Source organism: Zhongshania aquimaris, assembly GCF_019312595.1.
GTDB classification, from domain to species: domain Bacteria; phylum Pseudomonadota; class Gammaproteobacteria; order Pseudomonadales; family Spongiibacteraceae; genus Spongiibacter; species Spongiibacter aquimaris.
This window is the reverse complement of record NZ_JAHWDQ010000008.1, coordinates 1-57,671: the sequence shown is the minus strand read 5'-3', so window position 1 is coordinate 57,671 and position 57,671 is coordinate 1. Positions and strand designations below refer to the sequence as shown.

Sequence of the window (57,671 nt, the reverse complement as noted above, 5' to 3'; positions counted from 1 at the left end):
AGTTTGATAGGCGTTAAGGCCATCAACATATTAATTAGGAAAAAGGGGAATACCGGCACTAGACGAAGACTAAAAAGATAGAAACTACCGTCGCGGGCGACCCCGTCGTTAATAGCCTTTAGTCGACTGGAAAAGCGGCTTTGCACTGAATCTCGCAACACGTAGCGAGTCATAATAAAGGCGAGCGTAGCACCGATACTCGATGCGAACGATGCAATCAAAACGCCCCACGCTAGACCGAAGATGCCGCCCACCAGCAATGTCATCACAGCGGCCCCGGGGAGGGACAATGCGGTAATAACGATATAAGAGAAAAACAATATTACCGCCAAAATCACAGGCCGCTCGGTACGCCATGCCGCGAGGTCGATTTGTAGTTGTTTGACCCCGTCTAAGCTGAGGTAATGATCGAAACCGAAGCCAAAAAATGCGACTATAAGGAGTGCAATCAAGCTTAAAAACACGACTTTCTTTAGCATTACCACCTCTTAATAGGCCTACTTATTTGCAAGGATAAGACCTTAGACCTTTAGTCTTTGGACGCCATTTTAAGGCCATAACCTCTTTACTAGAGCGCATGTGTCTTTAAGCCTACTAGCCATAAAATCGATGCCCTCGCACTCCATTTGATACAGAGAGTGACGCCAAATGGATCACAATGACGAGTAAACAGATTTTACACAAGACCGCTGAAACATTGCGCCTCGCAGGTCCGTGGTCAACAAGCGAGCAGAAACAGGATGAGCGCGCCCATACAAACCAAAATGAGCATTGGTGACAGTGACGGTACGATATGGACTCAAGCATTTTTCTTCGCCAACTCTATACTGCCATTTAGAGAGTCATTTAAGCCGATCTTATTGAGAGTATAGCGAGAAACTGACAATGAAATGGTACCACTTACTTATGCCAGATTAATTTTTAAGCAGGCCCTACAAATATCCTGCTACCGCTTGCACTATTGCTGGTGAATCACCTTCTGAAACCCAAACCACTAATACAGTTCTTTGCTGCCCCTCGTCAGGGATGTCTGGAGCCGCCAGGTTTTTAGTTAAATGCTTGCCATGAGAAGCGACGCCAAAAGGATATTCAGCGTGGGAGAGCACAACAAAGTCATGCTTCAGCAGCCGGCCGCGGTTTTCACCCCGACGAACTTGAGTCTCTAAACCCATGCCGATAATAGCGACATGCAACTGGAAACTGGAAGCATCCTCTTTGATAGGCGCAAAGCTGAGCGAAAGAGGCTTGGTATACTCGGGCCAGCGCACCGCCAACACGCCCACCTCATTATTGGAGTTTGGTAATTGATCGGCGGTAACAAGGTGGCCTCGACTAAACCACGCCCGCCACTCTCGATTATTAACAACAAAGCCCGGTGTATACACCTGTGACACGATATTAGCGCGGCTTAAGGCCCGTTGACGGGAGGAAAATGCCGCCTCTGAAAAGCGATCTCGCCAGCCAAGCTCGTTCCAATAGTCGACATGAAATGCGAGAGGTATAACTCGGGAAAAAATAGCTGAATCCTTGCTAAGTGACGACAACCAAGCATCTGCACGTGGGCAGCTACTGCAACCTTCGGAGGTGTACAGCTCAATTGTCGTTACCGCTTCGCGCTGGCTTTGCAGTTCCAAGGCCTGCAGCGGGAAAGCGACAATCACCGCACTTAGCAACAGTCCAAACGCAGTAAAATTTAGCGCCTTGTTCATAATCTGATCCCGCGTGTTAATGTGCCGTTATCGAATATGTATAAGCCAATGTTAAAAATGGCTAAAAAGTAGACGCAAGGATTATCGCGATGTTACACGGGGCACTTTATCGATAGGAGGTTTGCTAAAAAGAAGAATGCGGCAGCTCAGCAGCAGCCGCATTCCAGAACAATCGTACGACTATTTGTTAATCGCGCGCAGCATCCAAGCTGTCTTCTCATGAATTCGCATACGGTCGGACACTAGCGAAGCGGTAGATTCGTCGTCAGCCTCTTGCGCCACCTTCAAAACGGTACGACAACTCTTCACTACTTGCTCATGACCTTTGGTGAGGATGTCCACCATCGCATCGGCATCTGGCACGCCGTCGAATTCCTCAATCGAACTGAGGCGAGCAAATTCTTTATAGGTTCCTGGCGCCGCGACATCTAGGGTACGGATACGCTCAGCAATATCATCTACCGCCAGTGCTAACTCGGTGTAATGCTCCTCGAACATCAGGTGAAGGTCGCGAAAACGCGGGCCGGTCACATTCCAATGGAAATTATGAGTTTGCAGATAGAGCGTATAGGAATCTGCAAGTAATACCTTTAACCCGCCGGCAATCTGTTCACGATTCGCTTCGTTAATACCAATATCGATAGCTTTCATACACATTCTCCCTTTGGTGGTTTGATAGCTTAATGTTTGTAACTAAACCTTGTTGACCAGCTTAACAAAGACACATCCATATCTAAAATATTGATTTAGAATGCCGTTGATAGCGTAAGGCTATGACAGTTATTCTACAGAGGAGTTCATTGAAGAGCTGCGTAGCAAAACATCGATCTTGAGCAAGCGCGCGCAGACCGTTAAGCTGAGGCTCCTATTACTCATGCAAAGCAATTAACTGGGGTGACAGATGGTTTTATTGAAGGGACGCAATAATCTAAACAAGCAATTGTCTCGTTTTAGCGTCTTCTTATTAGCTTTATTCGCGCTCAGCGCATGCACTAGCACGCCTAAAGAAGCCCCTACGTCCAGAATGCAAGGTGGTTTCACCCAATGTGAATCACCAAGGCCAGAAATGTGTACGCGGGAATACCGCCCAGTGTGTGGCCATGTGGATACCGGTATCCGCTGTGTAACAGCTCCGTGTCCGTCCGAAAGACATAATACTTACGGAAACGCCTGCAGCGCCTGTGCCGACGAAAAAGTCATTGGCTATGAGCTTGGTGACTGTGCGAGCTACGGTAAATAAGGACAAACTACAAAAGGAAAAAAAGGCCCTCAGCGCAAGCTGAGGGCCTTTTTAATCACACTTAGAAAATTAACGTTCAATAATGGCGGTAACGCCCTGCCCACCGGCGGCACAAATTGAAATCAAACCACGGCCACTGCCCTTTTCTTCCAGCATTTTGGCCAAGGTCGCCACAATACGGCCACCCGTGGCTGCAAAAGGGTGACCCGCTGCTAAGGAACTACCGTTAACATTTAACTTGCTACGATCAATACTGCCCAGCGCACGATCAAGGCCCAACTTATCTTTACAGAAAGCCTCATCCTCCCACGCCTTAAGGGTCGCTAACACCTGCGCGGCAAATGCCTCGTGAATCTCGTAGTAGTCAAAATCCTGCAAAGTTAGCCCCGCTTTCGCCAGCATACGCGGTACCGCATAAGCTGGAGCCAGTAATAATCCTTCTTTTTCTGTGGCACCGTCTTTCCCAAAGAAGTCCACCGCAGCTGTTTCAACAATAGTGAGGTAAGCTCGCACCTGTAAACCGCGCTCTTTTGCCCACTCTTCACTTGCCAGCAATACCACTGAAGCACCGTCGGTCAACGTTGATGAATTACCTGCCGTCAACGTGCCTTGGCCACTTTCCTTGTCAAAAGCGGGCTTTAACGAAGACAGTTTTTCAATAGTCGTGTCAGCACGCAAAATATTGTCTTTGTTCACGCCATTGAAGGGTGTAATCAGGTCATCGAAAAATCCACGCTCATACGCGGCGGCTAAATTTTTATGACTAGTACAGGCCAGCTCATCTTGCTGGTCACGGGGAATCTGCCAGGCTTTTGCGGTCACTTCTGTGTGCTCGCCCATAGACATACGCGTGCGCGGCTCAGCATTGGCAGGAATCAAGACACCGACATCTTTCGGACGCAACTGCAAAAAGGGCTTTACACGTTCGCTAAAACTACGAGCTTTATTCACTTGCAACAAAATCTTACGTAAGCCCTCACTTACACCAATAGGTGCATCAGAGGTGGTGTCTACGCCACCGGCAATACCCGCTTCAATTTGACCGAGCGCTATTTGGTTGGCAACGACATTGATCGCTTGCAAACCGGTACCGCAGGCTTGTTGAATATCGAAACAGGGCGTATCCGAGTTAAGAGAGGTACCTAATACGGACTCGCGGGTCAGGTTAAAATCGCGGCTATGCTTCATTACGGCACCGGCAACTACATCGCCGAGCAACACACCTTGCAAATTATAACGCTGCACCAAGCCCTCTATTGCTGCAGTTAGCATAGACTGGTTGCTCACGCCGAAATAGGCTGTGTTGGAGCGAGTAAACGGAATACGGTTACCGCCAATGATCGCTACGCGCTTAATTGCCTGTGACATAATCTGACCTCAAAAAATCATATAAGAGTAAAGTGGCCGCAGTTTAGCAAGCTTCTCTATAGCCACATTGGCTGAATTGACCGTTCTATAGGTCGGCACTGTCAATCATCTTATAGAGTAGTGCGGCTACAATGCAGCCATTAAAGAACTGTGCTCGGTATTTGACAGAGCCATGTTCGACAAAGCTGCTATGTAATGTAGACCGAATTACTGTATTTAACACCCCTGATGGAGATCTGAGTATGAGCGATAGAATCGAAAAGCTGATTAATTCTGCAGCAGGTAAAAAACTGCTTGGCGCCATGGGTGTAACCGTACCAACTGAGTTACTCCGCTATGACACCACACAGCACAGCTATTTCTCGGGTGCCGTTTTAGTCGGCGCAGGTGACAACGCACAGTTACTCAGCCGAGTGCAAAGCAATTTCGCTGAGAGTGATGCCCAGGTGTTTTACAGCCCAGAGGCCGCCACTCAACTGGGTGGTAATACAGATAGCAATACTGCAGAACGCTATCAGGCACTCGTATTTGATGGCAGCGGCTTGCTTGACGCTACCGAGCTAGTATCAGCCTACCGCTTTTTTAATGCCAACATTCGCAAACTTAAAAGTAGCGGTAGAATTGTGATTCTGGGACGCCCGCACTTGTTGTGCGCCACCCCCGAAGCCGCTGCAACCCAACGTTCACTTGAAGGTTTGAGCCGCTCTTTGGCCAAAGAAGTGGGCAGCAAAGGCGCGACAGCGCAATTAATTACCGTTGCCGACGGCGCCGACGCCAACCTGGATAGCAGCCTGCGTTTTATCTTGTCACCTAAGTCAGCGTATATCAGCGGCCAAGTAATAAAAGTGCGGGCGGCAAGCGCAAACACGATATCTGACTGGCATAAGCCATTGGCCGGCAAAATTGCCTTGGTGACTGGCGCCTCACGGGGTATTGGCGAAGCCATCGCTGACACTCTGGCCCGCGATGGCGCGACCGTTGTCGGTGTCGATGTTGCGCCTATGGAGACTGACTTGAACAAGGTCATGACGCGCCTAAACGGAAAAGCGGTTATTGCCGACATCACTAGTGCTGACGCTCCCGCCATTATCACTAAAGCACTTGGCGAACTCGGCGGCGTCGATATTATTGTTCACAACGCTGGCGTAACCCGCGATAAAACCATTGCGAATATGAGCGAACCACATTGGCAGATGACGCTAGATATCAACTTAGCAGCCGCTCAGCGCATCACGGCTGAGTTACTCAAAACCAACACCATCAACGACGGCGGCAGCATTATCGGGGTTTCATCTATGAACGGTATTGGTGGTCAACGAGGACAAACCAATTATGCCGCATCAAAAGCCGGTGTTATTGGTTATGTTGATTTCATGGCCCAGTCAAAAGAGCTAGCCGATAAAAATATCACCGTGAACGCAGTCGCGCCCGGCTTTATAGAAACTGCAATGACTGCAGCAATTCCATTGTTTACCCGCATGTTTGGCCGCCGCCTTAACTCACTATCGCAGGGTGGTTTGCCTGTTGATGTGGCCGAAACGATTTCATTCTTCGGCAATCCGGCGTCGCGCGGTGTGAGTGGTAATACCGTGAGAGTATGTGGCCAATCGTGGTTTGGCGCTTAACCCACGCTAACATTTTCTATGTAATATACCGCCCCGCCTATTTAGGCGGGGCCTTTGCAATAATAATACAGACCTAGATTTATCGATCGCGAATACCGGCGATCTTTTATGTTTTCTCCCAGCAACGGTATGATGGTCAGAGCAAAGTTTGAATCATGGAGGATTCACAATGACCCCTCGTCGCTTTTCATACAAGTATCGCAAACTAGTGTCATTACTAATCAACACACTGATTGTCACGCTAGTATTAATCCCACATACATTGCTTTATGCCGCCGAGGCCCTTTCCAAACCCGCGTTAATGCTCGCCAATGTCTATCGCAGTGACATTGACCTCGATAAATATTGGGTAAGTGAAAAGTACGACGGGGTGCGCGCATTTTGGAATGGGCACCAGCTCGTTTCAAGGCAGGGCAATATATATCAGGCTCCGAACTGGTTTATAGCAGACTTCCCCAGCGCTGCGATCGACGGCGAGCTGTGGATGGGACGAGGAAAGTTTGACGCCCTATCTGGCGCGGTACGCAAACAGAATCCCGTTGAATCTGAATGGAAGACGATTCGTTTCATGGCATTTGACCTTCCCAGGACAGAAGGTAGTTTTGATTATCGTTTGACGCTGCTGAAACAGATTATCAGCAATACTTCCTCGCCCTATCTACACTTAGTCATACAGCGAAAATTCAGCGATGAACTTACCTTGATGAACTACCTTGACGAGGTTATTGAAGCGGGTGGCGAAGGCCTGATGTTGCATTTAGCTAGCGCGCCATACCATTCCAATCGCAGTGATGACCTACTCAAACTAAAGCGCCACCAAGATGCCGAGGCAACTGTTGTAGAGCACCTCCTAGGCAAAGGGAAGTACAAAGGGATGCTAGGTGCCATTTTAGTGGAAACCAAGGAAGGGCTGAGATTCAAAATTGGCAGCGGATTTTCAGATGCCGAGCGCGAGACTCCACCGCCTATTGGCTCAGTGATTACTTACAAATACTACGGGGTTAGCAGCAATGGCACGCCGCGATTTGCGAGTTTTTTGCGTCTGAGAAACGAAATCTAAACCCGCTGAAGAGTAGACTCACTCACTTTCTAAAGCCTGCACCGCTTTTTTCTGCTGGCGATATTCAATGGGCGTCAACTCAGTCCAGCGTTTGAAGGCCCGATAGAACGTGCTGGGCTCCGAAAAACCGGTCAAATACACGACATCAGCAATACTCTCATCGGTGCGAGCCAATAAACGCTTAGCTAATACGCAGCGGTAATCCGCCAATACCTGATTAAAGCTCGTACCGGCCTCAGTGAGGCGGGCGCGCAAAACACGCTCATTCATATTTAAACGAGCGGCAATGTTTTCTAGGCTTGGCTGACCAAGCTCAAGCATTTCAGCAATTATTTGCCGCACGTCGCCAACCACATCCTGACGCGACAATCGCTCCAATTGCTTGCTAGCCAATTTCTCGTGCAATTTGAGTAAGTCGGGCTCGGCATGAGTAGAGGGTGTCGCCAAAATTGAAGTGGCGAACACCAAGGAGGATTCATTTTGTTCAAAATGCACGGGGCAACCAAATACCCTTTCGTATTCCGCCACATCGCCAACCGCAGCATGAGTTAAATTGACCGCATCAATCACGAACGCGCCGTCGGTCACCGCCTGAAAATAACGGATCAAAAAACGCGCAAAACATTCATTGCGGTGACGGAAACTAGGGTCATCATCTCCTGCAAACTCAAGCACCATTCGCGATTGCGGTTCGCCAATTTGCAGTTCAAACTGCATGGCATCGGTCACCAAGCGCTGATAGTTCTGCGAACGCTTTAAACCTTCGCCAAAATTTGGGCTGCTCAGAAACAAGTATTCCAATACTTGACCACGATATACTTGAACGGCATCGGCCAAGTGCAGACCAATATTTTGATCTCCGCTCACTTCTTCCAATACTCGCCAAAACTGTAATTGGGCTGTGTGTGGGAAGCGAGCACTACGATCTTGCAACAGGTTTGGCGAGATTCTGCACTCGCTGACGATACGCTCAACATCCAGCCCCATACTCTGCATAGCCGGATATACCAGCTGAATCAGGAAACTGGAGTCGCTGAGATCGGAAAAATTTTTAGCGTTTGATGCTGTCATTCAAGCGGGTATCTTTTGTACAAAATATCAACACTGGCGAGCATTGACCGAACTGCCGTAAACGACACTGAGGCTGGGCAAATTCTTGATGCCGCATTTTTCTTTATACTTTAGGGTATGTATGCAATTGTTACAAACCAGTGTGCCACGCTCAGTATGGAGATAGAGTCGAATGACCGCAAGCAATGAGTTCAGGCTCAAGTCACTACCCAGCACACCGCCAATGCTGCTAAAGGCGGCGATTACCCGAAAAAAGCCCAGTAGTACGCCGATCTTTCCTATGCAAATATTGGTAGTGGGCAATATCAAAAGCAATATTAAACAGCTGCGTCGCTACAACGAGGCCTGTGGCTTTAGTGAAAGTAGTCCCTTTCTGTCGCCCAGCTTTCTCCACGTGCAAGTCTTTCGTTTGCATATGAAATTGATGCTCAATAAAGACTTCCCAGTTTCACCTATGGGCTGCGTACATTTAAGTAATACTATTGTTCAACATCGACAGATCAGCAGCGAGGAAGAAGTCCTGCTCCGCTGCCAAGTAGCCGAACACAATGTCACTGACAAGGGTTATGAATTCACATTTCACTGTGACGCATTCTGCGGTGACGAACTGGTGTGGGAAGATACTAGCCGCTATTTATCCCGTGCCAGAACCAATATCGCCAGCGCTCCCAAGGCGGCTCGCGCCGAGCCACGCAATTACCTGAACTCCCGCACTATTGAGATCAAGCGCAGCGACGCCCGCCAATACGCCCGCGCCTCTGGCGACTTTAACCCCATTCATCTCCATGACCTCAGTGCCAAGGTACTGGGCTTTAAGCGCATGGTTATCCACGGCATGTGGAGCAAAGCCGCTTGCTTAGCGGCATTAAGTGATGACGTTAAGAGCAACGCGTTTCGCTGCCATGTCGATTTCAAAACGCCCATATTTTTGCCGGCTAGCGTGCGGCTAGATTACGAGCAAGGCGAGTCGAGTTTGGATTTTGAATTGCGGGATAAAACCGGTGTAAAACCGCATCTCATCGGCTTTATCCAGCCACTATAAGATAGCGGCCGGCTCACCCAGCACTTTATTTAAGTGCCTGTGGCGCTAGATTTTCAAGCATGGCGCGAATACCGTCGCGCCAATCTACTCGGGTTTCACCGATAAGTTCATGCATGAGAGTGGTATCTATAGACAGGCTACCGAATGCCGAGGCTTTCTCGTTAAACTTTGGTGCAAACCCAGTCAGCTCGGTTATATACCCGCACCACTCCTCAATACTTACCGCCTGAGAACCACCAAAGTTGGTCGTGGTGACATCAGCACTCGCGGCAGCCAATAAATACGGGATCTTTTCAATGTAGTCTTCGGCATGCAACAGATTGTAGGTATTTGGTCCTTCAGGATGAATATCAATAGGGATATTCTCCTTCATCATCAGCATGTGAAAATAGGGCCAGCCGCCATTATTACCGTAAGGCACACTGAGACGGGCAATCGTGGTGGGGATAGAAAATTGCTTCGCGGCGAAACGGCACACCGTTTCTGCCGCAATTTTAGCAATACTGTACGTGGGGAACATGGCGCGATGATTATCACCCAATGGATCTGATTCTTTGCGCGGAGAGTGGCCCGCGTATTCGTATACCGCAGTGGACGAGAAGTGCAAAAAGGCCTTAGCACTTTTGCAGCGAGCCATTAGATTCCCCACCCCTTCGCCATTTGCAGCCAGATCGTAGGCAAAGTTCCCCGATTTAACCACAGCCAAATTCAATACATAGTCAAACTCATCAGGACAGGCTTGTAAGCTGCTCTTATCAGCGAGATCGGCGCGAATAACCTTGATACCACGCGACTCTAGCGCCGCTTTATCACTATCTTTACTAAAACGCGCCAGCGCCGTGACATTGGCAATCTTACTAAGCGCATCGACGATCGGTGCGGCGACTTGCCCAGTTGGGCCAGTAATTAGGATATTGGTATTATTTAAATCAACGGGGCTTACCGGCATAGCTATTCACCTGCTGCATAGAATTATTATATGAGTGGATTCGGGAGCAGAAGTGTAACCAAGTGTAAAACAATTTTCGCCATCCAAACGGATGGCGAAACAGAGGGGCCAATTAGCGCTAAAATACTAAAGGAAGCGTTCTAAGTCCCGCAGCCAGTCCTGCAGTTTCTTCATGTTTTCCGGCCCGAGGCGCCACATCCATTTACTTAGCGGATCCGCATTCTCTAAAACTGGATCAACGTATTCATACAACACCTTGGGTTGCTTCAGGGCGGCATCCTCGGGAATGGGCTCAACCATCAGCAAATGTTCAATCATTGTGCGCAACTGATTATCGAACGACTGGGGGTTACCCAATTCATTGTAGCTGCCCTCTAAAAATGGCGACCATTTTTTATAGTAAATCGCCAAGCTTTTCGGCTCCACCGCCGTTACCGTATTGACTAGCCCGTCCCAACGCTTGTAGTTTCCTGGGTCGTTCTTGAAGCCTTTTTCTGTCTTAACTGCCAAGAAAGGCTCTTTGTTATACACCAGCGGTAGATGCTTGGTCGGGAATCGGTAAGTAGCGAGCTGATCGACCACAGAAACCCACTTCCGAACTTGCTCATCAGGCTGCATCCATTCAGCCAACGGTGCCGACAAAGTCGCTGCCGCAGAGCGCAGCTGCTCATCGCTGCCATCGATTGCAACAGGTGGCTCAGGCGCCGAAGCCGCCTTTTCGTTGTAATCAGACTCCGACTCTACCGCCAGTGTCTCTTTCACCTTCTTTTTGGCGGCTGCGTCATCGACCGTCTCAACTACCGGTTCGTTATACTCACTATTTGCCGAGCGATCTAAAACGTACCAAACAAACCCGGCGACGGCGACGATCACCACTACTGCAGATAAGGCTTTCCAATTCATTACTCATTCCTGTTTTATTTATCACGCAAGGGGATTTTTCTGCTGCCATCACTGGGGCCAGAAGACCAGTCTCAGCAATGGCTTAACCCTAACGCCGGTAGCTATTACATGCAAATTATCTCTGCATGTTATAACCGCGACTCAAAATCAGCAATACAGACTGTAATACCGAGTCGGTAACTCAAGAAATTAGTAAGGAAAACGCCACAGGACGTGGCGTACAAACGGAGATTTCACTATGTAGCAGTGAAATAAAGGCTTTAAAGGTCGAAATCGTCCAATAGATCCAACTCATCCATCAGGCGTTTGCGCTCTAAACGCTCTTCAATTTTGCGACGAATACTGCTATCGCCTCCACCCATAAGTCGGCGCTCCTCAAAATCAGGGGCTGAATCGTCTTCAAGGATATCGTCAATATCATCATCGGCTAGGTCATTTGCCATTACTTGCCCACTCCAGTACATCGTAGATACAGAATGAACCCCTCGGCTAACCGTGGTTGTTCAGGGCACTATTTATGACGAACTCGAATTTCTGTCAATAAAAATTTATACCTATAGTGTAAATATTTTCTTAACAGCGACCTTACCAAACCACTAGCAAAACACGTTACTGGCTCAAAGATGGCCGAAGGCTTAGCAAATCCAGCGCACTACAAGCGATTTAAACCATTCAGCGCCGCCGTTCGGTAGGCTTCAGCCATGGTCGGGTAATTAAACGTAGTGGTCACAAAATAGCGCAGGGTATTGCCGCCATTCTGCTGTTTCATTATGGCCTGACCGATATGGATAATTTCCGCCGCTTCGGCACCAAAGCAATGAATACCGAGAATTTCCAAGGTCTCGGGGTGAAAGAGCAGTTTAAGCATTCCAACCGTCTCACCACTTATCTGGCCGCGGGCGGTATCTTTAAAAAATGCGCGACCCACCTCGTAAGGAATTTTCGCTTCGGTCAGCTCGCGCTCAGTCTGCCCCACCGAGCTAATTTCAGGCAGTGTGTAAATGCCTGTTGGCACGTCATCCACAAAACGACACTGCTCTTTGCCGCGGGCTGATGCCGCCGCTGAACGCCCTTGGTCGTAAGCGGCACTCGCCAAGCTCGGCCAACCGATGACGTCTCCAGCAGCGAAAATGCCCGGCACAGTGGTTTGGTAATGCTCGTCCACAATTAACTGACCGCGATGATCTGTTTCCAGACCAATCTGATCCAAACCTAATTGATTGGTATTACCGCTTCGACCATTACACCAAAGGAGCGCATCGGCGTGGATACGCTTACCAGACTCCAGCAATACTTCGACGCCCTTGTCGCTAGCAACAACCGATTTATACACTTCACGGTGGCGGATCATCACTCCCATATTCCGAAGTTGATAACTCAAGGCATCGGAAATTTCGTCGTCTAAAAACTCCAGCAGACGATCCCGACCATTGATTAACTCGATTTTGATGCCAATACCGGAAAAAATTGACGCGTACTCGCAGCCGATAACACCCGCTCCATAAACAATGATTTTATTCGGGGTGTTGGTCATTTTCAGAATGGTATCGCTGTCATAGATCCGAGGGTGAGAAAAGTCGATATTTGCCGGGCGGTAGGGCCGCGAGCCAGTAGCTATTACCACACTACTCGCGGTAAAGGATTCCGCCTGCCCCTCATCCGTCACCACTTCAACAGTATTCTTATCAACAAAGTGGCCGCGACCAAAAATAAGACGAATCTGATTGCGGTAGTAGAAGCGACTGCGCATATCCACCTGCCGCGAAATGACTTCATTGGCATGACTAAGTAGACGGGGATAACTTAGTGTTCGCGCGTCACCAATATCGCGAAACGCTGGCGTGGTATTGTATCTAATAGCCTGTCTCACCATATGCCGTAAGGCCTTTGATGGAATAGTACCTTGATGGGTACATGCACCACCGACGGCGTCTTGCGCCTCCACCACCGCCACCCGATGCCCGTGCTTCATGGCATTCAGCGCAGCGCTTTCTCCGGCGGGGCCACTACCTAATACTAAAACGTCGTAATCAAATTTCGTCACAGAACCCGTCCGTTAAATCTGTAAACATAGCTACTCAGCATGAGTGAGCTAAGGAATATCTTGATGATGATCATGGTAATACATTCTTTTCACAATTAAGATCGCGGCTCTGTATATCGTCACCGACGCTATACAACATAAGCAAGCCAGACTTTAGTAGGACACGCCTATGCCCAATACGTCACCAATCCAGATTCGAGACTATTTTGGAGTGCGAACCCTACTCGCCTCACACCCCGATATGCGCCGCCTAAAGCGGGCCACGCACGCGACCCAGCTACACGGCAATAAACTGTGGGGCAGCGCCTATCTGCTTATCGACTATTTACAAAAAAACCCGCTACCGGCTGCAAGCAAAGTGCTCGACCTAGGCTGCGGATGGGGGCTAGCAAGCATATATTGCGCCAAGCATCTTCAAGCCACGGTAACTGCCGTCGATGCCGATCCCGCTGTCTTTCCCTACTTGTCGCTGCTAGCGCAGCACAATGCGGTAAACATAAACACTCAATGTGCCCGCTTCGAAGCCTTAGATGCAGACACTTTAGCTCAGTACGACGTTATCATTGCCAGCGACATTTGCTTTTGGGATGAGATGAGCGAAGAAGTCTTCGATTTAATTCACCGCGCCGTTGATGCCGGTGTTGAAAAAATCATTATTGCAGACCCTCACCGCCCACCTTTCTTAGCGGTAGCCGAAGCGTGCATCGACGACTTTTTTGCCGAATTAATACCCTCAGAAGTACTTACTAGCCGCCATCATCGGGGCAGCATTCTGCTGATTGAAAATGCCTAAGATACATCTACCTCACTAGTCAGTTCTGCATGTATTTAGGCCCTCCTCCATCACCTAACCTCATCCAACTCTGTCTTAAAATTGCAATACATTTGTCACAATATTGAAAACACATCAGCGTATGGTTTCAGATGTGAGGATAAAACTATGCGCTTAATACAGTCGATAAATCAGTTCGATGTGCGAATGTTTCTGGCCTGCGTGAATACCCGCCACCAGCAACAGTTGTCTCGTGTAGCCCGAAGTGTATCAAAAACCGGCGACGGCTATGCCCAGCTAGGCCTTCCCCTTTGCGTTTACATGATGGGGGCAAACCAAGGTCTAAGCTATTTTAGTGCGGTTATGATTAGTTTTGCCGCATGGCTGCCCATTTACTGGGTGCTAAAAAACACCTGCCGCAGAAAGCGACCGCCCGCCGCCATTCCCGCTTTTAGTGCCGCCATTATTGCCTCAGACGAATTCAGTTTCCCCTCAGGCCACACCGCGGCCGCCTTTTTACTAGCGACCATGACGGTGCTGTTTTTCGGGGCTATCGGTATTCCACTTTTCTTGTGGGCTGTTGCCGTGGGTGCCTCGCGGGTAATACTCGGCGTGCATTTCCCCACCGACACCCTAGCCGGCGCCAGCTTAGGTATTGGGATCGCGCATCTGGGACATTCGATTGTCGCAGCAGTCTAATACCATTTTTCTGATCATGCGCGCGGATATCATGCCGTCGCAAAACGTCACCTACCACTCCCAATCTTCACCTCCATCACGCAGTGAACACAGTGGTAGCAACCCAATCATGAGAGATCCATTATGAAACTCCTATACGGTGTGCAGGGAACCGGCAATGGCCATATTTCCCGCGCCCGCATGTTGGCCACGCACTTTTCCGAAAAAAATATAGACGTTCAATTTTTGTTCTCTGGTCGCGCCGCCGACCAGTATTTTGATATGGAGATTTTCGGCGACTACCAACTCAGAGATGGCCTCAGTTTCGCTACAAATAAAGGTAGCATTAGCGCAATACAAACCCTAGTCCAAACCAAACCGCTAACGTTTATTCGGGATGTTCGCAAACTCGATATCAGCTTTTACGATGCAATCATTACCGATTTTGAACCCGTCACCGCCTGGGCCGGCCGTCTAAAGAAAAAGCCTGTCATCGGAATTGGCCACCAGTACGCATTTGGCTACCCCGACGTACCTCAAAGCGGGGTTGACCTTCGCAACCGTCTTATTATGAAATTCTTTGCACCCACTCAATACCGCTTGGGATTACACTGGGATGCGTTTAACGCCAATATCGCGCCGCCGATAATCAACCCTGCCGAAATTCGCCAGCCTTGCGGCTCGCCGGCGCACATCGTCGTGTACCTGCCCTTTGAAGATCAGCAACTAGTCAGTGCGGCACTCGCGACATTTCCCAATCAAAAATTTATTCAATTCGCGCCTCAATTACCGCGTGAGGAGCGCGCAAATATAAGCCTTAGACCAACTAGCCTACACGACTTCAAACATAATCTATGTCGAGCCAAAGGCGTTATCTGCAATGCGGGGTTTGAATTAATTAGCGAATGCCTGCATATGGGAATTCCGGCCCTCGCAAAACCGGTAGCGGGGCAGTCAGAACAATTAGGTAACGCCGCCGCCCTGCAACAACTAGGCGCCGCAACTGTTATGTATGACTTCTCAGCACAGCATATTGAAAACTGGCTCGCTAATATCCCCGCGCAAACTGCCGCGTACTATCCCGATGTCGCCGCGGCAATTTGCGACTGGCTATTGAGCGGCGAGTGGCATGACAGCTCAAAACTGGTGTCAGAACTTTGGGAACAAACTGGTCGACCCGCCGACATGATTGCCGCGACAGGCTGATACCAACCATGGGATATAAAGAACAAGCCCGTATGGAGGACATAGCAAACCATACGGACACCGCCTCGTACGGGCCGGATTTCCCAGATTTCACCAGTGTGATGGACGACTGCCGTGGCCGTCTTCGCCACCGGCTTTCTGAGCTCCTTTCCACCGAACAACTTTGCCGGCAAGCTGGCGATTTAATTACCACCCGCACCGAAGCCCTCGTTGACGTCGATGAATTTACCTTACCCGTCGTATCGCTCACCATTGGCAACCCAGACATTGCAAAGCACTGCCTGCTACTCACCGCCGGCATCCACGGCGTAGAGCGCATAGGCACTCAAGTTCTGTTAGCGTGGCTAGAAACAGTAATAGAACGGTGCCGCTGGGATAGCAATTGGCGATCGCAATTTGAAAGCGAGATCGCCATAGTCGCAGTGCCACTAGTTAATCCCGGCGGCATGTTGCAAGACTCCCGCTGCAACCCAAACGGCATCGACTTAAATCGCCACGCTCCTATTGATGCAGAAGACAAGGTTCCGTTTTTAGTCGGCGGTCAGCGCATATCAAAAGCTATTCCCTGGTATAGAGGAAAACGCGGAGCTGATTTCGAAAGCGAATTTGTTGCCCTGCAAAATATTATTAAACGCTACTGCCAAGTAGACCGCCCCAGTATTGTCGTCGACTTTCATTCCGGATTTGGCTTTCAAGATCATCTGTGGATTCCCTATGCCTATCGCCGTCAACCCATCGACGACATCGGCAGCTATGTCGCGCTGAAATTACTGTGGGAGCGCAACTTCCCCCATCACAATTATGTGTTTGGCCCGCAAGCCATGCACTACCTGAGTCACGGTGATATTTGGGATTATTTTCATCGACAATGTCGCGCTGAAGGAATTACCTTACTGCCGCTCACCCTCGAAATGGGGTCATGGCTGTGGGTTAAAAAACATCCCCAACAACTTTTTAGTTTTGCCGGATTATTCAACCCCACCGTTCCTCACCGCCACGCTAGAGTTCTGCGCGGCCATCTGCTATTAATTGACTTTCTACTGGCTGCGGCAAGAAACATCGAGCACTGGCAACCCAAAGGCGAACAGGAGCGGGAGATGCAGCAAATGGCACAAAGTCTCTGGTATCGCCAACTATGAACGCCAACGCCGACATTAAGCACTGGCTATTTCTTCGCGGTCTGAGCCGGGAGCAAGCTCATTGGGGGGAATTTATAAAACGCTGTGAAAGCGAACTCGGATGGTATTGTCACGCTATTGATCTACCCGGATTCGGTAGCGAGCACCTGCGCAGGTCTCCCCTCACCATTTCGGAGATACGCCGCGACATTCAGCAGCGGCTTCCCGCAGAGCTAGCCAATAACAATTCAACATTCGGCATTGTTGCACTGTCATTAGGTGGCATGGTGGCACTAGATTGGTTGACAACGTCGCCGAATAATATTGCCAAGGTTATATTCATTAGCACCAGCAGCGCAGACTGTGGCTTCTTTAAACGCTTAAAACCCAGCGCGCTGCCTGCAACACTTTACGCGCTATTTGCTTTGTCACCGCGCAAGCAAGAGCGCGCAATACTCAATATGGTGAGCAATAATAAATCTAGCCATGCGGCACTGCTCGAACAGTGGTGTCAGATACGCGCCCGCCACCCAGCAAGTATACGCAATGTGATACGCCAGCTAATTGCGGCATCACGCTTTTACTCGCCCTCAAAAGAAGGCCTCGCAAATTCCCACGGTCATTTCATTAGCAGTCGCGCGGATAGAATGGTGTCGTATCAATGTAGTGAGTATCTGGCAGAGAAATATCACTGGCCGCTATGGCTACATAACACGGCTGGGCATGACTTACCGATTGATGACGCAGACTATTTGCTCGCCAGCTTCAAGCAGATCGCTAATTGAGCTGAACAAACCACAAGCAATATAGGGACTTTTAAAAGCTAGCTAAGGCAAAATCCTTAGCTAGCTTAGCACATGATGTTTCACGCCACTTTATTCGCGCGCGCCTCAGTAATGTCTTCGCCCAGATAGCGCTTGCGACGGGCTGATTTCATTCTTTGTAGGTCTACCAAAACCAGGCCGTCAATGCAGTCTGCGAAGTCTGGGTCAACATTAAACGCTGTAAAACTCACGCCACCTTCGTCACACAACTCTGTGTATTGCTTGTACAAGGTAGGTACAGCGCAGCCCATTGCCGCCAACTGATCTTTTAACTGTGCAAACTCGGTGCGGTAGTCGTCGCCGCTAAATACGGCTTCAGCTAATTCACTTTTATACGGGCTATTGGCATTCGCCCAAGGCTGAGTTGCGGGGAAGTGGCGCTGATAAAACTGAATCAATAAATCTTTGGCGCCGCGGGGTAAACTATCACTCAAGCTAACAGGGCCAAACAAATAGCGTACTTCAGGGTAGCGGCGAAGATAGGTTCCCAAACCCTGCCACAAGTAATCCAGACCGTTTCGCCCCCAGTAGCGCGGCTGAACAAAGCTGCGCCCTAACTCTGCTCCGCACTCGAAATACTCTTCAGCATAAGGTATCTGATATTCGAAAAGCGATTCGCTGTATAGGGTTTGGCCGTCAGCTAAATCCGTCACACGCTTTAGACGATAAGCGCCGACCAATTCAAGTTGATTCTCGTCCCAAAGCACAATGTGATCATAGTAGGCATCAAATGCATCTACGTCGCGACGGCGGCCGGTACCTTCACCCACCGCCCGAAAACTCACTTCGCGAAGACGACCAATTTCTCGCATCACCGTGCAGTCACCGCTGTACTGATAGCAATAAATTTCCATGCCGTCACGGGTGCTGCCTAAGTGATCACACTTGCGAATAGCGCGCCGCAACTCCTGACGGTCCTCTGGGTGAGCTACTGCCTGCGCAACAGGCATAAAACAGGGTTCACCACCGCGTTTTCTTCGACCGAGTTTATAAATATGCTTTTTAAATAAACGTACTTTAGCTGGTGCGGTCAACGGTAGCTTTTCGTATACATCCGCTTCTATCACAGGTCCAATAGTCACCCGTACGGTGCGATTATTCTGTTTGAACATCTCCCGAATAAGCCACAGAGTCGACAGCGGTTTCGCAAGCAATGACAGGGCATAGAAGAATACCGAATTTCGCGCATTGATATGCACAGGTAAAATAGGCGCCTTAGCTTTACTCGCAAATTTAATAAATCCATTGCGCCAACGACCATCGCGAATACCCGCCGGACTAAAACGAGAAACCTCGCCAGCGGGAAAAATAATTACCGCACCTTCACCGCTCAGATGACTGTGAATTGCCTGCAAATTTTCTTTGCGATTGCGCTTACCGCTCATATTGTCGACGGGAAGCAGCAATGACCGCAGCGGCTTGATGGCATATAGCAACTCGTTCGCAATGACTTTAACATCGCCGCGTACTTCCGACACCAACTTGAGCAAAGCGAGACCATCGAGACTGCCGATGGGATGGTTTGAAATGATGACGACTCTGCCACTAACGGGAATACGCTCTTTATCTAATGCGCTTACCGCGTAGCCAAAATCAAAATAATCCAGGCCTTTTTCAATAAAGTCCAAGCCCTGAACGTAGGGGAAATCTTTTTCAAACTGCTTAAATTCCGCCTCGTGAAAAAGATATTTTAGTAGGGCTGACAGCGTTCTCTTTATACGCGGATTGCCCTTGGAAATTTTAGGAAATTGCTCATCAATCACAGCATCGACAGAAATCATGACATTTACTCCTGATTATCACCCAGCACGCCGCAGCGGTAGAATTTCCGCTTTCACCGGGCCGCCATTGCCTGTCATGCTTTGCAATAAGGTTTGATGTTCAGTCCACTGCACCAATTCTAAATTTCCTTCATGGGTTTCACCCAATAAGGTACAGTTTTCAATCCAATCACCGTCGTTGCAGTACAACAGACCCTTTATTTTCTTCAAAGCGGGCTGGTGAATATGCCCGCATATAACACCATCGAGACCTCGTCTCGCGGCCTCTTTAACCGCCGCATCTTCAAACACGGTAATGACCTGCCGAGCGTTGGGGATACGCTGTTTTATATACGTAGCCAGCGACCAGTAATTGCGCCCAAAGCGGCGACGGAAAAAATTAGCCCAGCGATTTAAAAACAGCAGAAAATCATAGGCAGCGTCACCGATAAGATTCTCCCATTTGCTTAGCAAGATGTGCTCGTCTAGACAGTCGCCATGGAACATCAGCAAACGTTTACCGCTTACTGTGGTATGGATTGCCTCGCGCTTGATTTCAATAGGACCGAGGATGTGGCCGACGTAATCGCGCATCGGCTCGTCGTGGTTACCGGGAATATAGACAACCCGCGTGCCCTCACTGGCTTTGGCAAACAAAGCGCGAACCACATCGTAGTGGCTTGCCGGCCAGTGAAAGGTGCGTTTGAGCGCCCATAGATCTACAACATCACCAACAAGATAAAGCGTCTCGCATTCAACACTGTTGAGAAAATTGAGAAGGTAGTCAGCTCGACAATCTTTAAAGCCGAGATGAATGTCGGATAGCCAAATCGTTTTGTATCTATTCCCTGTTTCCACGCTCATGCATCCTCTTTATGCATTTGTGGCAAGATTAGGACTTAAAAGTGACAAACAGAGGGCTTTTTGAAGACAGATTTATGACAATTTTATCTGGGACCCTACCAAACCGTCGCCGTTCATCTATGATTCAGACAGCAAGTATAGAATCATCCATTGGCAGATATATGACGCCCATCAACAGATACAACACACAGCGAGAAGAAAATAATGACTACCGTTAAAGGATTAATACTCGTCATGGGCTTTGGCTTGAGCGTAACAATGACAAGTGCTGCCGTAGCAGCTGATACTTCCAGCACCGTAAGAGACGATGATCTCCAAAAGCAAATTATCCAGCTTCGCAAGGAACTCGATGCACTTAAAAGTATTATACAAAGGGAAGCCGATGGCACACTTCGGGTGGCTGCAGATATGCAGGTTGAACGCGGTGTTGCAAGCCCGAGCCTGCAAGACAATGGCAGTAGTTTAAGCATAAATTCTCGGCGTGATTTAACGATGACAACGGCTAAAAAGCTGGTCATAAACTCAGGCGATGAACTTACCCTGCAAAGTGGACAATCTTCGATCACCATGAAAAAGAATGGCAACATCATCATCTCAGGTACTGTATTAGACATACGGGGCTCTTCAGATATTATTGTTAAGAGCCCGACAAATGCCACGCTAAAGGGTAGCAAAATAAATCAAAACTAAACCGAATACTGGCTGGCGTAATGAGATTCTCAACATTCAAGTCTGACCCTTTATTTGCATAAGCGGAGAAATCACGCGGATTCAGGTTTACGCTTTGAATTAAATAAGGTGGCTATCGCGGCTGGATTAGACGGGAAAAATAAATGTAAATACGATGCCGTCAAACCACGGCTGCGGTAAATTTCTTCGCCCGGCGCTGGATGGCGCTGTCGGCGACCACAGCCAATCGGATCAGGCGTATTATCCGATGCGGAACGATGATGGGCGTGGGCGCGAATATCGCCCTCGGGCAACACGGCGGTTTGCATCCCCTGGCAACCACCGCGATCTCGCATCGCCGCTTGACCGCTCAACAGCCCGAGCATCTCAAAGCTATTTCCACTCAGATCACGCAGGCTTTCTAGGCAATACATAAAACCACCGCACTCCGCCAAAATGACCTTATCCGCCAAATAAAAATCGCGAATTTGCGATCGCATCACAGTGTTTTCAGCCAAGGCGCTGGCGTGTAATTCGGGGTATCCACCTGGCAACCACAACACATCTGCGTCTGGTAATTGCTGGTCCAGCAAAGGGGAAAAATACATCAACTCCGCGCCCATATCTTTCAGCATTTGGAGATTGGCGGCGTAAATAAAACTAAAGGCATCGTCACGCGCAATGGCAATGCGCTGCCCCAAAAGTAGCGGTGCAACAACTGGCAGTTCGCGAGAGCTGAACTCCACCGGCGCGGGCAATGTTGCAAGCGCGCCCTGAGCAATCATTGCTGCTGCTTTATTAAAACACCTCTCTAGTTCGTCGCGCACTTCACTTGCTTGCACCAAACCTAAATGGCGCTCCGGCAAACTAATTTCAGGGTCACGACTCATTGTGGCCAATAATGGTAAGTGTGCGGGCAAGGCATTTGCTATCAGTTGACGGTGCCGATCAGAAGCGCAGTTATTTGCGATCAAGCCAAGCACACGTACATCATCGCGATAATTCGCCAATCCTGTCGCAAGGGCGGCGGCGGTCTGCGCCATGCCCTTAACATCCATCAGCAATGCCACTGGAATATTAAACGTCGCGGCTAAATCTGCACTAGACGGCTCGCCGTCAAACATTCCCATAGCGCCTTCGACTAAAATTAAATCAGCAGTTTCAGCTGCCTGATAAAACTGGTGGCGACAGTAGTCCTCCCCTGCCATCCACAAGTCTAATTGCACGACGGGGTGGCCAGAGGCTTGCTCTAGAATTTGCGGGTCAAGATAATCCGGCCCCATTTTGAAAATGCGAACCTGGCGCCCCTGCAGACTATGATAACGAGCAATCGCCGCAGTGATAGTGGTTTTACCCTGTCCCGACGACGGTGCGGCAATAAACAGGGCCGGGCAAAAAATACTACTCATAGTGAATTATCGTTAATGCAGTTGAAGTGACGGCAAACTTTCTCATTAGTGAAAATTAATAAGGCAGTTAAGAGCGAACTAAATCGAAGAAGTTATCCACTAACAAATCGGGGTTTGCATCTGCAACCGGGGCGCCATGGTTATAGCCATAGCTAACACAGGCAACCGGCATGCCTGCCGCCCTTGCAGCCCTTACATCGTTGACTGAGTCACCCACCATTACCGTGTTCGCCACATCAACGCCAAGCTGTTCACACGCCAACAATAGAGGGGCAGGATCAGGCTTGCGCACCGCCAAGGTGTCACCACCAACCAGCACGGGCATAAATTGTTGCAGGCCGAAATGAACCAGAATAGGGTCGCTAAAACGAGCAGGCTTATTAGTCACACAGGCCATCCGTATACCCTGCTGATGCCAGTTTGATAAGGCGTCATACACACCATCATACAGCACCGTTTGCTCACAACTATGCTCACCGTAATGGTCAAAAAACACCGCGAGCAATTGATCAATTAAAGACGGGCTTACCGCATTTTCTGGAATTTCTAAGGCGTTGGCCAAAGCGCGCTGCACTAATTTGCGCGCACCATTGCCAACCCACGACCGCGTGCGCACAAGACCTGCGGGGGTGTAATAAAGCTGTTCTAAACTCGCATCTAATGCCGCTGCCAGATCCGGCACGCTATCAATTAGCGTGCCGTCCAAATCAAATAAAATTGCTTTTAATTCGCGACCGTCGAGCAGGCCCTGCAGTGTCTTCATACGCTAGCGAGTTCACTTCTCATTTTTTCAATGACGTCCGCATAAGCGCCACCATTAAAAATAGCAGAACCCGCTACAAAAGTGTCTGCCCCTGCCGCGGCAATTTCTGCGATATTTTTAGCTGAAATTCCGCCGTCGACCTCTAAGCGGATATCGCGACCCGAGGCATCGATAAGTGCCCGCACTTCCTTTATCTTATCTATCGTTGACGGGATAAAACTTTGCCCACCAAATCCCGGATTGACTGACATCAGCAAAATTATGTCGAGTTTATCCATGACATATTTCAAAACCTCAGGGCCGACCGCAGGATTTAAAACCAAACCGGCTTTGCAACCCGCATCGCGAATCATCTGCAGTGAACGGTCAACGTGGGTTGAAGCATCTGGGTGAAAGGTAATTATGCTAGCCCCTGCTTCGGCGAAATCAGTAATCATACGATCAACTGGCGACACCATTAAATGCACATCGATTTGTGCTTTTACACCGTGTTTACGCAGTGCTTTGCAGACCATTGGCCCAATCGTTAAATTGGGCACATAGTGATTATCCATCACGTCGAAATGGACGATGTCCGCACCCGCTTCCAGCACCGCGTCAACCTCCGCGCCCAGACACGCAAAGTTTGCCGACAATATAGAAGGTGCTATCCAATAATCTGTCATATTCATTTCCGCTTGTTTGACTATATAAATATTATCCGCGCCGTTAAGCACAAACACGTGAATTCAATGCCTAGCATTTTACGACCATTTGCCCACAGAATCAGCCACCACTCTAAGAGCTTAAAAACGCATCCAGCGCCGCTAGGCGATCAGGGGTACCAATATCCCACCAGTGGCCCTCATACAGTTGCCCACTCAGGGCCTGCCTTAATATCGCCGCCACCATCACGGGCTTTAATGCACGCCGGCCAAGACTAAACTCACTAAACACCGAAGGTCGCCACACACTGATGCCCGAAAAAGTGGTCGTATTATTGGCCGCCGCACTGTCCGGCTTTTCTGTAAGTAGCCCATTCGCACTGAGGACAAAGTCGCCCAGCGGATTATGTGATGGATTTTTTATCATCACCAAGTGTCCCGCTTCCGGCTTACAGCTCATTAATGTCGCGAAATCAAAATCCGTCCAAATATCGCCGTTCACTAGTAAAAAGGGGGCGTCATTATTCTCGCCGCTCAGCAGCGGCAGAGCTTGCACAATGCCACCGCCGGTTTCCAGAGGCTCTTCTTCGCGGGAGACAAAAATACGAACACCATAACGACTGCCATCACCCAAGTAGGTTTCCAGCTGGTCTGCCAGCCACGAGCAGTTGACGACTATATCAGTGATGCCCGCTGCGGCTAATTTCTCAATATGATAGTCAATTAAGGCTTTACCGCCAGCACGCAACAAGGGCTTTGGCGTATGGTCCGTCAACGGGCGCATCCGTGTACCCAAGCCTGCAGCGAGTATCATCGCTTTCACAACGCAAGCTCCTTAAACCAAGCTTGCTTGACGATAAGGGGGATTAACTTGTCTTCAAACCAGGCACAAAACGGCTCGAACTCAGGATATTGACTCGCCACGCTCAAGGTATAAGTGATAACCAGGGGCAAATCGTCCAGATACGCCGATTTACCATCGCGCAGATGCAAACGGGCAAAAATACCCAGCACCTTGATATGGCGCTGCAAGCCCATCCAGTCAACGTCCTGTAAAAAATCGGACTCGCTAATATTGCCCAGCAACCCTGATCGCATAGCCATTTGCCGATACACCGCTATCCAATCGTCGACTTGTTCCGGCGACCAGCTGATATAACAGTCCCGCACCAAAGACACTAAGTCGTAAGTGATTGGCCCTTGCACCGCATCCTGAAAATCGATCATGCCGAGGCTTTCATCCGGCAAAACCATGAGATTGCGACTATGAAAGTCGCGGTGCACCACCACCTGTGCCTGTTGTAGGGCACGCAGGCTCAATTTTTCAAACACATTATTCAATAGCGCCCGCTCATCGGCGCTTAAGCGGTATTGCAAAAGGCCCTCCACAAACCATTCTGGGAATAGACCCATTTCGGTATGTAGCCGCGCGCTGTCGTAAAGCGGCAATTTGTGAGCATTGCTAGGAATAGCCTGCATTGCCAACAACACGCGGAAGGCGCGACGATAATAATGATCCGCCGCCGCACTGTTCACTAGCAACGGGCACAGTAACTGATCACCAAAATCTTCCTGCAGCAAAAAGCCCCGTGCTTCGTCCCAAGCCAGTAGTTTAGGCACGCGCGCAGCATGGCGACTCAACAGCGCCTGCACTGTCGCGAAGGACAAATTGTCTTCTTTATCTGGCGGTGCATGAACAGCGATGACAGTGCCACCAGCCTTCAACGACATTCGATAATAGCGGCGAAAACTCGCGTCACCGGACACGACATCCAGCTCATTGGCCGCATCGCCGGCAGACAAGTCCAGCTGCTGAAGGCACCAAGCATGCAGCTCGCTTAAAATGTGATCCATATATTATTCCGTCAATGAGCCTGTTGAGCGATCTTTGAGAAGCGTTTTTTCGCCTTTTATGCACTCAGGCGGGCATCCTAGCAGAGAATGCTTTATTATCCACCTTCGCCAATCCGGGCTCCATCGCCAGAATAAAATCACTAACCGATGCCAGCGTTTCGTCTACTCCTAATCTCTCTTCTCACCACCCTATCAGGGGCGGCGATAGCACAGGTTAATACCAGCGCAGATTGTGGCAGTACTGACGCCTCAGCACTTAATACCGACACGTCTGAATTGCCACTTTATTACCAGCACTGGCACTGGGTACCTAACTCCCACCTTAGCGACGCCTCTAAATGTGGACTAAGCCCGGGCTGCCAAGGTAGATTCATAGAGCCATCACGAAATTGGCAGGGCTCAGACCAATCACCGCTAAAAGCGCCGCTAAACGTGTCTGCCGACACCATAGAGTCAGTCGGCACTAAAGCGACTATGACCGGCGACGTGCAATTGCGTAAAGGCGACCTAAGCCTGGATGCCGGTTACGCACAATATAATCGCAGTAATAATACGGTGCTGCTGCGTGACAATGTGGTATTGCGCCAACCCGGTATTATGTTGCGCGGTGAGTTCGCCCAAATTGACACAAATAAAGGCCTAGGCTCGCTGGAACAAGCAGAGATTCTAAGTTTTGACACCGGTGCCCGCGGCACAGCCGGCCGAATTGCGCGGCCAGATTACTCCCGCTTTGAACTAGAACAAGCAAGTTACACGCAGTGCACCCCTGACAATGAAACATGGTCTCTGCACGCCGACAGCATTGATTTAAATTACGACAGTGGTCGAGGAGTTGCCCGCGGCACCAGTATCCGAGTCTATGACATTCCCGTATTTTACAGTCCGTATCTGAACTTCCCCGTTGACGAGCGTCGCGCCACTGGCTTTTTATTCCCGTCAATTGGCTTTGCCGACAGCAGCCTAGACATCTCAACGCCGTACTATCTAAACCTTGCGCCTAACTACGACGCGATTATCACCCCTAGGTTTATTGAACAACGGGGTGAGGCACTTGAAACCGAATTGCGCTACTTAAATAAGTACAGCGAATGGGCTGTCAACACCAGCTACCTGCCCAATGACAAACGAGATGAGATCGACCGCTGGTTGCTGGGTATTAGTGAAAACGGCTATATGAATGAGCGCTGGGGCACCGAGATAGACTTCACCAAAGTCAGCGATGACGAGTATTTCCGCGACCTCGGACTGGCCAATTTAGCCGTAAAACGCAGCAGCCACCTCAATCAGCAAGCCGCAGTAAACTATAATTCAGACGACTGGAGCGGCCGTATAGAAGTTCAACGCTACCAGACGGTTGCGGCAGTGGAAGACCCCTATCAAAAATTGCCGCAGCTGCGTCTAAACTACCAATCACCAGCCAAAAACTTCCAACTAGAACCCAGCATGGAGTTTGAGTACACCCAGTTCGATCACCGCGACAAGCTTAGCGAAGGCGGCAACAAAATAACCGGACAGCGCCTGTTTGGCACTGCCGGTGCCAGCCTACCTATGCGCTGGCGCTGGGGCTTTGTAGAACCTGCCTTCAAAAGCCGCCATGTGGCCTATGAGCTCGAGGACGCCGACTTAGTTGGCATCGACAACCAGCTTAGCGCCAATAGCAGTCAATTTACCCTAGACAGCGGCTTGTACTTTGAACGAGATCTCAGCATCACCGATCAAGACTGGACTCAAACCCTTGAGCCACGACTGTTTTATCGCTATTCAGAGTACGTTGACCAAAGCGATCAGCCCGACTTCGACAGCTCAGCTCTGACTTTTACTTATCAGCAGCTATTTCGCGACACGCGTTTCACTGGTCACGACCGCTTAGATGATGCCAACCAGGTCGCCGTTGGGGTCAGTAGCCGTTTTATCAATAACGAAGCTGGCCGAGAGGTGCTTACCGCTAGCCTCGGCCAGCTGCACTATTTTGACGACGGGCGAGTGCAGCTACCCGGCGACGATGTGCGGAAAAGCAATAATTCAGATTTAGCCGGCCAAATTCGCATTCTGCCCGACGACTATCGCTGGCTGAGCGTCGATGTTTTATATGATGCTCGCCAAGGGGTGCTCAATCAGACCAATCTAAGCTACCATCAGCGCAGCGATAGCGGCGCCTTATTTAATGCCGGTTATACATTTCGCCGCGAGGGGAATACCCTTGGCGGTTTAGAGAATGATGTTAAGCAAGGCGATGTCTCAATAAGCTTGCCGCTAAACGACCAGTGGAAGCTGTACGCCAAAACCCAGTACGATTTTGAAGACAATCGACCCGTCGAGAATCTGATTGGTGCGGAATACCAAAATTGCTGTTGGCTGACCCGTATTGTTTATCAGCGGGCCTTGGAACCCGACAACGACATCGGGTCTAACCTTAGCAGCACAGGCAATACCGGGACTCAAAACAACTCGGCCGTGTTGATCGAATTTCAGTTAAAAGGACTCGGGGGCCTAGGCACCGCAGTCACCAGTGTTTTAAAGGACAGTATTTTTGGCTACTTATCTGATGAATAATATGCGCTTACTAAAAGCTTTCACCGCCGTGCTACTAATCGCACTTGCCCCACTCACCCAGGCCGAAACCAAATGGCTAGACAAGGTGGTGGCCATCGTCGATGACGACATCATTCTTGCCAGCGAACTCGATGAACGCCTAGATAGTATCAAGGCCAATATTGCGCGGACAGGCAAACAAGCACCGCCAGAAGAGGAGCTCCGCAAAGAAATTCTCGACTTACTGGTGCTCGAAAATATTCAGATGCAAATGGCAAACCGCTACGGCTTGCGCATTGAAGACGAAGAGCTTAACGCAGCGGTTGCACGTATAGCCGCTAACAACAATATGACCCTATCGCAATTCCAACAGGCGTTGACGTCGAGCGGTGCATCCTATCTCGCGGTTCGCGAACAAATTGGCCGTGAAATGATTCTCCAGCGCGTACAAATGGGCAATGTGAACCAACGCATTCAAGTGACGGAGCAGGAAATTCAAAACTACCTGCAATCCTCAGAAGGCAAAGAGGTCACGTCGCCAGAATTCCATTTTTCTCATATTCTTATTCCGGTTAGCTCAGAAGCTACCGACACCGAGCGCAAAGCGGCTGAAAACAGGGCTAAAGCCTTAAGCGCAAAACTGCGCTCCGGTAAAGATGTCGACAATGCGAACACCGATATCAGCATCAGCGATCTTGGCTGGCGCAAAGGCACCGAGCTTCCCGCCCTGTTTAAAGGTGTAGCGTCAAAAATGACCGATGGCGATGTATCAGAGCCACTGCAAAGCGCCAGCGGTTTCCATATCATCAAACTCTTGGAAAGCCGCGGCGTAAAACAACTGGTTAAACAGACTCGTGCCAGCCATATTCTGCTCAAACCCTCTGCGATTCGCGACGAAGCACAAACCATTGCACTGGCCAAGCAACTGCGTCAGCGCGCTTTAAATGGCGAAGACTTCCGCGAGTTAGCTAAAGAGTATTCCGAAGATATCGGCTCTGCCCAAGAAGGCGGCGACCTCGGCTGGACCACCCCCGGGCAGCTCGTCCCTGAGTTCCAAAAGGCAATGGACGAAACCAGCCCCGGCGAAATTCATGTGCCAGTCGCAAGCCAATTCGGCTGGCATGTTATCAAAGTGGTTGAGCGCCGCACCAAGGACGTGACCAATGATATGCGCAAGCAAATCGCTCGCAATGCATTGCACGAGCGCAAATACGCCGATGAGCTTGATATATGGCTTCGTAAAATCCGCAGCGAAGCCTTTGTCGACATCAAAATTTAATGCCATCACGTATTGCCATTACCCCCGGCGAACCTGCCGGGGTCGGACCTGAGCTTTTAGTTAAGCTCGCCCAACAAGATTTTGACGCCGAATTAATTGCCTTTGCCGACCCCGCTTTGTTAATTCAGCGTGCCGCTGATATCGGCCTGCCCTTACACATAAGCGAAGCCGACTTTAGCGCCGCGCCGATGGCACATCGCAGCGGTCATTTGCGGGTGGTGAGTATTCCCTGCCACAGCCCTGCTGAAGCCGGTATTCTCAATGTCGACAATGCTCATTACGTATTGGAAACGCTGCGCCGCGCAACCGACGCATGTAAGAACGGCGACTGCCAAGCGCTCGTCACTGGGCCTGTGCAAAAATCGATTATTAACGACGCCGGCATTCCCTTTAGCGGTCATACCGAATTTTTGGCTGAGCGCTGCCATGTCGATAAAGTTGTCATGATGCTCGCCACCGAGCAACTGCGGGTCGCGCTGGTCACCACGCATTTGCCGCTGAGCGCCGTTCCCGCCGCCGTCACCAGTGACAACCTGCAACGCGTCACCGAAATTTTACACGGTGCACTACTGCAGCAGTTTGGCTGCCAGCAGCCGCGCATTTTGGTGCTAGGACTAAACCCCCACGCCGGCGAAGGTGGCCATATGGGCAGAGAGGAAATCGATACGATTATTCCCTGTCTGGAGCAACTGCGAACACGCGGCTGGCACTTAAGTGGCCCCTTACCCGCAGACACCGCATTTACGCCACATCATCTTGAACACTGCGACGCGGTGCTGGCGATGTACCACGACCAGGGCCTGCCCGTACTTAAGTATCAGGGATTTGGCCGAGCCGTAAATATCACCCTTGGCCTGCCGATTGTTCGCACTTCAGTCGACCACGGCACCGCGCTGGATTTAGCCGGCAGCGGCCGCGCCGACAGCGGCAGTTTCTATGCCGCGCTCACCACCGCCATCTCAATGGCGGAGCACAGCAGCAGGAATAGTCTTTAATGCAATCACCTCCACAGCACCAAGCGCGCAAACGCTTTGGTCAGAATTTCCTCAATGATCAAGGTATTATTCGCCGCATAGTCCGCGCCGTTAGTCCGCTAGAAAATCAGCGAGTGCTGGAAATCGGTCCCGGCCAAGGCGCGATCACCGAGTCAATTCTTGCCTCTGGATGTCAACTCGACGTGATTGAGTTAGACCGCGACCTTATTCCGATTCTTGAGGGAAAATTCGGCGGCGAAACTAATTTCCGAATTCATCAGGGTGACGCGCTCAAATTCGACTTTACCGCCTTAGCTGCGGGCGACAAGCTACGCGTGGTCGGCAATCTGCCCTACAACATCTCTACGCCGCTCATTTTCCACCTGCTTACCGCCCATAACTGCATTGCTGACATGCATTTTATGCTGCAAAAAGAAGTGGTAGATCGGCTCGCCGCCCAGCCCGGCAGCAAGACCTACGGGCGGCTCGGCATCATGGCCCAATATTTTTGTGAAGTAGAATCGCTATTTGATGTGCCACCGGAAGCTTTTACCCCCCGTCCCAAGGTACAATCCGCCATCGTTAGACTAACGCCCTACGAAACACCACCGTGCCCAGCGAACAATGTCGAGACCCTGCAAACGGTCTTGCGCAGCGCTTTCAACCAGCGCCGAAAAACCTTGCGCAATACCTTAAAAGCGGTTATCGATAGCGAGGCGATAGAAAGCTTGGGTATCGACTCTGGCCTTCGTCCTGAACAACTGGGCTTAGCGGACTATGTTGCCATCGCCAATGCGGTGGACAGCAACAGCGAGTAATTTGCGGAGCACATCATGACCGAATCAGAACCAGTAGAAATCCAGGTAGAGAGTCAATTTCTACCCGACCAATCAGAGCCCGCACAGCAACGCTTTGCCTTTGCCTACACCATTACAATTCGCAATACCGGCGAAGAGGCTGTTCGCCTTTTAAACCGGCATTGGATTATTACTGACGGCGACAATCAGGTTCAGGAGGTACAAGGCGAAGGGGTTATTGGCAAACAACCCTTGATTGGCCCTGGCGAATCCTTTAGCTACACATCGGGAGCGGTCATCGACACCGCCGTTGGCACCATGGAAGGCAGCTACGAAATGATTAGTGCTTCTGGTCGTCCATTTATCGCGCCTATTGGCATTTTCTCTCTCGCACGCCCATCGGCATTGCATTAAGGCGCTCGCGTGGGCCGATACGCGGTAGGTGACTTGCAGGGCTGCCTAGCGCCCCTGCAATGCCTGTTAGATCAAGTTAGCTTTAATCCTCAGCGCGACCAGCTCTGGCTGGTTGGCGACCTCATTAATCGCGGCCCGGACTCCCTCGATACGCTGCGCTATCTTTATAGCATCAAAGAATCACTGCGCATTACCCTTGGCAATCACGACCTCCACTGCATTGCCTTAGCCCGCGGCACCACTGAGCGCGGACGCCACCCCACCCTCCAAGCGCTGCTAAACGCCCCAGACTGTGACGAGCTCATGCACTGGCTACTGCAGCAGGCCTTGGTGCGTAAATCAGACGATGGCCGCTACCTAATGAGCCACGCCGGCATTCCCAGCGCGTGGACTAGCGAACAAGCGCTCGCGCTTAGCCGCGAAGTCGAAACGGTATTACAAAGCCCCCATGTAGACGACTTCTTTCGCAATATGTACGGCGATGAGCCACTAACTTGGGACGACAACCTTACCGGCTACGATCGCCTGCGTGCCATCACCAATCATTTAACCCGCATGCGTATTTGCGATGTCACGGGCAAACTGGAACTGAGTTTCAAAGGGGGCGCCGCCGACATTCCAGCACCCTACCGGCCATGGTTTGAATGGCAAGCCGAAGGCAGCCGCAGCGAAACACTCATCTTCGGCCACTGGGCAGCACTGGAGTGCGAAACCAATCGCAGCGATATCATTGCGCTAGACAGCGGCTGCGTTTGGGGCCGCCACATGACGATGCTGAATATGGATAGCGGGGAGTTTCATCGGTGTTCTTGCTAATTGCTGGACGCTTGAGGAGAGACGGGAGATGCGTGCTTGAGTGTGTCGGACGTCGGGGGCCTGAAGTCGGACGCTAAGGGCATTCGCTTTGCTCATTCAAAAACCCGTTCGAACTCCTTTTGATTTTTCATCAGACTTCCGACATCTGACTCGGTTTTAGTCGGACGTCGGACGTCAGAAGCCTGAAGTCGGACGCCAGGGACATTCGCTTTGCTCACTCAAAAACTCGCTCGGACTGTTTTTGAATTTTCGTCAGACACCCGACACCCGACGTCCGACTCGCCCTTTTGCTATACTCCCTGCAAATACCCAACACCGAACTCTGCACCATGAAAACCTATCTCGTCGGCGGCGCCGTGCGCGACAAATTATTAGGCTACCCCTTTCACGAACGAGACTGGGTGGTGGTGGGTGCACGTCCAGAAGATTTGCTCGACCAAGGCTTTCAACAAGTTGGCAAAGACTTCCCGGTTTTTTTGCACCCTAAGTCTAAGGAAGAGTATGCCCTCGCTCGCACAGAGCGAAAATCCGGTGTTGGATATCACGGCTTCATCTGCGATTTCAGCCCTGACATCACTCTTGAAGAGGATCTCAGCCGCCGCGACCTAACCATCAATGCGATAGCTGAAGATGACAGCGGCGAGATCATTGATCCCTACGGCGGCCTGCAAGATCTAAATAATCGCCTGCTTCGTCATGTATCACCGGCTTTTAGTGAAGACCCGCTGCGTATTTTGCGGGTTGCGCGCTTCGCGGCGCGCTACGCTCACCTCGGTTTTACGGTCGCAGACGAAACCCAAGTCTTAATGCGAGAAATGAGCGACAACGGCGAGCTTGCGACCATCGCCGCCGAGCGTATTTGGGTGGAGTTATACAAGGCACTAAACGAGAAATCACCCGAGGTATTTTTTCAGGTTTTACTCAGGTGCCGCGCCTTACATGCGCTATTTCCGATGTGGCCTCCGGCGTTAAGCACGGCAACACTAAACAGCTTGGCAAAAGCCGCTGAAGCAGGGGCCGATGCGGATATTCGCTTCGCTATAAGCTGTAGCGACTTAGATGCAGAGCAATGTAGAACCCTATGTCGCGAATTGCGCGCCAGCAATAGCGCCGCATGGCTTGCCGAGCGCTGCGCCGCCAATATTCCCCTGCCAACACTGAATAGCGCTGTAGATTGGCTAGCATTGCTGGAAAGTTTTGATTACACGCGACGCCCGCAGCTATTAGGTTCATTTGTCGTCGTCGCAAGATTGCGCTTGCCCGACGAACAGCGCCTAGAACCAGTGCTAGACGCCGCTAGCGCATTGCGGGAAATTCGAGCTGCAGACTTAATCGCCAAGGGCTTTACAGGCCCCGCATTAGGAGAGGCGCTGCGAGCAGCACGCTTAAAGCGTCTGACAGAACTGAATGCCTAGCCCTCAGAAATATTGCTACCCTGCCACTGAAATGGCACTCGCCACAATTTTTGATCGGAGGAATAAGCAGCCCACAAATCACGGTAGCTGCGCCCATCAATAGGATGGCAATGATCTGGCGCTATCTCGGTGAGCGGCAATAGTACAAAGGCATTGTAGAGAACTTCATCGCGGGGCAGCTCGATGCCGCTGTGACAGCCAGTGAGCTCACCATAACTTAAAATATCAATATCTAAGGTGCGCGGACTAAACTTAGGCGCGTTCGGCAAGCGGCCATTGCTTAACTCAATGTCGCGCAGCTGCGCGGCCAAGTCAGCCAAGGGTATGTCAGTAGAAAACCCCACCGCCATATTTAAAAAAAGCGTGCCTTGAAAACCCACCGACTCGCTTTCATAAACACGGGACAACATCAATGGGCCGAAATGCTGACTGAGGGTATCGAGCGCAATGGTCATATGCCGGTAACGGCTGGTATTACTACCCAAGCTTAAAAAAACCTCGGACATAATTAGCGCTGACCACGCTCAATAATAATCCCAACATCCTGCGCTTGGCGCATTGCACCGGGCTTACTCAAGCTCAGGCGCAACCAGGGCACCTTGAATTCACTCATAATCATTTCTGCACAGCGCTGAGCCAAGGTCTCGACTAAGGCAAAATCGCTCTCTTTTACAAAACGCTCTACGGTTTCAGTAACGGCTTTATAATTTAAGGTGAGGCTAATATCGTCGCCCGCCGCTGCGGGACGAATGTCGGTGCCCAACTCAAGATCCAACACCAAGCTCTGGCGGTGGGCGCGCTCAAAATCGTAAATACCGATAACCGCATCGGCTTGCAAACCACGTATATACACAATATCCATAAACTGCCCTTTGCCCGACACGGAATAAATCAGACTGGAGTTAATTCGGTCATCGGCCAGCGGGGCCGTATTGAAACGCCTAAATCTTCGTGTTGGCCGGCCCGCAATCGACAATGCCCCGCATACGCGATCATCGCACCGTTATCGGTACAAAATTCTGGGCGTGGATAAAATACACTGCCACCTGATTTGGCCAATTTCTGCGCCAAGCGTTCACGCAGCACTTTATTAGCACTCACACCACCGGCCATCACTAAGGTGCTTAAATTCTCTTGAACCAGTGCTCGGGTGCATTTAATCACCAAGGTATCGACTACCGCCTCTTGAAACGCAACTGCGATGTCTGCCTGATCCTGCTCATTATACGTCCCCGCCTCTTTGCTGGCAGCGACGGTATTTAAGGTAAATGTTTTCAAACCGCTAAAACTAAAATCTAAGCCCGGACGATTTACCATTGGCCGTGGAAATGTGTAGCGGCCGACGATTCCTCGCTCTGCCGCCTTCGCTACCTGCGGCCCGCCGGGATACCCCAAGCCGAGCATTTTTGCAGCCTTGTCAAAAGCCTCGCCAGCGGCGTCATCGAGTGACTCACCCAGAATACGGTATCGACCTATGCCATCAACGCGCACCAGCTGGGTATGGCCACCGGAAACAAGTAATGCAATAAATGGAAAGCTCGGCGCATTTTCCTCAAGCATCGGGGCCAATAAATGCCCTTCCATATGATGTACTGCAACAGCGGGAATCCCCCAGCCGTATGCCATAGCGCGACCGGCACAAGCCCCCACCATTAACGCTCCCGCCAGCCCTGGGCCATTGGTAAATGCGACGCCATCTAAATCGCTGCCGCGCATACCGGCCTTTTCCAAGACTTCACGCACCAGCGGCAGCAGTTTGCGCACGTGATCGCGCGAAGCTAGTTCCGGCACCACACCGCCAAATTCAGCGTGCAGCGCTATCTGGCTATAAAGAGCCTCTGCAAGCAAACCCCGCTCAGAATCGTATATCGCCACACCTGTTTCATCACAGGAGGTTTCCAGTCCCAAAACACGCACTTTCAGACATCCCACACTAATTGAGGGCGCATGATACTGGCTCAGTTGGATTCGCACCAGTAATCGCCTTAATGGCTTTGCTTTTTGCCACAACAGAGTATAGAATTCAGCGCCCTTGGAGTGCCGCTTTCAATTTAGCGGTGCAAACAGCAAATTTTGCACATTGATTAGGACAGGTTTAACGAATGCCTTCAGTCAAACTCAAAGAAAACGAACCATTTGATATCGCCCTACGCCGTTTTAAGCGTTCTTGCGAGAAAGCAGGCGTATTAGCAGAAGTTCGTCGTCGTGAATTCTACGAGAAGCCAACTTCTGTTCGTAAGCGCCAAGCAGCAGCCGCTGTTAAGCGTCACGCTAAAAAAGTATCACGCGACAACAAAAAGCAACAACGCCTCTACTAAGACACTCCTTTCAAGAGTGCTTAGTAGCGCCTTTGCGCTTTAGCTACGCCCCTCCTTCTATAAAGGAAACTCTGCGAGCCCATGGCAGATCAAACGCTTAAACAAACACTCACAGACGCGATGAAAGCCGCGATGCGAGCCAAAGACAAAGCGACATTGAATGCCGTGCGACTCATACTCGCAGAAATAAAACGCATTGAAGTCGACGAGCGCATTGATATTGATGATGTGCGCGTTCTGGCTGTGCTCGACAAAATGTGTAAGCAACGCCGTGACTCGATCAGCCAGTATGAAAATGCTGGCCGTGAAGATCTGGCAGAGCAGGAGCGCTTTGAAATGGGCGTCATCCAATCTTATATGCCCACCCCCTTAAGCGACGAAGAGCTAGAAGGCCTCATTAAAGAAGCCATTATCAGCAGCGGCGCCGAAGCGGTTAAAGACATGGGCAAGGTTGTTGCTGTACTCAAGCCCCAGGTTCAGGGCCGCGCCGACATGGGTGCCGTTAGCCAGAAGATTAAAGCGCTACTGGCCTAAGCTCTAGGCAATTGCCAACACCAACACCGACTGATACGCTCACTCAACTTCTGCTCCGGAAACACTAACGTGGCCGCAAAAGGACGTATCCCCCAATATTTTATCGACGATCTACTCTCCCGAGTTGATATCGTTGACGTCATAAATCGCCGCGTATCGCTCAAAAAAACCGGCAAGAATTACAGTGCCCGCTGCCCTTTCCACGAAGAAAAAACGCCCTCCTTTAGCGTTAACCCAGACAAACAATTTTACTACTGCTTTGGCTGTGGCGCGGGCGGCAATGCTGTCGGCTTTATTATGGATTACGAGCGCCAGGATTTTCCCAGCGCCGTCGACAATCTCGCCCACATCGCCGGACTAGAGGTTCCCCGCGAGGAACTCAGTCCGCAGCAGCAGGTAAAACAAGAACGCCGCAAAACCATTTACGATCTGATGGAGCAGGTGTCGGCTTATTATCAAAAGCAGCTTCGCTCAGACCCGCAATCACAGCGCGCGATTGATTACCTAAAGCGTCGCGGCCTAAGCGGCCGCATCGCCCGCGACTTCAATATTGGCTTTGCCCCGCCAGGCTGGGACAATTTGCTAAAAACCTTTGGCGACACAGAGGAGCACAAACAGCAGCTGATTGATGCGGGCATGCTAATTGAAAAAGAAGACGGAAAACTCTATGACCGCTTCCGCGACCGCATCATGTTCCCCATCCGCGACAATCGCGGCCGGGTCATCGCCTTCGGCGGCCGGGTATTAGGTGACGACAAACCCAAGTACCTAAACTCACCGGAAACCGACATTTTCCATAAAGGCAAAGAACTTTACGGCCTGTATCAGGCGCGCCAAAATAATCGCCACCTCGAACAACTGCTGGTGGTAGAGGGTTATATGGATGTGGTCGCGCTTGCCCAGCACGGTATCATGACAGGCATCGCCACCCTTGGCACGGCTAGCAACACCGAGCACCTGCGCACAGCGTTCCGCTACGCGAGCGAACTCATTTTCTGTTTTGACGGTGACGCCGCTGGGCGCAAGGCCGCAGAGCGCGCACTTGAAAACGCACTTCCCGTCATGGAAGACGGCCGCCGAATTAGATTTTTATTTTTACCCGAGGGCGACGACCCCGACAGCGTCGTAAACCGAGATGGCGCCGCCGGATTTCAAAAACTGCTCGCCAATGCCGCGCCACTGGAACGCTATTTTTTTGAATCACTACATGAACAAACCGACCCAGATACACTGGAAGGCAAAGCGCGTCTAAGCAAATTAGCGCTACCGCGGCTGCAACTCCTACCAGACGGCGTATTCCGCCAGCTCATGCTTGATTCACTGGCAAATCGCACCGGTCTTAGCCGTCAGTCGATTGACCAACTGCTCGACGAAGTGCCGGCACCGACTCCGCCGGAAGTCACCGCACCCGCCGCACCCGAACAACGCCGCAGTACACAAAAGCTCACAGCCAAACTACCGGGCTCGCAACGCGACCCGTTACTGTTCGCACTAGCTATGCTGCTGTTCAACCCACGCGGCGCAGCAACGGGGCCAGCAAACATAAATAACAGTGAAGATTCCGCAGCGGCAACGCTACTCAATAACACCATTGCGCTGCTGCGCAAGCGGCCAGACTCCAGCACAGCAATGCTGCTAGGCCACTGGTATGGCCAGCCCGAATACGAGGTTATGACCGAGGCACTCAAAACAATTGAGCTACTCGGCACAGAATTAAACGACGAAAAAGCCGAAGCTGCATTTTTCGACACTTTGGCACACATCGAAACTCAAAAATCGACTCAAGTACTGCGCAACCACGTCGATAAATTACGTAGCGGTAATGAAGTCGACAAACCAGCTAGCGCGAACTACGCTGAACTTAGCGAGGCAGATAAACAGCAGTTGCTTGCGATTCAGCAGCTTTTAAAGCAAAAGCACCGCTTATAAAACAGCAGGCTGACACCGCATACACACTAGTGACTAATTTTTACAGCACCAAACAACAGCGATGAAACGCCATTTACCAGAACAAGTCCGGAATTTACTGGTCGTACCAAGGGTAAATAGAGTATAATTCGCGGCTATTTTTTAACCTGCACCTAACGAGTAATTTGAAAGAATGAGTGACTCAAAGCATCAATCGCGCCTCAAACAACTCATTGCCAAAGGCAAGGAGCAGGGTTATCTAACGTACTCTGAGGTTAACGACCACTTACCGGAAGACATCTCTGATCCGGATCAGGTCGAAGAAATCATCCAAATGATCAACGACATGGGTATTCAGGTGTTTGAACACGCGCCTGATGAGGACACCCTGATCATGGCTGGTAGTGACTCACCAGATGATATCGCCGCCGCAGAGGCCGCCGCAGCCCTGGCAGCCGTTGAGACCGAAACCGGCCGCACCACTGACCCAGTGCGTATGTATATGCGTGAAATGGGTACGGTTGAACTGCTAACCCGCGAAGGCGAGATCGTCATCGCAAAACGGATCGAAGAAGGCATCCGTGAAGTCATGGCCGCACTTGCATTCTACCCAGGCGTTGTCACAGGCGTATTGGGCGAATACAACAAGGTTGTTGCTGAAGAGCGCCGCCTAGGCGACATTATGAGCGGCTATTTAGACCCCGCAGACAATGTGCCCTCGCCACAGGCTCAAGCTGCTGCCGCGGCAGAAGCCAGCGATGATGACGAAGACGCCGTCTCTGGCCCGGATCCAGAAGAAGCTAAAATCCGCTTTGCCGCCCTGCAGAAACAATCCGACAAAGTCGAAAAATCGATTGCCGAGCACGGTCGTTACAGCAAGCAAACTGCCAAAGAATTAAACGCCCTGGGAGAGCTATTTAAGTTCTTCAAGCTCACACCTAGCATGTTCGATCCCTTGATTGAAGAAGTTCGCACCACATTGAGCTCTATTCGCTCAATGGAACGCGAGATCATGACCATTTGCGTGAAGAACGTCGGCATTGATCGCAAAGAGTTTATTCGCAGCTTCCAAGGCAATGAAGCCAATCTAAAGTGGGCTGACGAGCTTCTGAAGAAGCACGCTAAGCTCGCCGACTACAGCGACGTTATCCGCCGTATTCAAAACAAAATAGCCTACATTGAAGAGCGCCAAGACCTGACGATTTCTGATATTAAAGAAATCAACCGTCGCGTATCTATCGGTGAAGCGCGCGCCCGTCGCGCCAAGAAAGAAATGGTCGAGGCCAACCTGCGTTTGGTTATCTCAATAGCGAAAAAATACACCAACCGCGGCCTGCAATTCCTCGACTTAATTCAGGAAGGCAATATCGGCCTGATGAAAGCGGTAGATAAGTTTGAATACCGTCGCGGCTACAAATTCTCTACCTATGCAACGTGGTGGATACGTCAGGCCATTACTCGCTCTATTGCGGATCAGGCGCGCACTATTCGTATTCCAGTGCATATGATTGAAACGATCAACAAGCTGAATCGCATCTCGCGTCAAATGCTTCAGGAAATGGGTCGCGAACCCACACCAGAAGAACTTGGCGAGCGCATGGAAATGCCGGAAGACAAAGTACGTAAAGTACTTAAAATTGCCAAAGAACCTATCTCAATGGAAACCCCCATCGGTGACGATGAAGATTCACACTTGGGCGATTTCATTGAAGACAGCACCATCTCTTCACCCATTGATTCTGCCACTGGCGAAGGTTTGCGTGAAGCGACTAAAGATGTCTTATCGGGACTTACCGCCCGCGAAGCAAAAGTCTTGCGCATGCGTTTTGGTATCGATATGAACACCGACCACACCCTTGAAGAGGTGGGCAAGCAGTTCGACGTAACGCGCGAGCGTATTCGTCAGATCGAAGCGAAGGCCTTACGTAAATTGCGTCACCCAACTCGCTCAGATCACCTGCGCAGCTTCCTAGACGAATAAGTCCGGTGATAAGAGCCGAGCTTGCCAAGCGCCAAAGGCAAACTCGGCTCTCAACATTTACATGGAAACCCTACGATGCTAGCTAACGCCACTCGCCTGCTAAGCACCGCAAGCTTTTATCTTGTTTTTGTCGGCCTAATCACTGGCTGCCAAACCGCCCCGCCTCAGGATGACTCGTTTCAATTTACACCACCCGCATTAGACAGCAGTCGGCAAACCAGCAGCATTACACAAGCGCTGCAGCAACTTAATTTGCAGCAATTTGCGGCGGCGGAGGCTGATTTTCAAGCGCTGCTCAAAGAGAGCACTGACCAAAATACTATCCAAGAGTCACTCGCCGGCCTAACACTGGTTTATTTACACCCAAACAGCCCGATGTTTAATTTGGCCTTAGCGACCGCAACTATGGATCGCCTATACCAACAAATAATGCGCTGGCCACAAAACAAGCCGAGCTTAGATATGTTTCTTCTCAGCGCTAAGCTTTGTCTAGAACAGAGATTAGATTTAAATCGAGAAATAGCCCTGCGCGAACAGGCAGAGGCTAGGCAACAGCAGTTGCTGAACGAGACATTTAATCTGCAGCGCGCTATCGAAAAATTGCGCCAGCTTACCCTGCAATAAAGTCGAAGAGGTCTTTACTCGTCGCGATCCAAGTAGGCGCCTAATTGACCACGCAAACTAAGCATTTCCGCCTCGGTTTGTGCCATCAACATCGGCACAGTGCGCCAATGCTCAGTGCGCAGATGCGCGACCAATCGAGTGACTTGACCGCTATCGCTGTGCGGGCCCATCACAATCAACTGCCACGGCAACTCGGTTAGCAATTCAGCCACCCGCGTTAAATCACCGCTGTGATAAATTTTCCAATGCTCGGCCCCGGGAAGCTGCTCAATGACCTTAGCCAGCGTATCGCCCTCCTCTATAAGCAGCATATTGCCCACCGCCGTTGCCGGTAGCAGGTCGCGCACCACCGCCGCTAGCTCAGCACTTTCTACTGGTTTCACCAAATAACCACTGGCACCAAGCAGTAAACCGAGATCATGCTCATTCAACATCGACAACATTAATACCGGCACGCTGCCAAGCACCGCATCGCCACGTATGCTATGCAGCACTTGCCAGCCGTCCAAGCCCGGCATCATTACATCGAGCACCACCAAATCTGGCCGATGCTGCCTTGCCATTTCTAAACCCTCAGCACCAGACGAGGCTGTCCGCACCCGGTACCCCTCTCGGCTAAGCGCCCGGTGGCTTAAATCCAAAGCCGCAAGGTCGTCATCGATAACCAGAATATCGCCGCTGGCATTTTTCTCTAAAGCTACCTTAGCCCCATCGCCATCACCCACAGGTAGTTTTAGCTTGAAGGTAGAACCCTTCCCCAACTCACTGCTTGCCGTGATAGTGCCACCCAGCAGCTCAGCGAATTTGCGCGAAATTGTTAGACCTAAACCCGAGCCGCCATATTGTTTTGTGGTAGACAAATCGGCCTGCACAAACGCATCAAAAACTCGGCCCAACTGCTCTTCACTCATACCAATGCCGGTATCTCTAACCACTGCCATTAAATAATCTTGGCCATCTTCCCTCTGCTCAGCCACGCTAAGATACACATCGCCAGCGCGGGTAAACTTTGCCGCGTTACTCAGCAAATTCAACAGTATTTGTCGCAGGCGCGTCACGTCGGTGCGAATCCGTTCATCGTGCAAATCGAAATCACAATGTAGGGTATTGCCATTCTTCTCCATCAATGGCGCAACTGTGATTTCAACATCACGCAATACAGCATCTAAAGCGACATCTTCCCAGAAGACCGCCATCCGACCAGATTCAATTTTAGAAATATCTAACACATCATTAATCAGAGTCAGCAGGTGCTTGCCCGCTAATTGAATTTTCTCCAGATCAGGCTGTAAATCATTTACTGAAAGCTGCTCTTCTTCTGCAATTTCCTCTAAGAGCATTTCAGAATAGCCAATAATGGCATTCATCGGCGTACGCAGCTCATGGCTCATATTGGCCAGAAAGCCACTCTTTGCCTGGTTCGCCGCATCCGCTCGCCTGCTCGCCTCTCGGACTCGTCCCATCGCTTGCCGAAGACTCGAGGCCATATCATTAAAGGAATTTGCCAGCTGACCAAATTCGTCATGCCCCATATCAGCGATGCTGTAATCAAAATTACCCTGCCCCCACTCAGACGTGCCTTTTTGCAACTGCCGAATCGCGCGCCTGGTATACCGAGTCATGTAATAGCCGAGAACAAATGTGGTAATTAGCGCCAGTAAAAACACCGCCAAGGCCACTTTATTGGTCATACTAACGACTTCACGCAAGCCCGCATTGATTTCATCGGAACGTGTTAAGAGATACCATTCATTCGCGCTGATACGTGAACTTAGCGCCTCGTATTCTCGCTGCAAGTCTTCGCCATGCGGCCCAGCATTCGCCTGTAGAAACTCCCGCCAATGGTCAAGCAATTCAGCGGCCCCTAAAGGCTCGTAACGCCCCGCTTCCAAGTATTCTTGTAAATCCCTGTTTAACTCCTTTTCGAGGGCGGCCAGTACATCAATACCAGCAAGCAACTCGCCGCGCTCCACCTCAGTCACCGCATTTTGGGCGCCGGATTCAGCTAAGGCATCGACCACCAATATCTTGCGATGGGCGCTATACATTCGCTGACTAAAGTCGTTTAGCTCCGACTGGGTACGAATCACGTGTTGCAACAACCACACATTCCTGCGCCGCGTATCGTTACCCCATACTTGAATTAATACACTGCCAAGCGACAGCACCAAAATAGCGACAAAAGAAAATGTTAAACGGCGGGTAAAACTCATTCGGTAACACCGAGTAGATGTTCAATCTTGCCAAGCAATCGAGGCAGGTCAACCGGCTTGGTATCATAATCATCGCAGCCCGCCAACAAGGCGCGCTGACGATCATCGGCCATCGCATGTGCGGTTAGCGCAATGATAGGAATCGTTTGCAGCGACTCACTCGCCTTCATTTCTCGCGCGACTTGCCAGCCGTCTTTTACCGGTAAACTCATGTCTAAAAGCATTAAATCTGGTCTGACCGAAAGGCACATATCAATGCCTTGTTGACCATCAATCGCCAACAGCACCTCGTAGCCTTTGCGTTTTAAACGACGACTCAACATATCGCGGTTCATTTCATTATCTTCGACAAGTAATATCGTCGGCATTACAGCACCCATACCTTATTCATCAAATGCGCCTTTTAGCGCGCTTTGTAAATCTGAACTTGTCGACGTCAGTGTTAAAACATATTCAAATTCGGAGTCTGCACTCTGGGCCGTTACTTTTGCGTAACACGCAGCGTCAAAGTCGTCGATACTCACATCGACCAACATCGGTAAAGGCTCGGTACTGGTAACACGCAATCGGTCACCCGAGCGCGCATCAACATGAACTACATATTGCTTCGACGCAGTTTGTTTACCCGCCATCAAGGTGAGCTGCAGCTGAATTTGATCCTTTGATACCTGCCACTCATCCACTGGCTGCGGCAGTACTAAATCATAGGGCATTCCGACGCCCAAAATTTCGGTCAAGGCAACCGCGTCACCCATACCCTTGAGCGATACGGTCACCTTATCGCCGGACAATACCTGAGTCGAGGCGGCAGCTATCGTCGCCGGCGAGGCCAATATTTGCCCACCCACCGTGCATGATTCAATACGCCCAGTCAGATTAACGTTGTGGCCCACCACCCCGTACTTAGAGCGGATTTCAGAACCGACATTTCCCGCCACCACATCGCCGGTATTCAAACCAATACCCATGGCAATTTCAGGCAAATTGTCAGCGCGATTGCGCGCATTCACGTCTTTAATCGCAAGCTGCATCGCCACTGCACACGCTATCGCTCTATCACAATCATCCTTATCGCTGAGCGGGGCGCCAAAAATCACCAAGATGCCATCACCCACAAACTCGTCGACCGTACCTCTGAAGCGCTGAACCACTTCAGTCATCGCAGCAAAGTAGTTATTCAGCAATTTTACGCACTGCTCAGGCCCGAGCTGCTGGCTCAAAGCCGAGAAACCACGAATATCTGCCATGAGTATGGTTACTTGACGCAGCTCGCCACCCAGCTGCAGGCCATCGTTATCGTCCAACAGCCGTTGCACAATTTCATCGGACAGGTATCGGCCAAATATTTTGCGAATGAAGCGCTGACTTTTTTCAAGCTCAGCAAGGTATTCCCGCTCGCGATCCCGCCAGCCCTTCGCCTCTAGAGACGCTCGAATTCTCGCCTTTAATAAGGTCGCGTTCACCGGTTTGAGGAGATAATCGCTAGCACCCGCGTCAATACAGCGCACCGCCCCCTCTTCATCTTGCATGCCGCTTACCACAACGACCGGTATTCGACGCAGGGCCTCATCATTGCGAATGACCTGAAGCACCTCATAGCCGTTCATGTCCGGCATCACTAGGTCGAGCAACACCAAATCTGGTTGGGCGCTGCGCATAATCTCCAAGCAACGCTCACCGCTGGCGGCCTCTATCACCATGTAATTTTGACGCTGTAATTGGTGGGCAAGTAGATCGCGACTGCTGTCGTTGTCATCCACCACCAAGATACTAGCGGCCATATGCTCTTGATCATCGCGGATGATGCCGCGCTTAAAACTTTTAAAAATAGCCGCTATCGGGTCTGAAGCCGCCTTGTCGTCATCACCCAACTTAAACTGCTCTAAACGCCCCTGAAACAAGCGGGACTGGTGACGAATTTGGCGAATATACTCTGCAGCCTCGTCATCTTCACAATCTTCGAGCAACATATCGCCATAGCCATCTACAAGACCAATCGCATTACGTAAATCGTGCCGCAGACGGGAAAGCTCGGTTTGGGAATCCGCAGAAAACGCGGAAATCGACTCCAGCATTTTGATCATGGTCACCGCGGCCTTAGCAATCTTCTTCACATCGGCTTTCATCTCTGAAGAAGACGAAATAACGGGCAACTCCAGCAGTGACTCAGTGAATGCCTCTACAGACCCCAAGGGCGCTTGTAACGACTGGCGCTGGTCGTCCAAATAGGCTTTAAAAATACGATCGCGATTACTCAAGTATCGCCTCCCTAAAATCTGTACGAGATTATCGAATTTAATCCCCAAAAAACCATAAACCCTAGTCATTTCTATTCAGTGAATATCGTCAAACACTGGCCAACCTAGCCACCGCGCTCTATAATGCGCGCACGTTTTTTGACGACACTAGAAATTAGGGCCCATAGCTCAGTTGGTTAGAGCATCCGACTCATAATCGGCAGGTCCCAGGTTCAAGTCCTGGTGGGCCCACCATTTCTAGCTACAACTCTAGCTACAACGGACACTCGTCCTTATCTGCGCTTAGTCTAGCTGATTTAAACAAATTATAGTAAACGCGCTTCGCAGGCCTTGCCCTAGGCGACAACAAATAGACTCCCGAATAACCCATTTCAAATCCTTACGTCTGGCTAGCAACTATCCTCATTGACCACGCACTAGAGCCCTACCCCCTTAAATTACCTTCGCCGATTCCGCAAGAAATCACACTACAGCCGCATCTATTTATCTTTAACCCAATTTACCAGTACACAAGGAAAATTATGTCTTAAGCCAATATTCATTAAGAATTAACACGTTGACGGTAGCATCCCTTTTTTAAAGTGGTTTTAACTGTTGAGCTCGCAATCAAGAAGCCATTGATGACAAGAAGATCACACGCAACGATGACAGCAGCTAGATAAGCGCCCCACTCTATGGAGAGAGCGAAAGATAGAAATACTGATTAGGGAGAGTTAATCAATGCCTAATGAAAAGGACAACTGTGTCGGCAACTATAAACCGCCTATGTCACTGGTTGCGAAGAGTGACTGCGGCGACCCTGCAAGGTTTGGGTGTGTTAGTAGCGATTGCCCGGAACCGGCGCTAAGTGCTCAGGACTTTCTAAATCTGAGACACCAATCCGCTCTCGAATCGCCCCGCAAGCCCAGCATTGACGAAAAAATTGAATACCTGAAGAAAGAGTTAGACTTTCTGAGAAGAAGCTCGCGAAAAATATCGTAAACCGACGTTTAATAGCCGCTCACACCAAGATTTTGCTGGCTTTTACGTGGCTATTTCATAGATATCGCGGCTTTTCCAACTAGCTATGTATGACTAATCAGCGGCTTCCAAGTGCTTATTGATACGCAGAGCCAATAGCGTACAAAGAGCGCCGGATATCAAATATAGGCTTACCGCCATAAGACCGAAATGCACCGACAATCCAAGTGCAATTAATGGCGCAAAAGCGGCGCCAAACAACCATGCTAAATCTGAAGTTAATGCAGCACCTGCATAGCGAAAACGGCGTTCAAAATTCGCGGTTACCGTGCCAGACGCCTGCCCATAAGAAATACCCAGCAGTGCAAAGCCAATTAATATAAAGGCATCTTGCATGGCTGGTGTGCCGCCCATCAGCATCGGTGCAAACAGTGCAAAAATCCCAATCAAGACCGCCATCAAGGACACGGTTGTCCGTTTACCAATACGGTCAGCAATCACGCCAGAAAGAATAGTGGCGACAATACCAATGCAGGCGCCAAACACCTGAACAACAAGAACCTTGCCAATTAGCTGAGACTCACCGAGTAAAATCCACGATAAGGGGAATATGGTCACGATATGAAAAAGTGCATAACTTGCCAGCGCGGCAAAGGCGCCCAGAAAAATATTTGGCCCCTGCTTGTCTAGCATTTCACGGGTGCTAATTGGCTCTAGTTCGCTCTCCTCTAGTGCCTGCGTATACTCTTCGGTTAGTACTAAGCGCAAACGAGCAAACAGCGCGACGACATTTATTGCGAACGCCACAAAGAAAGGATAACGCCAAGCCCAGGCTTGAAAGTCTTCGCTGCTAACGCTGTTAATTAAGTATAAGAATAATAAATTAGCGATTAAAAAACCGATTGGCGCACCGAGCTGGCCAATCATGGCATACCAGCTGCGCTTAGCTTTTGGTGCGTTCAACACCAATAGCGACGGCAAGCCGTCCCACGAGCCACCTAAAGCAAAGCCCTGCAAGACACGAAACATTGCCAATAAAAATATCGACGCGCCACCCAAGGTATTGTAACCAGGCAAAAAGGCGATACCCGCAGTAGCCGTGCCTAATAGAAATAGTGATGTTGTGAGTTTTACACTGCGCCCCCAGCGACGCTGGATATTCATAAACAACGCGGTACCGAATGGCCTCGCCACAAAAGCCATCGAGAAAATCGCAAAGCCGTAGAGCATACCCTCTAAATTGCTAACAAAAGGGAAGAACACGCTGGGAAATACCAGCACGCAGGCGATACCGAACACAAAAAAGTCGAAGTGCTCTGATGCGCGACCTATGACCACACCGATGGCAATTTCACCAGGAGCAACGGAAGAATGCCTCTCGGGGTTTTGCATTTCGGCGGTGCTAGCGTTGTTATTCGTCATGGGTTTAGCTGTACTGGACATGGCGCAAATTTCATCCAAATTTAGTAATGGTGGAAAGCCTACTCTTATTGCGACGAGCCAGCCATAGGACAAATTGTCCAATTCTATCGCCCACGCAATTAGCTTAGAGTTCGCATCCTCACCTAATCTCTGGACTTGCGAGTGGCGATGTCGATTCACAGAACTCTGCGCAATATATTCTTCACGGCCATTATTGTGTTGCTATCAGGCTGCGATACGGTAGTGATGTCGCCCTCTGGCGATATCGCCGCTCAACAGGCAAACCTAATTGTATGGGCTACGATACTCATGCTAATTGTGGTCGTACCCGTTATCGCACTAACACTGTTATTCGCCTGGCGCTACCGTTCAAGTAATAAAGACGCCACCTACTCCCCAGACTGGGATCACTCCACCAGCCTGGAGTTAGTTATTTGGGCGGCACCGCTGGCTATCATTATCGCTTTGGGCGCACTCACATGGGTGAGCACTCACCAACTTGACCCCTATCGCCCATTGGATCGCATCAGCGAGGGTAAGCCCGTTCCTGAAGGTGTTGAACCCTTGATCGTCGAGGTGGTGGCCATGGACTGGAAATGGCTGTTCTTCTACCCAGAACAAGGTATCGCGGTGGTCAATCAGCTGGCGGCACCGGTTGACCGCCCGATCAAGTTTAAAATCACATCGACCACCATGATGAACTCGTTTTACATTCCCGCTCTGGCCGGACAAATCTATGCCATGGGTGGCATGGAAACCCAATTACACGCGGTAATCAATGAAGTCGGCAGTTACGACGGCTTTTCTGCCAATTACTCCGGCGAAGGCTTTAGCCATATGCGTTTTAAGTTTCTTGGCATGAGAGAAGAAAACTTTGATGAATGGGTTGCCAAAGTTAAAGCCGAAGGCGATGAACTTAGCCGCCCTGTTTACAAAGTGCTTGAACAACCCAGCGAAAAGAATCCTGTGCACTACTACAGCAGCGTTGCGCCCGAGCTGTACGACGCCATTCTCAACCGCTGTGTAGATGCCGGCTCCGTTTGCATGAAGGACTGGATGTCACCTCATCACAAAAACCACGATTCTTCGGCTAACCCTAAGGCGCGGCACGAGGGTCATCATGAACTATAGATTATTTGCCACAATCAATTTAATCGCCTCGCGTTTGTTCCATTCACTGACAATGCCCCGTGGGCATCGGTAATTTTCATGTCTGAACAGTTCGAACTAAGCAAGCTGATATTCGGTCGACTCAGCTGGGAGTCAATCCCTCTTCATGACCCCATTCTATTGGCGACGTTTATCGTTGTCGTGATAGGTGGCGGCGCGCTTGTCGGTGCACTCACTTATTACAAAGTCTGGGGTTATTTATGGCGCGAATGGATCACAAGCATCGATCATAAACGCATCGGTGTGATGTATATGATTTTAGGGATCGTGATGTTGCTGCGCGGCTTTGCCGATGCCATCATGATGCGTATCCATCAAGCCATGGCGTTTGGCGATGCGACTGGGTATTTACCTCCCCACCACTACGACCAGATCTTTACCGCCCACGGCGTAATCATGATTTTCTTCGTGGCCATGCCCTTCGTTGTTGGCTTAATGAACTACATTGTGCCGCTGCAAATTGGCGCACGAGATGTCGCGTTTCCCTTCTTGAACAATTTAAGTTTTTGGATGACCGCAGCGGGCGCTGGCCTAGTAATGGCATCGCTATTTATCGGTGAATTCGCCAAATCTGGGTGGCTCGCTTACCCCCCCTTAACCGGCATATTGCAAAGCCCAGGCGTGGGGGTCGACTATTATATTTGGTCACTGCAGATAGCCGGGGTCGGCACATTACTGTCTGGCATCAACTTTGTAGTGACCATTGTTAAAATGCGCGCGCCCGGCATGACCATGATGAAAATGCCAGTGTTTGTGTGGACTGCGCTGTGTACCAACATTTTGATTGTCGCCGCCTTCCCGGTGCTGACTGCGGTGATGACATTACTGTCTCTTGATCGCTATCTGGGCATGAATTTCTTCACCAATGACCTTGGCGGCAACGCCATGATGTACGTCAACCTAATTTGGATCTGGGGTCATCCAGAGGTATACATACTCATTTTGCCTATCTTCGGCGTATTCTCCGAGATTGTGTCGACCTACAGTGGTAAACGTCTGTTCGGATACTCGTCGATGGTTTACGCCACGCTCGTCATCACCATTCTGTCGTATCTTGTTTGGCTACATCACTTCTTTACCATGGGCTCTGGGGCGACGGTGAATAGCTTCTTCGGCATCACCACGATGATTATCTCAATACCCACCGGGGCCAAGATATTTAACTGGTTATTCACTATGTACCGCGGCCGCATCGTATTTGATGTACCGATGTTGTGGACCGTCGGCTTTATGATTACCTTTGTTGTCGGCGGCATGACTGGGGTGTTATTAGCTGTACCACCTGCAGACTTTGTGCTGCATAACAGCCTGTTTCTGATTGCCCACTTCCATAATGTCATCATTGGTGGTGTGGTCTTTGGTACCTTCGCAGCGATTACTTACTGGTATCCAAAAGTAACCGGTTACAAACTCGATCCGTTCTGGGGTAAGGCGTCGTTCTGGTGCTGGTTCATCGGTTTCTACCTCGCCTTCATGCCGCTTTACCTGCTGGGCTTTATGGGTGTAACGCGACGAATGAGCCACTTCGACGATCCATCAATACAAATCTGGTTCCAAATAGCACTAGGGGGCGCGGTACTCATTGGTATTGGCATTGCCTGCTTCTTAATTCAACTTTACGTCAGTTATAAAAAACGTGACTCACTGCGAGACGAAACCGGCGACCCTTGGAACGGCCGCACATTGGAGTGGTCTACCTCGTCACCACCACCCCAGTATAACTTTGCATTTACACCACGCGTATATGACAACGACGCCTGGTGGCAGATGAAGGCGAATGGCTTTGTGCGCCCAAGTACCGGCTTTATGCCGATCCACATGCCTAAAAATACTGCAGCCGGTATTGTCGTTGCTGGTATAAGCGCTGTGTTTGGCTTTGCGATGATTTGGCATATGTGGCTGCTAGGCGGACTGTCGTTTGCGGCATTATTGATCGCCATTATTGTTCATACCTTCAACTACAAGCGCGACTACTACATCCCCGTTGAAGAGGTAGAAAAAGTCGAGGCTGAATTTGAAGCCAAACGAAACGAGGTGCTTGCTTAAGATGTCTCATTCAACTGCATTACCCGCGGCGCCGGACAGTTTCGATTTTTTAGTGCGCGAAGAACATCACGTTGCCAACGGAACCTTGTTGGGTTTTTGGCTCTACCTAATGAGCGATTGCCTGATCTTCGCGGCGCTCTTCGCCACATATAGTGTCCTTAGCCAAAGTTACGCGGGGGGCCCGACTGGCGCTGAGCTGTTTGACCTGCCACTTGTTGCGCTGAATACCAGCTTCCTGCTGTTTTCTTCGATCACCTATGGTTTCGCCATGTTGCAAATGCAGCAGGGAAAACTAAAAGGAACGATGATTTGGTTAGCGATTACAGGGATATTCGGTGCCGCCTTTCTGGGATTAGAACTCTTTGAGTTTTATCATTTGATTCATGAAGGCGCTACGCCACAACGCAGCGCATACTGGTCAGCTTTTTTTACATTAGTCGGCACCCACGGGCTACATGTTACCTTCGGCATTATTTGGTTAATCACCCTGCTCGTTCAACTTCGTAAACACGGACTTACTGTACCAAACCGCCGCCGCCTATTTTGCCTATCCATGTTTTGGCATTTCCTCGACGTCGTCTGGATTGGCGTATTTACCATTGTCTATTTAATGGGATCAATGTCATGAGCGAACACAATCAACACAGCCTAGACCACCATGACGAAGAAGGGCCGCACAGCACGTTCAGCGGCTATATGCTCGGCTTTATCGCCTCGGTCATTCTCACCGCAATTCCCTTCTGGCTAGTCATGGCGGATGTACTCAGCTCTCGCAATGCAACCGTCGTGGTTATACTGGGGTTTGCCTTAGTGCAAATTCTTGTGCACATGATTTACTTTCTGCACATGAATTTTCACTCAGAAGGCGGCTGGAATATGCTCTCTCTGATTTTCACTATCGTCTTACTGTTTATCACGCTCGCAGGTTCTCTGTGGGTGATGTACCACATGAACGCGAACATGATGCCGGGCATGATGGGCAGTACATAGCTCACATGACACAGCTGCGAGTAAATCAACCATGGCGATGCCCTCATTGCTTAAAAAAGTGATTACCCTCGCCATCGGGCTCCTCATCTTTGTCGGCTTTGTTTTTCTCGGCAATTGGCAGCTGGAGCGGAGAGCGTGGAAGCTAGATCTTATTCAAAGAGTTGATGCACGAGCTCACGCATCGCCAGAATCCGCACCGACGGCGGAATACTGGCAAGACATTAGTAGAGAATCAGACGAGTATCGCCGCGTATCGGTGACAGGCAATTTTATCAGCGATAAAGACACCCTCGTTGTCGCCGCAACAGAGCTGGGCAGTGGCTACTGGGTGATCACGCCTTTTCGGCGAAGCGATGGCAGTATCGTATTAATTAATCGCGGTTTCATCAATCAGGGGGTTCAAGCCACACCGCCACCGACTGGCCAGCAAGATCTCATCGGCCTGTTACGAATAAGCGAACCCAAGGGCAGCGCCGTACGAGATAATGATTCAAACGCTAATCGCTGGTACTCACGTGACGTGGCAGCGATTGCAAACATGCAAAACTTGTACGCCGCACCTTACTTTATTGATGCCGAAAAAAGCCATGAGACCAGCCAAGCACATCAGCAAGGCAGCCAACACCCCGTTGGCGGACTCACTGTTATTAGCTTTCACAACAACCACTTGGTGTACGCCATAACCTGGTTTAGCCTAGCACTTCTGGCCATTGTCGCCGCCATAATTGTTGTACGGGAAGAACACAAAGCACCTACATGTTGATGCAAACTGCGACTTATACGCAGGCGACGTTATACTGTGTAATCTCTCAAATTTACCGAACAAAATACCTGTATAGCTATGAGCGACGAAACTCTTTTAAGCAGCTACCTTCCGAGCGCAGATACTGACACCCTCGGTAAGCATATGCGCCAGCTCGTGCAACTTCGATGGCTCGCGGTGCTTGGCCAACTGCTTACCATTCTAGTTACCCACTACGGTTTTGGCGTAAAACTGCCGATGCAATTAATGCTATCAGTGTTAGCTGGGCTCGTCGTATTCAACGCATTGAATGAGCTAGCACTTCGATTTAGACATCGAGTGAAAACCGCTGAATTATTCATTGGCCTACTGGTAGACATGGGAACACTGACGATACAGCTTTATCTCAGTGGTGGCGCAACCAACCCCTTCGTCTTCCTTTACCTCTTGCAGGTTGGTTTAGCTGCTGTGCTTTTAGCCCCTTCTTACGCTTGGGCTCTACTTGGCATGGCAACACTGTGTTTTCTTTGGCTCGCAGAAGCAGGTCGACCACTCGACTTACCCCAAGATTATCACTTAGGTATCCGCAGCTATTACGTTGAGGGCATGTTAATTTGCCTTGTCTTGAATGCTGCCTTGTTAGTGGTATTTATCAATCGCATCAACCGCACTCACCGCGAGCACGACGCACGTCTTGCGGAGCTCCGCCAACGCGCCGCAGAGGAAGAACACATCTTACGCATGGGTTTACTCGCCTCCGGCGCCGCCCACGAGCTGGGTACTCCGCTGGCCACCATAGCGGTTATTCTCGGCGATTGGCGTCATATGCCAGCGCTACAAGCCGACAAAGGTCTCGAAGAAGAAATTACGGAAATGCAAACCCAAGTACAGCGTTGCAAAACCATTGTCAGCGGCATCCTAATGTCCGCGGGCGAAACCCGCGGTGAATCCTCGGGCGAAACCAGCGTCTGGGAGTTTTTTGACGATTTAAGCAGCGAGTGGGCGTCGACCCGAAAAGTCGGCGAATTTCGCTTTGAAAACCACTTTGGCGAAGACGTCGAGATCGCATCTGATACCGTTTTAAAACAAACTATTTATAACCTCCTCGACAATGCCTTGGACGCCTCTCCAGAATGGGTCGGCCTTGAAGTTTATCGCCAAAACGATATGCTCCATATTCGTGTCATCGATCGAGGCCCTGGCTTCTCGAAAGAGATTTTTGATCGCCTAGGGCAACCTTACCAGTCGACTAAAGGCAGACCAGGCAGTGGTCTAGGTTTATTTCTCGTGTTTAATGTGACTCGTATTCTAGGTGGCCGAGTTAAAGCTAGAAATAGAGAAGAAGGAGGTGCAGAAATAAACATCCACCTGCCTATAGATGCGCTCCACCTAAAGGAGGCCTAGCGATATGAGTAATGGGATTCCAAACACAAGCAAGAATCTTTTAATCATTGAAGATGATGAAGCCTTCGCACGTACCCTAGCCCGCTCATTTGAGCGACGCGGCTATGCAGTCGTCACCACAAATAGCTTAGAAGGAGCACAGACCCATTTAGAAAAGTATTCACCTAACTATGCCGTAGTCGACCTTAAACTCGATGGCAATGCATCTGGGCTGGCCTGCGTTCAGGCATTACACAAACACGATCCCGACATACTAATTGTCGTGCTCACCGGTTACGCCAGCATTGCGACAGCTGTAGAAGCGGTAAAACTAGGTGCCTGTCACTACCTCGCCAAACCCTCAAATACCGACGATATTGAAGCGGCTTTTAACAATGCGGAAGGTAACGTCGAAACCGAAATTAAGGGCCGTGCCACCTCAATCAAAACTCTCGAATGGGAACGTATACACGAAACCCTGGCGCAAACCGGATTTAATATTTCCGAGACTGCACGGCGACTAGGTATGCACCGACGAACACTTGCCCGCAAGCTCGCAAAACAGCAGGTAAAATAATTAAGGCTTCAAAACAACCTAACTCGCCTCAAAAAATACTCATTTAGCCTTACCTATCAAAAAGTTAAGCCCGATCTAAGTATATTTCCCAGTTCCCCAGCACTCTCTATAAACCTAGACTCAAGGGTCCGATACTTTAACGCTTATATCTTTATGAAAAGCTCACACGGCAGTGACCAAATATGAACGATAAAGATGCAGTTAATGATCTTCTTGCCCGTACGAAAGCGATCGTAGACACAATCGTCGACGGTGTCATTACGATCAGTGATCGCGGTTTAATTGAAACAGTTAACCCTGCGGCAGAAAATATATTTGGCTACAATAAAGCACAGCTTATCGGAAACAATGTCTCTATGCTCATGCCCTCCAACTACAGTCACGGGCATGATGGCTACCTTCAAAACTACCTCAGTACCGGTGATAAAAAAATAATCGGTATTGGCCGAGAAGTAACTGGAATGCGACTTGATGGAACAACCTTCCCGTTAGAACTCGCGATAAGCGAAATGGAAGTGAACGGCCAGCGCATGTTCACCGGGATTGTTCGCGACATTTCTGAACGTAAGAATACCGAGGAAAAACTAAGAGAGCTATTAGCGCGCACCAAAGCCATTCTCGACACCATCGTCGATGGTGTGATTACAATTAGTGATCGGGGTCTGATTGAAACCGTTAACCCTGCGGCAGAAAAAATATTCGGTTACCAACTACAAGAATTGGCGGGCAAAAATGTCTCGATGCTAATGCCCAATCCCTATCGCGCCGAGCACGATCAATATTTGGATAATTATTTAAGTACCGGTGAGAAAAAGATAATCGGTATAGGCAGGGAAGTTACTGGGCTGCGTAAGAATGGCAGCACCTTCCCCTTGGAACTTGCAATAAGTGAAATGGAAGTGAATGGTCAGCGCATGTTCACCGGTATCGTCCGAGACATTTCCGAGCGCAAAGAAACCGAAGAAAAATTACGCAGCGCAATGCGTCGCGTACACGAACAGCAAATTAAAGATGAATTTATTGCTACAGTAAGCCACGAACTTCGAACCCCACTCACATCAATTAAAGCATCACTGGATTTAATTATAGGCGGGGCAATCGAAGCTAATTCAGACCAAGCAGATACGCTTATTCAGATTGCACAGAAAAACAGTGACCGATTACTACTACTCATAAATGACATTCTAGATATTTCAAAAATCGAATCTGAAAAAATGCAGTTTAATCGTATAAAACTACGAGTTAAGCCATTTTTAGATACCGCAATATTCGACAATCAAGCCTACGCAAAGAAACATCATGTCAAATTTATTCTGACGCACTGTCCAGATCCGATCTACATCAACGCAGACCCCGATCGTATGATGCAGGTAATGAGCAACTTAATGTCAAATGCTGCAAAATTTTCTAATGAAAATTCCGTAGTTGAAGTTAGCGCCACCGTCATAAAAGACAAAATTCGTATCGCGGTAACTGATAAGGGCCTCGGCATTCCATTGGAATTTAAAAGCCGCGTATTTGAAAAATTTACTCAAGCCGACACGTCGGACAAACGTGCCATTAGTGGCACCGGTCTCGGCTTACATATTTCCAAGGCTATAGTAGAGCAGCACCAAGGTGAATTGTCATTCATTTCTGAGCTCGATAAAGGCAGCACCTTCTACATTGACATACAGCAAGCCAATCAAGAAGCGGAGAAGTGCAGTGAGTAATCCACCAGAACTTTCTCGTCTGATGTATGTTGAAGACGAACCCGATATCCGCGTGGTTGCCAATATTGCCCTAACACAAGTCGCGGGCTTCACCGTCGCAACACCAAACAATGGTGCCGAAGCTTTAAAACTAATTTCCAGTTTTATGCCGCAACTTATTTTATTAGATGTGATGATGCCGGGAATGGACGGCCCTCAGCTGTTAGAACGAATACGAGAACTCTCGGATTTCGTTGAAACTCCAATTGTGTTTATAACAGCTAAAGCACAATCTGAAGAAATCCAAAAATTAAAAAGTATGGGGGCAGTAGCTGTTATTACAAAACCATTTAACCCAATGACGCTGGGTGAAGAAATAAGGACTATATGGCGGAATTATTATGAGTCAAAACGATAGTAGAAATTCGGGCTCAGTAGATGCGCAGTTAGCAGAACTACAACGTAATTACATTCTCAAACTTGACCAAAAAATCAAAGATATACTTAGCGTCTGGCAATCAGTTCAAAACAGTCCCCAGCCCACAGATGATATCTACAACTTGCACCGGACGGTTCACTCAGTCGCCGGCACATCAGCTATTCTAAATTTCATGGAAGTCAGTCGTATTTGCTCAAGCATAGAGTTACTTTTGCTACCGATACTGAAAGCGGAAACATATGAAGAAAATACCCTCTCTCAGATTGGCATTCACATGAACGAATTGAACACCCTTCGCGAAAACCATACCTATAGCGCTACACCGATAAATTTAGAGGGTTGAGGAGCGCTGTAGCGCAGCGGAAGCAGGGCAACGCCCCGAGCGCCAAGGATGGCGCGAGACCTCACCGTCGGTCAGCGCCAGTTGCCCAACTTTTTTAGCGCCAAAAAGTAAAGTGCCCCAACTGAATTCAGCTGGGGCACTTTGGTTTAGAAGCCTGGCGATGACCTACTCTCGCATGGGGAAACCCCAAACTACCATCGGCGATGACACGTTTCACTTCTGAGTTCGGGATGGGATCAGGTGGTTCCATGTCTCTATGGTCGCCAGGCAAAC

54 protein-coding genes, 1 tRNA gene and 1 rRNA gene (1 of these 56 running past the window's edge) are annotated in these 57,671 nt (G+C 50.0%); 32 read left to right on the top strand and 24 right to left on the bottom strand.

The annotated features are described in order from the left end of the window. From KXJ70_RS18690 to KXJ70_RS18675, 4 genes are all read right to left on the bottom strand, one after another. Nucleotides 1-479: the 5' end (the start) of a dihydrolipoyl dehydrogenase family protein gene (locus tag KXJ70_RS18690; protein ID WP_219045076.1), read on the bottom strand. It extends 1,678 nt beyond the left edge of the window; the window shows 479 of its 2,157 coding nt (coding positions 1-479); the start codon lies at nt 477-479; the stop codon falls past the left edge of the window. Between the two features lie 453 nt (nt 480-932). Then, nucleotides 933-1,709, bottom strand: a complete 777-nt coding sequence (locus KXJ70_RS18685; protein WP_219045075.1) for a DUF1223 domain-containing protein — start codon at nt 1,707-1,709, stop codon at nt 933-935. Between the two features lie 180 nt (nt 1,710-1,889). After that, entirely contained in the window at nt 1,890-2,360 is a 471-nt protein-coding gene (locus KXJ70_RS18680; protein WP_219045074.1) for a Dps family protein, read from the bottom strand. A gap of 658 nt (nt 2,361-3,018) precedes the next feature. Beyond that, nucleotides 3,019-4,317: an acetyl-CoA C-acetyltransferase gene (locus KXJ70_RS18675; RefSeq protein WP_219045073.1), complete on the bottom strand. Its 1,299-nt coding sequence runs from the start codon at nt 4,315-4,317 to the stop codon at nt 3,019-3,021. Between the two features lie 242 nt (nt 4,318-4,559). On the opposite strand from KXJ70_RS18675, the gene KXJ70_RS18670 reads away from it, so the two are divergent. Together KXJ70_RS18670 and KXJ70_RS18665 are read left to right on the top strand one after the other, a co-directional pair. Further along, nucleotides 4,560-5,942, top strand: coding sequence for a 3-oxoacyl-ACP reductase (locus KXJ70_RS18670; protein WP_219045072.1), 1,383 nt, complete (start codon nt 4,560-4,562; stop codon nt 5,940-5,942). Between the two features lie 169 nt (nt 5,943-6,111). Further along, a complete protein-coding gene (locus KXJ70_RS18665) occupies nt 6,112-7,002 on the top strand; it encodes a DNA ligase (RefSeq protein ID WP_219045071.1) in 891 nt (296 codons plus the stop codon). Nucleotides 7,003-7,020: 18 nt separating this feature from the next. Here the strand turns inward: KXJ70_RS18665 and KXJ70_RS18660 are convergent, their stop codons facing one another. Continuing rightward, the gene (locus tag KXJ70_RS18660; protein ID WP_219045070.1) at nt 7,021-8,073 is read right to left on the bottom strand and encodes an AraC family transcriptional regulator; all 1,053 of its coding nucleotides are present in this window, start codon (nt 8,071-8,073) and stop codon (nt 7,021-7,023) included. Nucleotides 8,074-8,245: 172 nt separating this feature from the next. Here KXJ70_RS18660 and KXJ70_RS18655 point away from each other — a divergent pair, with 172 nt between their 5' ends. Continuing rightward, nucleotides 8,246-9,115, top strand: coding sequence for a MaoC family dehydratase (locus tag KXJ70_RS18655; RefSeq protein WP_219045069.1), 870 nt, complete (start codon nt 8,246-8,248; stop codon nt 9,113-9,115). 25 nt (nt 9,116-9,140) lie between these two features. Here the strand turns inward: KXJ70_RS18655 and KXJ70_RS18650 are convergent, their stop codons facing one another. The 4 genes from KXJ70_RS18650 to sthA all read right to left on the bottom strand — a co-directional run bounded on the left by KXJ70_RS18650 (nt 9,141) and on the right by sthA (nt 13,011). Beyond that, a complete protein-coding gene (locus KXJ70_RS18650; protein ID WP_219045068.1) occupies nt 9,141-10,064 on the bottom strand; it encodes an NAD-dependent epimerase/dehydratase family protein in 924 nt (307 codons plus the stop codon). 126 nt (nt 10,065-10,190) lie between these two features. Next, entirely contained in the window at nt 10,191-10,967 is a 777-nt protein-coding gene (locus KXJ70_RS18645) for a DUF3014 domain-containing protein (RefSeq protein WP_219045067.1), read from the bottom strand. Between the two features lie 260 nt (nt 10,968-11,227). Next, the gene (locus tag KXJ70_RS18640; protein WP_219045066.1) at nt 11,228-11,410 is read right to left on the bottom strand and encodes a hypothetical protein; all 183 of its coding nucleotides are present in this window, start codon (nt 11,408-11,410) and stop codon (nt 11,228-11,230) included. 209 nt (nt 11,411-11,619) lie between these two features. Beyond that, nucleotides 11,620-13,011 carry a Si-specific NAD(P)(+) transhydrogenase gene (sthA, locus tag KXJ70_RS18635; protein WP_219045065.1) on the bottom strand — a complete coding sequence of 464 codons (1,392 nt, stop codon included), beginning with the start codon at nt 13,009-13,011 and terminating at the stop codon, nt 11,620-11,622. 169 nt (nt 13,012-13,180) lie between these two features. On the opposite strand from sthA, the gene KXJ70_RS18630 reads away from it, so the two are divergent. The 5 genes from KXJ70_RS18630 to KXJ70_RS18610 all read left to right on the top strand — a co-directional run bounded on the left by KXJ70_RS18630 (nt 13,181) and on the right by KXJ70_RS18610 (nt 17,570). After that, nucleotides 13,181-13,804, top strand: a complete 624-nt coding sequence (locus tag KXJ70_RS18630) for a class I SAM-dependent methyltransferase (RefSeq protein ID WP_219045064.1) — start codon at nt 13,181-13,183, stop codon at nt 13,802-13,804. Between the two features lie 147 nt (nt 13,805-13,951). After that, the gene (locus tag KXJ70_RS18625) at nt 13,952-14,482 is read left to right on the top strand and encodes a phosphatase PAP2 family protein (protein WP_219045063.1); all 531 of its coding nucleotides are present in this window, start codon (nt 13,952-13,954) and stop codon (nt 14,480-14,482) included. 123 nt (nt 14,483-14,605) lie between these two features. Further along, a complete protein-coding gene (locus tag KXJ70_RS18620) occupies nt 14,606-15,667 on the top strand; it encodes an MJ1255/VC2487 family glycosyltransferase (protein ID WP_219045062.1) in 1,062 nt (353 codons plus the stop codon). An 8-nt stretch (nt 15,668-15,675) separates the two neighbouring features. Next, nucleotides 15,676-16,806 carry a DUF2817 domain-containing protein gene (locus KXJ70_RS18615; RefSeq protein ID WP_219045061.1) on the top strand — a complete coding sequence of 377 codons (1,131 nt, stop codon included), beginning with the start codon at nt 15,676-15,678 and terminating at the stop codon, nt 16,804-16,806. Further along, a complete protein-coding gene (locus tag KXJ70_RS18610; RefSeq protein WP_219045060.1) occupies nt 16,803-17,570 on the top strand; it encodes an alpha/beta fold hydrolase in 768 nt (255 codons plus the stop codon). Before KXJ70_RS18615 ends, KXJ70_RS18610 begins: the two co-directional genes overlap by 4 nt. 80 nt (nt 17,571-17,650) lie before the next feature. Here KXJ70_RS18610 and olsF read toward each other — a convergent pair whose 3' ends face one another. Together olsF and KXJ70_RS18600 are read right to left on the bottom strand one after the other, a co-directional pair. After that, nucleotides 17,651-19,390 (bottom strand): bifunctional ornithine lipid synthase OlsF, encoded by a 1,740-nt coding sequence (olsF, locus tag KXJ70_RS18605; protein ID WP_219045059.1) that lies wholly within the window; start codon nt 19,388-19,390, stop codon nt 17,651-17,653. An 18-nt stretch (nt 19,391-19,408) separates the two neighbouring features. Beyond that, complete coding sequence (locus KXJ70_RS18600) at nt 19,409-20,233, bottom strand: UDP-2,3-diacylglucosamine diphosphatase (protein WP_255558579.1); 825 nt, start codon at nt 20,231-20,233, stop codon at nt 19,409-19,411. 204 nt (nt 20,234-20,437) lie between these two features. On the opposite strand from KXJ70_RS18600, the gene KXJ70_RS18595 reads away from it, so the two are divergent. Continuing rightward, nucleotides 20,438-20,923 (top strand): DUF2345 domain-containing protein, encoded by a 486-nt coding sequence (locus KXJ70_RS18595; protein WP_219045058.1) that lies wholly within the window; start codon nt 20,438-20,440, stop codon nt 20,921-20,923. Nucleotides 20,924-20,994: 71 nt separating this feature from the next. Here KXJ70_RS18595 and KXJ70_RS18590 read toward each other — a convergent pair whose 3' ends face one another. The 5 genes from KXJ70_RS18590 to KXJ70_RS18570 all read right to left on the bottom strand — a co-directional run bounded on the left by KXJ70_RS18590 (nt 20,995) and on the right by KXJ70_RS18570 (nt 25,572). After that, complete coding sequence (locus KXJ70_RS18590) at nt 20,995-22,311, bottom strand: cobyrinic acid a,c-diamide synthase CobB (protein ID WP_219045057.1); 1,317 nt, start codon at nt 22,309-22,311, stop codon at nt 20,995-20,997. 67 nt (nt 22,312-22,378) lie between these two features. Next, nucleotides 22,379-23,074 carry a phosphoglycolate phosphatase gene (locus tag KXJ70_RS18585; protein WP_219045056.1) on the bottom strand — a complete coding sequence of 232 codons (696 nt, stop codon included), beginning with the start codon at nt 23,072-23,074 and terminating at the stop codon, nt 22,379-22,381. Further along, a complete protein-coding gene (gene rpe, locus KXJ70_RS18580) occupies nt 23,071-23,739 on the bottom strand; it encodes a ribulose-phosphate 3-epimerase (RefSeq protein WP_219045055.1) in 669 nt (222 codons plus the stop codon). The genes KXJ70_RS18585 and rpe overlap by 4 nt, the downstream gene beginning before the upstream one ends. A gap of 112 nt (nt 23,740-23,851) precedes the next feature. After that, a complete protein-coding gene (gene murU, locus KXJ70_RS18575; RefSeq protein WP_255558583.1) occupies nt 23,852-24,532 on the bottom strand; it encodes an N-acetylmuramate alpha-1-phosphate uridylyltransferase MurU in 681 nt (226 codons plus the stop codon). Between the two features lie 5 nt (nt 24,533-24,537). Then, on the bottom strand, nt 24,538-25,572 hold the full coding sequence (locus tag KXJ70_RS18570) for an aminoglycoside phosphotransferase family protein (RefSeq protein ID WP_219045053.1): 1,035 nt from the start codon (nt 25,570-25,572) through the stop codon (nt 24,538-24,540). A gap of 147 nt (nt 25,573-25,719) precedes the next feature. Between KXJ70_RS18570 and KXJ70_RS18565 the strand changes: the two genes are divergently transcribed. The 7 genes from KXJ70_RS18565 to KXJ70_RS18535 all read left to right on the top strand — a co-directional run bounded on the left by KXJ70_RS18565 (nt 25,720) and on the right by KXJ70_RS18535 (nt 33,799). Further along, complete coding sequence (locus KXJ70_RS18565) at nt 25,720-28,125, top strand: LPS-assembly protein LptD (RefSeq protein WP_219045052.1); 2,406 nt, start codon at nt 25,720-25,722, stop codon at nt 28,123-28,125. Next, nucleotides 28,118-29,383 carry a peptidylprolyl isomerase gene (locus tag KXJ70_RS18560; protein ID WP_255558578.1) on the top strand — a complete coding sequence of 422 codons (1,266 nt, stop codon included), beginning with the start codon at nt 28,118-28,120 and terminating at the stop codon, nt 29,381-29,383. The genes KXJ70_RS18565 and KXJ70_RS18560 overlap by 8 nt, the downstream gene beginning before the upstream one ends. Further along, nucleotides 29,383-30,378 (top strand): 4-hydroxythreonine-4-phosphate dehydrogenase PdxA, encoded by a 996-nt coding sequence (pdxA, locus tag KXJ70_RS18555; protein ID WP_219045050.1) that lies wholly within the window; start codon nt 29,383-29,385, stop codon nt 30,376-30,378. The genes KXJ70_RS18560 and pdxA overlap by 1 nt, the downstream gene beginning before the upstream one ends. Beyond that, on the top strand, nt 30,378-31,175 hold the full coding sequence (gene rsmA / locus KXJ70_RS18550) for a 16S rRNA (adenine(1518)-N(6)/adenine(1519)-N(6))-dimethyltransferase RsmA (RefSeq protein ID WP_219045049.1): 798 nt from the start codon (nt 30,378-30,380) through the stop codon (nt 31,173-31,175). Before pdxA ends, rsmA begins: the two co-directional genes overlap by 1 nt. A 15-nt stretch (nt 31,176-31,190) precedes the next feature. Beyond that, nucleotides 31,191-31,568, top strand: coding sequence for a Co2+/Mg2+ efflux facilitator ApaG/CorD (gene apaG, locus KXJ70_RS18545; RefSeq protein WP_219045048.1), 378 nt, complete (start codon nt 31,191-31,193; stop codon nt 31,566-31,568). Nucleotides 31,569-31,577: 9 nt separating this feature from the next. After that, nucleotides 31,578-32,384: a symmetrical bis(5'-nucleosyl)-tetraphosphatase gene (locus KXJ70_RS18540; RefSeq protein ID WP_219045047.1), complete on the top strand. Its 807-nt coding sequence runs from the start codon at nt 31,578-31,580 to the stop codon at nt 32,382-32,384. A 329-nt stretch (nt 32,385-32,713) separates the two neighbouring features. After that, complete coding sequence (locus KXJ70_RS18535) at nt 32,714-33,799, top strand: tRNA nucleotidyltransferase/poly(A) polymerase-related protein (RefSeq protein WP_219045046.1); 1,086 nt, start codon at nt 32,714-32,716, stop codon at nt 33,797-33,799. Here KXJ70_RS18535 and folK read toward each other — a convergent pair. Genes folK through tsaD form a run of 3 tightly spaced genes read right to left on the bottom strand, consistent with a single transcriptional unit; the run spans nt 33,796 to nt 35,716 of the window. Continuing rightward, nucleotides 33,796-34,305: a 2-amino-4-hydroxy-6-hydroxymethyldihydropteridine diphosphokinase gene (gene folK / locus KXJ70_RS18530; RefSeq protein WP_219045045.1), complete on the bottom strand. Its 510-nt coding sequence runs from the start codon at nt 34,303-34,305 to the stop codon at nt 33,796-33,798. The two genes, KXJ70_RS18535 and folK, sit on opposite strands and share 4 nt — an antisense overlap. A 2-nt stretch (nt 34,306-34,307) precedes the next feature. Next, a complete protein-coding gene (gene folB, locus KXJ70_RS18525) occupies nt 34,308-34,661 on the bottom strand; it encodes a dihydroneopterin aldolase (protein ID WP_219045044.1) in 354 nt (117 codons plus the stop codon). Nucleotides 34,662-34,690: 29 nt separating this feature from the next. Beyond that, complete coding sequence (tsaD, locus tag KXJ70_RS18520; protein WP_219045086.1) at nt 34,691-35,716, bottom strand: tRNA (adenosine(37)-N6)-threonylcarbamoyltransferase complex transferase subunit TsaD; 1,026 nt, start codon at nt 35,714-35,716, stop codon at nt 34,691-34,693. Nucleotides 35,717-35,901: 185 nt separating this feature from the next. On the opposite strand from tsaD, the gene rpsU reads away from it, so the two are divergent. The 5 genes from rpsU (at nt 35,902) to KXJ70_RS18495 (ending at nt 41,164) form a co-directional block, all read left to right on the top strand. Then, the gene (rpsU, locus tag KXJ70_RS18515) at nt 35,902-36,117 is read left to right on the top strand and encodes a 30S ribosomal protein S21 (RefSeq protein ID WP_103682796.1); all 216 of its coding nucleotides are present in this window, start codon (nt 35,902-35,904) and stop codon (nt 36,115-36,117) included. Between the two features lie 81 nt (nt 36,118-36,198). Then, entirely contained in the window at nt 36,199-36,651 is a 453-nt protein-coding gene (locus tag KXJ70_RS18510) for a GatB/YqeY domain-containing protein (RefSeq protein ID WP_219045043.1), read from the top strand. A 69-nt stretch (nt 36,652-36,720) separates the two neighbouring features. Beyond that, nucleotides 36,721-38,580, top strand: a complete 1,860-nt coding sequence (gene dnaG, locus KXJ70_RS18505) for a DNA primase (RefSeq protein ID WP_219045042.1) — start codon at nt 36,721-36,723, stop codon at nt 38,578-38,580. A gap of 172 nt (nt 38,581-38,752) precedes the next feature. After that, on the top strand, nt 38,753-40,540 hold the full coding sequence (gene rpoD, locus KXJ70_RS18500; protein WP_219045041.1) for an RNA polymerase sigma factor RpoD: 1,788 nt from the start codon (nt 38,753-38,755) through the stop codon (nt 40,538-40,540). A gap of 75 nt (nt 40,541-40,615) precedes the next feature. Further along, nucleotides 40,616-41,164 carry a hypothetical protein gene (locus KXJ70_RS18495; RefSeq protein ID WP_219045040.1) on the top strand — a complete coding sequence of 183 codons (549 nt, stop codon included), beginning with the start codon at nt 40,616-40,618 and terminating at the stop codon, nt 41,162-41,164. Nucleotides 41,165-41,178: 14 nt separating this feature from the next. Here KXJ70_RS18495 and KXJ70_RS18490 read toward each other — a convergent pair whose 3' ends face one another. Genes KXJ70_RS18490 through KXJ70_RS18480 form a run of 3 tightly spaced genes read right to left on the bottom strand, consistent with a single transcriptional unit; the run spans nt 41,179 to nt 45,635 of the window. Then, nucleotides 41,179-43,377 (bottom strand): ATP-binding protein, encoded by a 2,199-nt coding sequence (locus tag KXJ70_RS18490; protein WP_219045039.1) that lies wholly within the window; start codon nt 43,375-43,377, stop codon nt 41,179-41,181. Beyond that, the gene (locus tag KXJ70_RS18485; RefSeq protein WP_219045038.1) at nt 43,374-43,745 is read right to left on the bottom strand and encodes a response regulator; all 372 of its coding nucleotides are present in this window, start codon (nt 43,743-43,745) and stop codon (nt 43,374-43,376) included. The genes KXJ70_RS18490 and KXJ70_RS18485 overlap by 4 nt, the downstream gene beginning before the upstream one ends. A 15-nt stretch (nt 43,746-43,760) precedes the next feature. Then, nucleotides 43,761-45,635 (bottom strand): adenylate/guanylate cyclase domain-containing protein, encoded by a 1,875-nt coding sequence (locus KXJ70_RS18480; protein WP_219045037.1) that lies wholly within the window; start codon nt 45,633-45,635, stop codon nt 43,761-43,763. 157 nt (nt 45,636-45,792) lie between these two features. On the opposite strand from KXJ70_RS18480, the gene KXJ70_RS18475 reads away from it, so the two are divergent. Next, nucleotides 45,793-45,869, top strand: a tRNA-Ile gene (locus KXJ70_RS18475). A gap of 840 nt (nt 45,870-46,709) precedes the next feature. Here the strand turns inward: KXJ70_RS18475 and KXJ70_RS18470 are convergent. Then, entirely contained in the window at nt 46,710-48,017 is a 1,308-nt protein-coding gene (locus KXJ70_RS18470) for an MFS transporter (RefSeq protein WP_219045036.1), read from the bottom strand. A gap of 168 nt (nt 48,018-48,185) precedes the next feature. Between KXJ70_RS18470 and cyoA the strand changes: the two genes are divergently transcribed. The 10 genes from cyoA to KXJ70_RS18420 all read left to right on the top strand — a co-directional run bounded on the left by cyoA (nt 48,186) and on the right by KXJ70_RS18420 (nt 57,398). After that, nucleotides 48,186-49,148: a ubiquinol oxidase subunit II gene (gene cyoA / locus KXJ70_RS18465; protein ID WP_219045035.1), complete on the top strand. Its 963-nt coding sequence runs from the start codon at nt 48,186-48,188 to the stop codon at nt 49,146-49,148. A gap of 78 nt (nt 49,149-49,226) precedes the next feature. Beyond that, nucleotides 49,227-51,233 carry a cytochrome o ubiquinol oxidase subunit I gene (gene cyoB, locus KXJ70_RS18460; RefSeq protein ID WP_219045034.1) on the top strand — a complete coding sequence of 669 codons (2,007 nt, stop codon included), beginning with the start codon at nt 49,227-49,229 and terminating at the stop codon, nt 51,231-51,233. 1 nt (nt 51,234) lies between these two features. Further along, the gene (gene cyoC, locus KXJ70_RS18455) at nt 51,235-51,861 is read left to right on the top strand and encodes a cytochrome o ubiquinol oxidase subunit III (RefSeq protein ID WP_219045085.1); all 627 of its coding nucleotides are present in this window, start codon (nt 51,235-51,237) and stop codon (nt 51,859-51,861) included. After that, nucleotides 51,858-52,223, top strand: coding sequence for a cytochrome o ubiquinol oxidase subunit IV (gene cyoD / locus KXJ70_RS18450; RefSeq protein WP_219045033.1), 366 nt, complete (start codon nt 51,858-51,860; stop codon nt 52,221-52,223). Before cyoC ends, cyoD begins: the two co-directional genes overlap by 4 nt. A 31-nt stretch (nt 52,224-52,254) precedes the next feature. Next, on the top strand, nt 52,255-52,986 hold the full coding sequence (locus tag KXJ70_RS18445; RefSeq protein WP_255558577.1) for an SURF1 family protein: 732 nt from the start codon (nt 52,255-52,257) through the stop codon (nt 52,984-52,986). 78 nt (nt 52,987-53,064) lie between these two features. Then, nucleotides 53,065-54,369 (top strand): ATP-binding protein, encoded by a 1,305-nt coding sequence (locus tag KXJ70_RS18440; RefSeq protein ID WP_219045032.1) that lies wholly within the window; start codon nt 53,065-53,067, stop codon nt 54,367-54,369. Between the two features lie 4 nt (nt 54,370-54,373). Continuing rightward, on the top strand, nt 54,374-54,925 hold the full coding sequence (locus KXJ70_RS18435) for a response regulator transcription factor (protein ID WP_219045031.1): 552 nt from the start codon (nt 54,374-54,376) through the stop codon (nt 54,923-54,925). Between the two features lie 182 nt (nt 54,926-55,107). Next, nucleotides 55,108-56,637 (top strand): PAS domain-containing sensor histidine kinase, encoded by a 1,530-nt coding sequence (locus KXJ70_RS18430; protein WP_219045030.1) that lies wholly within the window; start codon nt 55,108-55,110, stop codon nt 56,635-56,637. After that, complete coding sequence (locus tag KXJ70_RS18425; RefSeq protein WP_219045029.1) at nt 56,630-57,034, top strand: response regulator; 405 nt, start codon at nt 56,630-56,632, stop codon at nt 57,032-57,034. The genes KXJ70_RS18430 and KXJ70_RS18425 overlap by 8 nt, the downstream gene beginning before the upstream one ends. Further along, entirely contained in the window at nt 57,018-57,398 is a 381-nt protein-coding gene (locus KXJ70_RS18420; RefSeq protein ID WP_219045028.1) for an Hpt domain-containing protein, read from the top strand. The genes KXJ70_RS18425 and KXJ70_RS18420 overlap by 17 nt, the downstream gene beginning before the upstream one ends. Before the next feature lie 152 nt (nt 57,399-57,550). Here KXJ70_RS18420 and rrf read toward each other — a convergent pair. Then, nucleotides 57,551-57,666: ribosomal RNA gene (gene rrf / locus KXJ70_RS18415) — 5S ribosomal RNA — on the bottom strand. Nucleotides 57,667-57,671: the final 5 nt, after the last annotated feature.

Excerpts from the sequence above, each read along its gene's own strand:
- KXJ70_RS18445 (WP_255558577.1), top strand. The coding sequence starts at position 52,255 with ATGGCGATGCCCTCATTGCTTAAAAAAGTGATTACCCTCGCCATCGGG.
- olsF (WP_219045059.1), bottom strand. The coding sequence starts at position 19,390 with ATGATTTCTGTCGATGCTGTGATTGATGAGCAATTTCCTAAAATTTCC.
- KXJ70_RS18650 (WP_219045068.1), bottom strand. The coding sequence starts at position 10,064 with ATGCCGGTAAGCCCCGTTGATTTAAATAATACCAATATCCTAATTACT.
- rpsU (WP_103682796.1), top strand. The coding sequence starts at position 35,902 with ATGCCTTCAGTCAAACTCAAAGAAAACGAACCATTTGATATCGCCCTA.
- cyoD (WP_219045033.1), top strand. The coding sequence starts at position 51,858 with ATGAGCGAACACAATCAACACAGCCTAGACCACCATGACGAAGAAGGG.
- KXJ70_RS18640 (WP_219045066.1), bottom strand. The coding sequence starts at position 11,410 with ATGGCAAATGACCTAGCCGATGATGATATTGACGATATCCTTGAAGAC.
- KXJ70_RS18560 (WP_255558578.1), top strand. The coding sequence starts at position 28,118 with ATGAATAATATGCGCTTACTAAAAGCTTTCACCGCCGTGCTACTAATC.
- KXJ70_RS18430 (WP_219045030.1), top strand. The coding sequence starts at position 55,108 with ATGAACGATAAAGATGCAGTTAATGATCTTCTTGCCCGTACGAAAGCG.
- KXJ70_RS18490 (WP_219045039.1), bottom strand. The coding sequence starts at position 43,377 with ATGAGTTTTACCCGCCGTTTAACATTTTCTTTTGTCGCTATTTTGGTG.
- KXJ70_RS18565 (WP_219045052.1), top strand. The coding sequence starts at position 25,720 with ATGCCAGCGTTTCGTCTACTCCTAATCTCTCTTCTCACCACCCTATCA.
- KXJ70_RS18610 (WP_219045060.1), top strand. The coding sequence starts at position 16,803 with ATGAACGCCAACGCCGACATTAAGCACTGGCTATTTCTTCGCGGTCTG.
- KXJ70_RS18570 (WP_219045053.1), bottom strand. The coding sequence starts at position 25,572 with ATGGATCACATTTTAAGCGAGCTGCATGCTTGGTGCCTTCAGCAGCTG.
- KXJ70_RS18615 (WP_219045061.1), top strand. The coding sequence starts at position 15,676 with ATGGGATATAAAGAACAAGCCCGTATGGAGGACATAGCAAACCATACG.
- folB (WP_219045044.1), bottom strand. The coding sequence starts at position 34,661 with ATGGATATTGTGTATATACGTGGTTTGCAAGCCGATGCGGTTATCGGT.
- KXJ70_RS18665 (WP_219045071.1), top strand. The coding sequence starts at position 6,112 with ATGACCCCTCGTCGCTTTTCATACAAGTATCGCAAACTAGTGTCATTA.
- cyoA (WP_219045035.1), top strand. The coding sequence starts at position 48,186 with ATGTCGATTCACAGAACTCTGCGCAATATATTCTTCACGGCCATTATT.
- KXJ70_RS18670 (WP_219045072.1), top strand. The coding sequence starts at position 4,560 with ATGAGCGATAGAATCGAAAAGCTGATTAATTCTGCAGCAGGTAAAAAA.
- KXJ70_RS18600 (WP_255558579.1), bottom strand. The coding sequence starts at position 20,233 with ATGAGCGTGGAAACAGGGAATAGATACAAAACGATTTGGCTATCCGAC.
- KXJ70_RS18590 (WP_219045057.1), bottom strand. The coding sequence starts at position 22,311 with ATGAGTAGTATTTTTTGCCCGGCCCTGTTTATTGCCGCACCGTCGTCG.
- KXJ70_RS18660 (WP_219045070.1), bottom strand. The coding sequence starts at position 8,073 with ATGACAGCATCAAACGCTAAAAATTTTTCCGATCTCAGCGACTCCAGT.
- cyoB (WP_219045034.1), top strand. The coding sequence starts at position 49,227 with ATGTCTGAACAGTTCGAACTAAGCAAGCTGATATTCGGTCGACTCAGC.
- KXJ70_RS18495 (WP_219045040.1), top strand. The coding sequence starts at position 40,616 with ATGCTAGCTAACGCCACTCGCCTGCTAAGCACCGCAAGCTTTTATCTT.
- KXJ70_RS18620 (WP_219045062.1), top strand. The coding sequence starts at position 14,606 with ATGAAACTCCTATACGGTGTGCAGGGAACCGGCAATGGCCATATTTCC.
- KXJ70_RS18630 (WP_219045064.1), top strand. The coding sequence starts at position 13,181 with ATGCCCAATACGTCACCAATCCAGATTCGAGACTATTTTGGAGTGCGA.
- rpoD (WP_219045041.1), top strand. The coding sequence starts at position 38,753 with ATGAGTGACTCAAAGCATCAATCGCGCCTCAAACAACTCATTGCCAAA.
- rpe (WP_219045055.1), bottom strand. The coding sequence starts at position 23,739 with ATGACAGATTATTGGATAGCACCTTCTATATTGTCGGCAAACTTTGCG.
- KXJ70_RS18645 (WP_219045067.1), bottom strand. The coding sequence starts at position 10,967 with ATGAATTGGAAAGCCTTATCTGCAGTAGTGGTGATCGTCGCCGTCGCC.
- KXJ70_RS18485 (WP_219045038.1), bottom strand. The coding sequence starts at position 43,745 with ATGCCGACGATATTACTTGTCGAAGATAATGAAATGAACCGCGATATG.
- KXJ70_RS18685 (WP_219045075.1), bottom strand. The coding sequence starts at position 1,709 with ATGAACAAGGCGCTAAATTTTACTGCGTTTGGACTGTTGCTAAGTGCG.
- KXJ70_RS18470 (WP_219045036.1), bottom strand. The coding sequence starts at position 48,017 with ATGACGAATAACAACGCTAGCACCGCCGAAATGCAAAACCCCGAGAGG.
- KXJ70_RS18595 (WP_219045058.1), top strand. The coding sequence starts at position 20,438 with ATGACTACCGTTAAAGGATTAATACTCGTCATGGGCTTTGGCTTGAGC.
- folK (WP_219045045.1), bottom strand. The coding sequence starts at position 34,305 with ATGTCCGAGGTTTTTTTAAGCTTGGGTAGTAATACCAGCCGTTACCGG.
- pdxA (WP_219045050.1), top strand. The coding sequence starts at position 29,383 with ATGCCATCACGTATTGCCATTACCCCCGGCGAACCTGCCGGGGTCGGA.
- cyoC (WP_219045085.1), top strand. The coding sequence starts at position 51,235 with ATGTCTCATTCAACTGCATTACCCGCGGCGCCGGACAGTTTCGATTTT.
- KXJ70_RS18585 (WP_219045056.1), bottom strand. The coding sequence starts at position 23,074 with ATGAAGACACTGCAGGGCCTGCTCGACGGTCGCGAATTAAAAGCAATT.
- KXJ70_RS18655 (WP_219045069.1), top strand. The coding sequence starts at position 8,246 with ATGACCGCAAGCAATGAGTTCAGGCTCAAGTCACTACCCAGCACACCG.
- KXJ70_RS18510 (WP_219045043.1), top strand. The coding sequence starts at position 36,199 with ATGGCAGATCAAACGCTTAAACAAACACTCACAGACGCGATGAAAGCC.
- KXJ70_RS18420 (WP_219045028.1), top strand. The coding sequence starts at position 57,018 with ATGAGTCAAAACGATAGTAGAAATTCGGGCTCAGTAGATGCGCAGTTA.
- murU (WP_255558583.1), bottom strand. The coding sequence starts at position 24,532 with ATGATACTCGCTGCAGGCTTGGGTACACGGATGCGCCCGTTGACGGAC.
- rsmA (WP_219045049.1), top strand. The coding sequence starts at position 30,378 with ATGCAATCACCTCCACAGCACCAAGCGCGCAAACGCTTTGGTCAGAAT.
- KXJ70_RS18435 (WP_219045031.1), top strand. The coding sequence starts at position 54,374 with ATGAGTAATGGGATTCCAAACACAAGCAAGAATCTTTTAATCATTGAA.
- KXJ70_RS18535 (WP_219045046.1), top strand. The coding sequence starts at position 32,714 with ATGAAAACCTATCTCGTCGGCGGCGCCGTGCGCGACAAATTATTAGGC.
- KXJ70_RS18625 (WP_219045063.1), top strand. The coding sequence starts at position 13,952 with ATGCGCTTAATACAGTCGATAAATCAGTTCGATGTGCGAATGTTTCTG.
- KXJ70_RS18440 (WP_219045032.1), top strand. The coding sequence starts at position 53,065 with ATGAGCGACGAAACTCTTTTAAGCAGCTACCTTCCGAGCGCAGATACT.
- KXJ70_RS18680 (WP_219045074.1), bottom strand. The coding sequence starts at position 2,360 with ATGAAAGCTATCGATATTGGTATTAACGAAGCGAATCGTGAACAGATT.
- KXJ70_RS18675 (WP_219045073.1), bottom strand. The coding sequence starts at position 4,317 with ATGTCACAGGCAATTAAGCGCGTAGCGATCATTGGCGGTAACCGTATT.
- apaG (WP_219045048.1), top strand. The coding sequence starts at position 31,191 with ATGACCGAATCAGAACCAGTAGAAATCCAGGTAGAGAGTCAATTTCTA.